The organism is Nonomuraea sp. NPDC051298 (assembly GCF_055586305.1).
In genome coordinates, this window is record NZ_JBVJIM010000026.1 from 57,672 (window position 1) to 113,178 (window position 55,507).

Sequence of the window (55,507 nt, forward strand, 5' to 3'; positions counted from 1 at the left end):
CCCGGTAGCAGGCTGGCGGCTTCGTCTGGAACGGGCGGGGCCGAAGCGCAGCGTAAAAAAGCCCTGCAAGGGGGAGCGATGGTGCGGTCCGTAGCATGAAGCGAAGCCTGCGGCGTCGTTACTCAGCCCGCCCTTGTGGTGGGACAAGGGAGTGCCGAGCCTCTCGAAATCGGGGCGAAGGCCATGGATACGGTGAAGATCCTGGATGTGCAGCCGTCAGGGACTCCCCGGCGAATGGGGCGCGGAACGCATCGATAGTGACGGCGGGAACTGGGGAAGCCCTCCCCGGCCTGGCAACCTGCGCGGCGGGCGAGGTAGGGCGCGGCGTTTGCACGATGGCACTCTCCGCCTGAGGCATCACCTCGAACCCCTGGTCGCGATCCTCCAGGGGAGGGGCAAGGCTTGTGGGACGGGGTGAGCGCGCTGGGGCGTATGCACGCATTTGGTACGCACAACGGTCGTGTCTGTTACGGCTGGCCGGGCGGGCCGTGGCCGGATGCCGACGGGCTATAGTCCAAATCGGGGGTTGACCTGGGGAAACATCGTCAAGATCATCCCGCGTATATCCCCTGATCATGGTCTCGCGGCTGCATACGGGCACCGCCAATTGCCTAGCATGGTCCACAAAACAAAGACCTGCGGCTGTGAAACCGCAGGTCAGGCGCCTGAATTGCCGATCTAGATGAGTGCCCCCGGCAGGATTCGAACCTGCGGCACCCGCTTTACTTGAGCGGCAGTACGTCCACGCCGCGCTCGTCGTCGCCGCGCGGGCCGAACACGCGCCGCTGCGACTCCTCGATGCGCACGTCGTTGATGCTGGCCTCCCTGCGCCTCATCAGCCCCGACGCGTCGAACTCCCACTGCTCGTTGCCGTAGCTGCGCCACCACTGGCCGGAGGCGTCGCGGGACTCGTACTGGAAGCGGACCGCGATCCGGTCGCCGAGCACCGCCCACAGCTCCTTGCGCAGGGCGTAGTCCAGCTCTCTGTCCCACTTGCGGCGCAGGAACGCCCGGATCTCGTCGCGCCCGGTCAGGAACTCGTCGCGGTTGCGCCAGACCGAGTCCTCCGTGTAGGCGAGGGCGACCCGGTCGGGGTCGCACGTGTTCCAGGCGTCCTCGGCGGCCTGCACCTTGACGCGGGCGGTCTCCTCGGTGAACGGCGGGACGGGCGGACGGGACATGTCGGGTCGTTCCTCCTGGCGAGCGGCGGTCGGCCGGTGATCGGTTGATCGTTCTCCCGCCCAGCCTAGAGAACGACCCCGCCAACGGGACGGAGCACGCCCTCACAACAGCTTGTCGAGGGTGATCGGGAGGTCGAGGACGCGCTTGCCGGTGGCGTGCCGCACGGCGTTGGCCACGGCCGCCGCCGCTCCGGTGATGCTCACCTCGCCGATCCCGAGCAGCCCCAGGGGCATGGTCGGGTCGGGCTCGTCCAGGTAGTGGACGTCGATGCGGGGGACGTCGGCGTGCACGGGCACGTGGTACTCCGCCAGGCTCGGGTTCACGATCCGGCCGGTGCGGTGGTCGATCAGGGTCTGCTCCGACAGCGCCGCGCCGATGCCCATCACGATGCCGCCGCGGAGCTGGCTCGCCGCCGTCGTCGCGTTGATCACGGTGCCGACGTCGAAGACGCCCACCCAGCGCGACACCCGTACCTCGAAGGTGTCGGGGTCCACCCGCACCTCGCAGAACTGCGCCCCGGACGCCGCCCGCATCAGCCTCCTGCGGTCGCGGAGAGTACGGGCCACGAACGCCGGCATGCTCGCCTTGACCACCGCCTCCACGTGGTCGCGCCCGGCCCCGGCCAGGATCTCCGCGTACGTCTGGCCGCCGCCCGCGTGGAACAGCCCGCCGTCGCGGGCCGTCAGCTCCTCCAGCCGTCGCCCGCGCAGCGGCGAGCCGGGCAGACGGCGGGCCAGGGCGTGCACCGAGCGCCTCAGCTTGGCGGCGGCGGCCAGCACCCCGGCGGCGACGGCGGCGGTCTGCGCCGAGCCGCCCGCTCCAGGGCTGGGCGGCAGGTCGGAGTCGCCGTACTCCATCCGGACGGACTCCAGCGGCACGCCCATCTCGTCGGCGGCGATCTGCGCCTGCGCGGTCGCCGCCCCCATGCCCATCTCCTGCAGGCCGCAGCGCACGACGACGGTGCCGTCCGCGGCCAGCCGCATGGTGACGCTCGCCGCCATGAGCCACGCCGGGTGGTACGCCGTGGCCACCCCCATGCCGACCAGCCACCGCCCGTCCCGCATGGCGCCGGCCCGCGGGTCGCGCTCGCGCCAGCCGAACCTCTCGGCCCCTGCCGCGTACGCCTCCCGCAGCATCCGGTGCGAGAACCGCTGCCCGCCCACCGGGTTGCGCTCGGGCTCGTTGCGCATGCGCAGCTCGATCGGGTCCATGCCCAGTTCCCAGGACAGCTCGTCCATCGCGGACTCCAGGGCGAAGGTGCCGATGGCCTCGCCCGGCGCCCGCATGAAGGTGTTGGGCACCAGGTCGAGCCGGACGGTGCTGTCGCTGAGGTGGATGTTCGGGGAAGCGTAGAGGTGGCGGGAGGCCGAGGTGACGGGCTCGGGCCCGCCGCCCGCGCGGGCCGTCCTGGACACGCTGGTGTGGATCAGCGCGCTCAGCCTGCCCTGCGCGTCCGCGCCGAGCGCGACCCGCTGGGTGCTCGGCGTACGCCCGCCGACCGTGTGGTAGACGCCCTCGCGGGTCAGCGCCAGGCGCACGGGACGGCCCGTCGCGCGGGCGGCCAGCACGGCGAGCAGCGTGCCCGCCCAGACCGAGCCCTTGCCGCCGAACCCGCCGCCCACGTACGGGGACAGCACCCGCACCCCCCGCTCCGGCACCCCGAACCGCAGCGCCAGATGTTTGCGCGTCCACGCGATGCTCTGCGTGGCCTCGTGGACGGTCAGCCGGTCGCCGTCCCACACGGCCGTGGTCGCGTGCGGCTCGATCGCGTTGTGGTTCTGGGGCGGCGTGCTGAAGCGCAGGTCGACCGAAACCTGGGCGGCGGCCAGCGCGGCCCGCGCGTCCCCCTTGTCGGCCCCGCTCTCGCGCATGGCGCTGCTCTTCCGGGGGACGGCGTTCGGCTCCTCGGCCGCGAAGTCCACCACGGCCGGCCACTCCTCGTACGACGGACGCACCAGCGTGGCCGCGTACCGTGCCGCCTCCGGGGTCTCGGCGACCACGACCGCCACCGGCTGGCCGTTCCAGTACACCTCGTCGGTGGCCAGGTAGTTGACCGTCGTACCAGAGACGAGCGAGCTGAGGTTGAGCAGGCTCGGCTTGGGCGCGGGCCTCATGGCCGGGGCGTTCTCGTGGGTGAGCACGTCGATCACCCCGCGAACGGCCCTGGCCCGCTCCGTGTCGACGGCGGTGACCCGGCCCCTGGCGACGGTCGCGTGCACGAGGGCGGCGTGGGCCAGGTCGGGGTAGGGGTGTTCGGCGGCGAAGCGGGCCTCGCCGGTGGTCTTGGCCCTGGCGTCGAGCCGGTCCACGGCGCGGCCGACGTACTTCGTGGCGGCCTGCGGCGCGGCCTCGGCGTACTTGGTGCTCATCGGAGCTCCTCTCCCGTGCTCAGCTCGCGCAGCGTGGCGGCGATCGTGGCCGTGGCGAGTCCGGCCTTGAACTCGTTGCCCGGCCTGAGGCTCGCCTGGGCCAGCTCCGCCTCGGCCGCGCGGCGGAAGGCCGCCTCGTCCGCCGGGCCGCCGAGCAGGACGCGCTCCGCCTCGCGGGCCCGCCAGGGCTTGGGCGCGACGCCGCCGAGCGCCAGGCGGATCTCGGTGATCTCGCCGTCGCGCACCTGGAGCGCCGCCGCGACCGAGACCAGCGCGAACGCGTACGACGCCCGGTCGCGGACCTTCCGGTAGCGCGAGGCGGCGTCGATCGGCGGCAGCTCGACCGCGGTGACCAGCTCTCCGCGGGCCAGGTCGGTCTCGATCTCCGGCGTGCCGCCGGGCAGCCGGTGGAGGTCGGTCAAGGGGACGCGGCGGGTGCCGTCGGGGCCGCGTACCTCGACGACGGCGTCCAGGGCGGCCAGCGCCACGCACATGTCGGACGGGTGCGTGGCGATGCAGCTCTCGCTCACGCCCAGGATCGCGTGGCCGCGGTTGAACCCGTCGAGCGCGTCGCAGCCGCTGCCCGGCTCGCGCTTGTTGCAGGCCGCGGCGCCGTCGTAGAAGTACGGGCAGCGCGTGCGCTGGAGCAGGTTGCCGCCCACGGTGGCCATGTTGCGCAACTGGGCCGAGGCCCCGGAGAGCAGCGCCTGCGACAACACCGGGTAGCGGGTGCGCACGCGCCGGTCGGCGGCCAGGACGCTGTTGCGGACCAGCGCGCCGACGCGCAGGCCGCCGCCGGGCAGCTCGGTCACGGTGTCGAGGGGCAGGCCCGTGACGTCGACGACCGTGTTGGGACGCTCGATGCCCTCACGCATGAGGTCGACCAGGTTGGTGCCGCCGCCGAGGAACTTGGCGCCCGGCTCGGTGGCCGCCACGCGCACGGCGGCCTCGATGTCGGCGGGCTTGACGTACGCGAAGGGCCTCATCGGGCGTCCTGCCCGGCCACGTCCATGATCGCGTCCACGATGCCGTTGTAGGCGCCGCACCGGCACAGGTTGCCGCTCATGCGCTCCCTGACCTCGGCCTCGGTGAGCCCGTGCTCAGGACGGGTGGGCCCTGCGTGGGTGGGCCCTGCGTGGGTGGGCGGGGTCACGGCGCTGGGCATGCCGGACTCGTGCTCGGCCAGCATCCCGATCGCCGAGCAGATCTGGCCCGGGGTGCAGTAGCCGCACTGGAAGCCGTCGTGGCGGACGAACGCCTCCCGCAGGGGGTGGGACACGCCCTCGATCGTGGTGATCTCGCTGCCGTCGTACTGGACGGCCAGGGCCAGGCAGGAGTTGATCCGCAGGCCGTCGGCCAGCACCGTGCACGCGCCGCAGGCGCCCTGGTCACAGCCCTTCTTGGGACCGGTCAGGCCGAGCCGGTCGCGCAGGGTGTCGAGCAGGCTGACCCATGGCTCGACGTCGAGGGACTCGACGTCGCCGTTCACTTTCATCCGTATCTCGGCCACTCGAATCCTCCCGTACGGTGTCATCCGGACGCTAACAGAACATCGTTCACCTAACAAGTGAACAGTGTTCTGTTAAACCCGCAAGTATGCTGAGGGCGATATGACGCGGTCGGCATTCCTCCGGGCCAGGCGGCCAGAGCACAAGCAGCAGCGGCGCGAGGCCATCCTCACCGCCGCCCGTGAGCTGGCGCGCACCTCCGGCGTACGCAACGTCACCCTGGGAGCCGTCGCCGACACCGTGGGGATCGCGAAGTCGAACATCATGCGATACTTCGGCACCCGCGAGGAGATCTACCTCGAACTCACCGCCGAGGAGTGGCACCAGTGGGCCGCCGCCGTCGCCGACCGCCTGCCCCCGGTAACCCAACCGGCCACCGGCCCGACCGTCACCCCGGCCGTCACCCCGGCCAGCGGCCCGACCATCGGCGTGGCTCCTGTCGTGGCGGCGCTGGCCGAGACGGTCGCCGATCGGCCGCTCTTCTGCGACCTGCTCGGCCACCTCTCCATCAGCCTGGAGCACAACGTGTCGGTCGCGGCCGCCCACACCCTCAAGCGCACGGTCAAGGCCGTGCTCAAGGAGATGGGCGCCCGGGTGGCGGCGGTGACGGACCTGACGGAGCAGGAGGGCACGGAACTGGTGGCCGCCGCGAGCGGCCTGGCCGGGATGCTGTACCCGGTCGCCAACCCGCCTCCCGCGCTCGCCCAGGTCTACGCCCAGGACCCCGAGCTGGCGGCGGCCTGCCCGGAGCTGCTGCCCACCCTGGTACGCGTGCTCTCGGCCCTGGCCGCGGGCCTGCCCACGCTCCGCGAACAGCCGCCGCGGTGAAACTTTCACCGCGATCCAGGCATTCCTGAGGGCGCTCCCCCGGTTCGCTGTACATCGGGGTGAATTGCGCCGAGCATGTGCCCGTTGCGCCGAACCGGTCGACAGAAGGGGCACCCCCCGTGACCAAACGACCCGGGACCGCGGCGGCGGCTCTCCCCTCGCCCCCCGCCTCCACACCGCTCGTCTCCATGCTGCTGCTCGCCTTGACGCTGCTCGTCCCGACGCTCGTCGCCCCGGCGCCCGCGCACGCCGCGACCGGGCTCCGGGTCAGCGGCACCAGGATCCTGGAGGCCGGCGGGAACGCGTTCGTCATGCGCGGCGTGAGCCATCCGCACGCCTGGTACACCGGCCGGACCAGCGCCTTCGCCGACATCAAGGCGCTGCGCGCCAACACGGTGCGCGTCGTGCTGAGCGGCGGCCGGTGGCCCGCCAACGGCGTCTCCGACGTGGCCGGCGTCGTCTCCCTCTGCCGCCAGAACCGGTTGGTCTGCGTGCTCGAGAACCACGACACCACCGGTTACGGGGAGCAGGGCGGGGCGTACTCGCTCGACCAGGCGGTCGACTACTGGAGCAGCGTCAGGAGCGCGCTCACCGGCACAGAGGACTTCATCGTCGTCAACCTCGGCAACGAGCCGTACGGCAACGCCGGGGTCTCCGCCTGGACCGGCGCGACGACCGGCGCGATCGGCCGGATGCGCGCCCTGGGCTTCCAGCACCTGCTCATGGTGGACGCGCCCAACTGGGGCCAGGACTGGCAGTTCACCATGCGCGACAACGCGCGAGCCGTCCTCGACGCCGACCCGCAGCGCAACACGGTCTTCTCCATCCACATGTACGGGGTCTTCGACACGGCCGCCGAGATCACCGCGTACCTGAGCGCTTTCCAGACCGCCGGCCTGCCGCTGGTGATCGGCGAGTTCGGACACGACCACTCCGACGGCAACCCCGACGAGGACACGATCATGTCCCAGGCCCAGTCGCGCGGCATCGGGTACCTCGGCTGGTCATGGAGCGGCAACGGCGGCGGCGTCGAATACCTCGACATGGTCACCGGCTTCGACCCCGCGTCGCTGACCCCGTGGGGGCAGCGCATCTTCAACGGCGCGAACGGGATCGGGCAGACCTCGCGCGAGGCCGCGTTCTTCGGCGGGGGCGGCGCCGACACCACCGCGCCCACGACGCCGGGCGCCCCGTCGGTCTCCGGCGTGACCGCCACCGGCGCCACCCTGACGTGGCCCGCCTCCACGGACACGGGCGGCTCCGGGCTGGCCGGGTACGACGTCCACCGCGAGCAGGGCGGCACCGACCCCCTGCTCGGGCAGAGCGCCACCGCCTCCGTCCACCTGACCGGCCTGAGCCCGTCGACGCAGTACCAGGTGTACGTCCGCGCCCGCGACGGGGCGGGGAACCTGTCGGGCAGCTCACCGGCCACGACGTTCACCACGGCGGCCGCGGAACCGGGCGGCGGGTGCACGGTGGCCGGGACGGTCCAGGGACAGTGGAACGGCGGGTACGTCGTCCAGCCGGTCACGATCACCAACCGCGGCTCCACGGCGATCTCCGGCTGGACGGTCACCTTCACGCTGCCCCCGGGGCACACCGTCACCGGCTCGTGGAACGCGACGCCGTCGATCAGCGGCCGGACGGTGACCGCGCGGAACGCCGGTCACAACGGCGCCCTCGGGGCCGGGGCCGCCACCAGCTTCGGCTTCCAGGTCAGCCGTCCTGGCGGTGACACGGCCACGGTGTCGTCCTACTCCTGCGCGGCCGCCTGACCGCCGGGGCTCACCCGCGCGGCGAGCCGAGGTCGCCCGGGGAACCTGGCGACCCCGAGCGGGACCGTCGTGGGGCCGTGGCCGCCTCCTCCCACTCGTCGGCGGGCGGGCACCACGCCTGCGTCACGTGCACGCCGTGCCGCTCTTCCGGCTCTTCCGGCTCTTCACGGCCGGGCTGACCGACACGCACTGGCCGCTGATCCTCATCCCGATCCTGGGCTGGGACGGCTGGCCACGTTCTGGCGGGTCGGACTGCCGATGCTGGTGGTGTTCGTGGTGGCGCAGAAGCAGTTCGTGGCGGGCCTGGCGCATACGGGACTCAAGGGATGATTTCCTGAAGATATGCCTGATCTCGTAGTGGACGGCGGCGACAAGCTGTGCGTGCAACTGCTCATCGAACTGCGCGCGCACGTACGCGAGGCCGGTCCCGGCGCCGTCATCCACCTGATCGCCGCCGACCCGGCCGCGCCCGTGGACCTGCCCGCGTGGTGCCACCTGACCGGGCACACCTATCTGGGGCCCGTGGAGGGGGCGGAGCGGGCCACGTACGCGCTGCGCGTCGCCGGTGCCGCCAAGGAGACGCGGGAGTCCAAGCCGTGGCACGCCGCATGAACGGTTGGCGGCCCGCCGTTCTGTGATGGCGTTCCCCCACGGCGTTCCCCCACGGCGTGCGCCTCCGGCACGTGCCGCGGGCGGGGACGTGGCGGCTGGCAGACCGCCCGGCCCGGCCCGCGGCACGTGCCGTCCCCTCCTCGCGGCAGTCCGTGGGGAGCCGTCCCCGCGTCCCCCGCGCAGAGACGGCTCCACTGTGACTGAGGCGCGTGGGGGTGACCTGAGTACCTCTGTACCGGAACGAGATGCGAATTGTGGTGAATCGTGACCTGAGGAAGGCGGCGACGATCTCTGTCGGGAGCGGCTCGCCGAGGGCGCGAACTGCTTGACCGAGCGGCAAAACTGCAGGTCAGAGCACATAACGTGGAGCCCGGCGGGTAGGCGGCCCAATATGACCAAGGGTTTTGACACCGACGTCTTGTGGGACGAGTTCCATCGGGCGGTCAACATGAACTCCCAGGAGCTGCGGTCCCACCTGCTGACCGCGGCCTCCGACGAGGAGGGCTTCCCGCCCGACCCCGACCTGGGCATCGACGAGCTGGGGCGGGGCGTGCTGCACGTCCTGAACAAGCGGAAGGGCGACCTCACCAAGGTCGATCTCGCCGTGATGCGCAAGGTCGTCGACCTCGTCGATACCCTGGGCGACCGCACGGACGACGACTCGCGCCGCGAGCTGATGTCCGTCGGCCACGACCCGCTGAGAGGATGACCCGATGGCCGAACCGCGTCCGTGGATCGAGGGGTACGTACGTGCCTGGAACTCCAACGATCCCGACGACATCGCCGCCCTGTTCACCGAGGACGCGGTGTACTACACCGAGCCGCACAGCCGGCCCTGGCAGGGGCGTGACGAGATCGTCGCGCAGTGGCTGGAACGGCAGGACAAGCCTGGTGAGGCCACGTTCGAATGGCATCCGGTGTGCGTGACCGAGGGCACCGGTGAGGGCATTGGTGTCATCCAAGGAGTCACGACATATCCTGACAAAACGTACAGCAACTTGTGGATCATCCGGTTCGCGCCCGACGGCCGATGCCGGGAATTCACCGAATGGTGGATGCGGCACGATGCCAAGTGATGCAATGGGCCGGACCGTCTTCACCCGAGGAGATCTGTTGAGAGACAACCTCGACCTCGCCGCGAGCGCCCAGGAACTGGCCGACGCCGCCCCGACGGGATCGATCGACCGCGCCGCCGCCTCGTCCGTGGCCATCACCCTGGCCACCACCCGCGACATCACCGATGCCAGGAAGACCTTGGACGGGGTCACGCCGGAGGAAGTCAAGCAAGCGGCCCTGGCCCTGTTCGACCGCCTTTCCGCAAGCTAGCCACGCGTGGATCCGGCGCCCGGGCAGAGCACGACCTCTGCCGGGGCGGACGCCGCGCTGCCCGCCGTCGCGGAGCCGCGCGTCGTGGGTCGTGGGTCGTGGACGGCGAACTGGTGGCGGGCCCGCCCGCCGGAGCCCGGCGCGCCGCCGCCGCGCCCGCCCGCGGAACCGCTGCGGGGAGCGGCTCGGGTGTCGAATGCTCCGGGCCAGGTCAGGGGGCGTTCGGGCAGTTCTCGGGCGCCCGGCCGACGGTGCTCTCACCGCCCAAGTTAGGGGACGCTAAGGTCGTCCGCCGGTGTGCTTCCGGTTTCGCGGTGAATGCGCCAAGGTTAGGGCAACGAACCGCGAGGTAAGGGAGACCAGTGGCCAGTCCCGGCACGATCGACACTCGAGGCAGTGACTTCGCCCGACTAGCCCATCGGATTTCGGACGCCGGTCTCCTCGACAGGCGTCCCCTCTATTACGCCATTCGGACGAGCATCGTCGCCGCGCTCTATGTCGGCGGCTGGGCGCTGTTCGCCTGGCTGGGAGACTCCTGGTGGCAACTGCTCGTCGCGGTGGCCCTGGCCGTGGTCTTCACGCAGCTCGGGTTTCTCGCCCACGACCTCGGACACCGGCAGGTCTTCAGGACGCGGCGGCCGAGCGACATCGCGGGCCTGATCATCGGCAACTTCGGCGTCGGACTCGGCTGGGGCTGGTGGACCACCAAGCACAACCGCCACCACGCCAACCCCAACCACGAGGACCACGACCCCGACGTCTCACCCGCCGTGATCGTCTGGTCGGAGGACCAGGTGGCACGCAGCAGCGGCTTGCCTCGATTTATCTCGAAATATCAGGCTTTTTGGTTCTTCCCGCTGCTCACACTCGAAGCCTGGCATCTCCACATCGCCAGCATCAAGGCGCTGTTCCAGCCCACGGCCAAGCGGCGCGGCCTGGAGCTGACGCTGCTCATCACGCACTTCGTCCTCTATTTCGGCGTGGTCTTCGCCGTGCTGCCGTTCGGCAAGGCGCTGCTGTTCCTGGCCGTGCACCAAGGGCTGTTCGGCATCTACCTCGGCTGTTCGTTCGCCCCCAACCACAAGGGCATGCCCATCCTGACCAAGGAGGACGAGCTGGACTTCCTCCGCAAGCAGGTGCTGACCTCGCGCAACGTGCATGGCGGGCTGTTCACCGACGTGGCGCTGGGCCAGCTCAACTACCAGATCGAGCACCACCTGTTCCCCAACATGCCCGCCCCGAACCTGCGCAGGGCGCAGCCGATCGTCGAGCGGTACTGCCAGGAGATCGGCGTCGACTACCTGCAGACCGGCCTCGTCACGTCGTACGGCCAGGCGCTGCGGCACCTGCACGAGGTCGGCGCCGCCCTGCGCGAATCCACCCGCTGACCCACCCGCTCATCCCTGCTCACTCACCTGCTCACTCACCTGTTCACTCACCTGTTCACTCATTGGGCGCCCCTCAGCGGGCGCCCTTCCCCCGCCCTCCCTTCTCCAGCCGCTGGATCAGCGTGTCGCGGCGGCGTTCGAGCTCGGCGATCAGCTCGACCTGCTCGTCCGCCTGGCTGATCATCGCCGAGATCTCCACCTGGTCGGTCGCGCCCATGTCGCGGATCTGGTCGCGGACGTCCTGGTTCTCGGCGCGCAACCGGGCCAGGTCCTCTTCGACCCGCTGGAGGTCGTCCTTTGTGCTCATTCACCCGCTCTACCCAGATGAGCCCCGGCGATTACCCGGTCATTTACGCGGCCGTACAGAATGAGAGCCATGAGGAGGCCGTCGACCAGCACGACCGCGTCACTCGCGACCGCCGCCGCCGTGCTGGCCGGCACGGTGGGCGTCTACTTCCTCCGCGACCCCAGCTCGGTCAACGCGCTCGACGTCGTGCTGCCGCTGGTCGCGTGCGGGGCGGTGTTGCTGCGGCGGCGCTTCCCCGTGGCGGCGCTGATCGTCGTGGCGGTCTCGACTGCCGCCTACTACCCGTGGGCCAGGCTCGACGGGCCCATGATCGTGCTGCTGTTCGTCGTGCTCTACACCGCCGCCGACCGGGGGCATCTGGCCGCGGCCATCGCCACGGGGGCCGCGGCGCTGCTGGGCATGGGCATCGGCGAGACCGGCGGCACCCGGCACGTGGACGACAGCCTGTTCATGATGATCGCCGGCTGGGTGGTGGCGGCCATCTCGTTCGGCGGCGTCACGCGCAACCGCCGCGCCTACCTCCTGGAGGCCCACCAGCACGCCCTCGACGCCCTCCAGACCAAGGAAGAGGAGGCCAGGCGGCGGGCCAGCGAGGAGCGGCTGCGGATCGCCAGAGAGCTGCACGACGTGCTCGGGCACAACATCTCCATGATCAACGTACAGGCCGCGGCGGCGCTGCACGGGCTCGCCAAACGGCCTGAGGGCGCCGAGGAGGCGCTGCGTACGATCAAGGAGACCAGCAAGGAGACGTTGCGCGAGCTGCGTACCACGCTGGGCGTGCTGCGCCAGGTGGACGAGGACGCGCCGGTCACGCCCGCCGACAGCCTGGCGCGGGTGGCGGCGCTGGTCGAGGCGTCGGGGCTGGACGTGCGTACGGAGTTGTCGGGGCCGCTCGACGCCGTGCCGACCGAGGTGGACCTGGCCGCCGCCCGCATCGTCAGGGAGGCGCTGACGAACGTGTCCCGCCACTCGGGAACCAACACGGCAACCCTCACGATCACCAACAAGTCCGGAAATATCGTCATCCGAGTGGAAGATGATGGGCCGGGCGCCACGTACAACGAGGGCAGCGGCTTCGGCCTGCAGGGCATGCGCGAGCGCGCCACCGCGCTCGGCGGCACCCTGGAGGCCGGCCCGCGCCCCGAGGGCGGCTTCCGCGTCGCCGCCCGCCTGCCGCTGACCCAGCCGACGAACGGGGCTCAATGATCCGCGTACTGCTCGCCGACGACCAGACCCTGGTGCGGGCCGGATTCCGGTCCATACTCAACGACGAGGACGACATCCAGGTCGTCGCCGAGGCCGCCAACGGCGCCCAGGCCGTCGCCGGGGCCCGCGAGCACCGGCCCGACGTGGTGCTCATGGACATCCGCATGCCCGAACTCGACGGCCTGGAGGCCACCCGCCGCATCGCGGGCGACCCGGCGCTCGACGACGTCCGGGTGATCATCCTGACCACCTTCGACCTCGACGACTACGTCTACGGCGCGTTGCGGGCCGGCGCGGGCGGCTTCCTGGTCAAGGACACCGAGCCGGCCGAGCTGATCCACGCGGTCAGGGTCGTGGCCAGGGGCGACGCGCTCATCGCGCCGTCGATCACCCGCCGGCTGATCTCCGAGTTCGCCGGCCGGGTCAAGCGTCCCGACCCCGGCCCCGAGCTGAACGCGCTCACCGAACGCGAGCGCGAGGTCATGGCGCTCGTGGCCGGCGGCCTGTCCAACGACGAGATCGCGGCCCGGCTCGTGCTCAGCCCCGCCACGGCGAAGACGCACGTCAGCCGGATCATGACGAAGCTGGGCGTACGCGACAGGGCCCAGCTCGTGGTCATCGCGTACGAGGCCGGGATGATCACCCCCGGCTGGCTTACACCCTGAGCCGTACGCCCCCGCCCGGCCGTGCGACCCGAGATGTAGGACGAGTCAACGCCGGGGCATGACGCGACGGGCGCAGCCGTAGCGGAAGGCTCCCGGCATGGAAACCGTGGACCTCGCCCGCCTGCAGTTCGCGCTCACCGCGGGCGCGCACTTCCTGTTCGTGGCGCTGACGCTCGGCCTGGTGTCGCTGGTGGCCGTCGTACAGACCCGGGCCACGTTCGGCGGGGACCCCGTCCACCTGCGGATGACCCGGTTCTGGGGTCAGCTCTACATCATCAACTACGCGATGGGCATCGCCACCGGGCTCGTGATGGAGTTCCAGCTCGGGCTGTCGTGGAGCGGGCTGACCGAGTACGCGGGCGACGTGTTCGGCTCGGCGCTGGCGATCGAGACGCTGGTGGCGTTCTTCGTCGAGTCCACGTTCCTGGGGCTGTGGATCTCCGGGTGGAACCGGCTGAACCGGTGGGCGCACCTGGCGCTGATCTGGGTCGTCACGCTCACCGCGTACGCGTCGGCGTTCTGGATCCTCATCGCCAACGGTTTCCTGCAGAACCCGGTGGGCCACGTCGTGGAGGGCGGGCGGCTGCGGCTGACCGACTTCGGGGCGATGGTGGCCAACCCGGCGGCGCAGGTGGCGTTCTGGCACGTGCTGGTCGGCTCCATGATCGTCGGTGGCTTCTTCGTGGCCGGGGTGAGCGCGTACCATCTGCGCAGGCGCACGGCCGAGCAGGACTTCTTCCGCAAGTCGCTGCGGATCGGGCTCGGCGTGGCGGCGCCGGCCACGTTCGTGAACGCGGCGTTCGGCGGGATCTCGTTCCAGACCCTGCAGCCCACGAAGGTCGCGGCCTGGGTGAACACCCCCGACCGGCTGGCCGCCGCGCAGGCCGCGATGGTGACGGCCCACGGGCCCGGCGACTACCTGCCTCCCGTGGCGTGGGTGCACACGAGCGGCCTGGCCATGGTGCTGCTGTGGGTCGTGATGATGATCCTGGCCGGGCTGAGCTGCCTGCTGATGTTCTTCCGGCCGGTCGTACGCGGGTTCAGGGCGTGGCACGGGCTGCTGACGCTGATGATCCCGATCCCGTTCGTGACCATGACGGCCGGTTGGATCTTCCGTGAGATGGGCCGCCAGCCCTGGACCGTGTACGGGCTGCTGCCCACGTCGGAGGCCATGTCACCGGTGTCCGAGGCGCAGATGCGGTTCTCGGTGAGCGCGTTCGCCGGGGTGTTCGCGGTGCTGATCGTGATCAACTACTGGCTGCTGGCCAGGCACGCCCGCCGCGGGCCGGGCACGGTGGCGCTGGGCGAGCGGCCGGTCGACGCCCCCGTCCCCGTCCCGTCGTTCTGAAGCCTGCGAGAAAGTTGGGAGCCCGCACATGGAGATCTTCGTACTGGCCTTCTTCGCGCTCGGCTATCTCGTGCTGGCCGGCGCCGACATCGGGGTCGGCATGGCGCTGCCGTACCTGGGGCGGTCGGCGGGCGAGCGGCGCGAGACGATCGCCGCGATCGCGCCGTTCTTCCTGGGCAACGAGGTGTGGCTGGTGGCCGCGGCCGGTGTGCTGGCGGGGCTCTTCCCCCGGCTGGAGAGCGAATTGCTGCACGGCAACTACACGCTGGTCGTGACGCTGCTGCTGGCCTGGGTCGCGCGTGACATGGGGCTGTGGCTGCGCGGGCGCGTGCCGGGGGCGCGCTGGCAGGGGTTCTGGGACGGCGCGATCGTGGCCGGGAGCTGGGGGCTGGCGCTGTCCTGGGGCGCGCTGCTGTCCAACGTGCTGCTCGGCATCCAGGGGCCGGTGGCGCTGCTGCCCGCGCTGGTGCTGGCCGCGTTGTTCCTCACGCACGGGCTGGCGTTCGCGGCGCTGCGGCTGCGCGGGACGCTGCGGGAGCGGGCGGCCGTGATGTCGGGCGGGGCCGGGGAGGCCCGTACGTACGCGCTGACCTCGGCCGCGCTGATCACGGTCGGGTTGCTGGCCGGGCTGCGGCTGCCGCTGGTGCCCGGCACGTCGGGGCCGCTGCTGGTGCCGATCGTCCTGACGTTGCTGCCGTTCCTGGTGGCCGCCCAGGCATGGGTGTGGTGGACGTTCCGCCACCGGGTGGACGGGCCGTCGTACCTGTGATCGAGGTCAGCCGCCGCGGCGCGCAGGGCAGGCCGACCATGCGGAACGGCTCCGGGTCCACGGGGCGCCGGGGTGCTCGATGCGGTCGAGGAAGCCCTCGATGGCCTGCTCGACCGCCATCCGCACGACCTCAACGCAGCAAGTGCTTGCTTTTGTCACTTGTGGAGGAAGGCGCTGAACTCCTCGAGGTCGATCAGGCCGTCGCCGTCCTTGTCCAGCTTGATCACGCCCTCCTGCGCGGCCTCCAGCGTGACGGGCCGGCCGAGCACCTCCATCAGCCGGACGAGTTCGACGGCGGAGATGCGGCCGTCCTTGTCGGCGTCGATCAGGTCGAAGGTGGTCGAGTAGTCGGTCATGGGTCGCCCTTCTGCGAATCCGATCTCGGGTCAGACCTTAGTGGTCACTTGTCGCAGTGCGTCGATGAATGCCGTGACTTGTGGGCTCGGATCACCTTCGCGCCAGGCGATGGCCAGCTCCCCCGGAGGCAGCCCGGTGACCGGCCGGTACGCCAGCCCCGGCCGGTTGTACAGCTCGGCGTTCCCCTCGGCCACGAGCACGACCCCGAGCCCGCCGGTCACGGCCTCGAACACCTCCTCCGGCGTGTTGGCGGTGACCCCGATCACCGGCTCGTCGTCGCGCGCGTCGAGCCCGAGCCAGAAGTCCCGCAGCGGCCCGGCCGCCGGCGGCAGCGCGATGAACGGCTCGTCGCGCAACGCCCCGAACGGGATCTCCGCCCGCCCGGCCAACGGGTGGTCGGCGGGCATGGCCACCCCGCGCCGCTCGGTGACCAGCACGTACGTCCCCAGCCCGGCCGGCACCGGCAACCAGATGAACGCCACGTCGGAGGACCCGTCGGCCAGCCCGCCGCTCGGGTCGTCCCATCCGACCAGCCGCAACGACACCTCCCACCCCGGCATCGCGGCGCGGAAGCGGCGCAGCGCCTCCTGCTGCAACCCCCGGCCCACGGCCGTCTGCAAGCCGATCACCAGCGTGCCGGCGGGCTCCGCCGCCCGCGCCTGCGCCACTCCGGCGCTCCACCGGCCGAGCAGGTCGCGGGCGACCGGCAACAGCGCCGCCCCCTGCCTGGTCAGCACGACGCCGCTGGGCACGCGTTCGAACAGCCGGAGCCCGAGCTGCCGCTCCAGCGCCCTGAGCTGCTTGGACAGGGCGGGCTGGGAGACGAACAGCCGCTCCGCCGCCCGCGTCACGTTCAGCTCGTCCGCCACCGCCACGAAGTAGCGCAGATCCCGCAGGTGCACGTCCATAACCACCGGTTATAGCAAAAGGTCTTGGACCGTCGGGCGGGCCCTGCCGCAGGATCGAGCCATGAAGACGCGCACTCTTGGCAGTTTGCAGGTTCCCGCCATCGGTTTCGGCGCCATGGTGTTGTCACCCGGCGTGTACGGCGAGATCGACGACACCCGCGCCGAGGCCGCGCTCAAGTCGGCGCTCGACGCGGGCGGCACCCACGTGGACACCAGCGACGCGTACGGCGCGAACGGCCACAACGAGCGCCTGGTCGGCCGGGCGATCAAGGGCCGCAGGGACGAGGTGGTGGTCGCGACCAAGTTCGGCCTGGCGATCCCCGAGGGCGAGCCGAGCCGCTCGCATCCCGTCGGCTACGCCTTCGGCGAGCTGCGCGTGAACGCCGAGCCCCGCCTGGTGCGCCGCTACGCGGAAGGCAGCCTGCGCAACCTCGGCACCGACGTGATCGACCTCTACTACGCCCACTACCCCGACCCCGGCGTCCCCATCGAGGAGACGGTGGGCGCGCTGGCCGACCTGGTGCGCGACGGGCTGATCAGGCACATCGGCCTGTCCAACGTGACCGCCGCCCAGCTCAGGGCCGCACACGCGGTGCACCCCGTGACGGCCGTGCAGAACGAGTGGTCGATGTGGCGGCCCGTGGACGCCGGCCTGCTGGCAGCGGCGCGTGAGCTGAACGTCGGGATCGTGGCCTGGAGCCCGCTCGGCAACGGCTTCCTGACCGGCACGGTGAGCGCGCTCGGCGAGGGCGACTTCCGCCACAACGCGCCCCGGTTCTCGGCCGCGAACCTGGCGGGCAACAACGACCGCTACGCCCCCGTCAAGGCCCTGGCCGCGCAACTGGGCATCACCCCGGCCCAGCTCGCCCTGGCCTGGCTCCTGCACCAGGACGAGCACGTGGTGACGATCCCCGGCAGCCGTACGCCGTCGCACATCGAGGAGAACCTGGCCGCGGCCGACCTCAGCCTCCACTCCGACACGCTGGCCAGGATCGACGAGGCCCTGTCCAGGTTCGAGGTGAGCGGCGGCACCCTGCTCTGAGCGCTCCAGCGGCCGCAGAGCGCCTTCAGGGCACCTTCAGAGCGCGTCGGTGAGCCGTCCCCTGACGGCGGTGGCCACCCAGACCGTGGCGAGCGCGGCGTACACGGCGAGCAGCGCCACGGTCGGCTGGGAGACGAGCACGGAGACGGCTGCGGCCACGGCGAGCAGGACCGCCCAGCCGTACAGGACGGTCCGCCGGCGCGGCGAGCCGGTGTGCGCGGCCTCCTGGACGGGGGTGACCAGCGCCATGACGGCCACGCCCGCGACGCCCACCGCGTCCTGGCCGAGCCCGATGCCCAGCCCGAGCAGCACCGCGCCGGTCGCCACCAGGCCCCAGCACGCCACGGCCACCCGCGCCTCGACGCCCTCGAACAGCAGCCGGGTGGTCCTCGCGCGGGCCAGCCGCAACGTCGTCCACGCCTCGGCGACCCACGCCACCCAGTGCAGCACGGCCATGACGACGAAGACCAGGATGACCGGCGGGATCGCGGGCAGCAGGAAGACCAGCCGCCAGCCGCCGGGGAACCTGCCCCGCAGCCGCGACAGCCACCGATACAGCGGGTTGCGCTGCTTGAGCGCCGCCACGAGCAGGTCCCTGGCCCTGCCGAAGCCCGGATCGAGACGCAGCACCTCGCGGAACGACTCCGCCGCCCGCCGGGGCTCGCCGAACCGCAGCTCCGCCCGGCCGTGGACGAAGTGCGCGAGGGTGCTCTCCGGGTCGAGCCCGACGGCGTGCGCGGCGGCGGCGCGGGCCTCCCCCGCGTCGCCGAGGTTGGTGCGGGCCAGCGAGAGCAGGCTCACCAGGTCGGCGTCCTGCGGATCGATGCTCAGCCCGCGGCGGGCCGCGTCGGCCATCTGCCGCCATTCGCCCAGGAGCATGTGCGTACGGGCCAGCAGGTCCCAGGTGTGGGCGTACTCGGGCTGGAGGGCGAGGGCCGCGCGGATGGCGGTCATGGCGTCGCCGGGACGGCGGGCGCGGTAGTGGACCTGCGCCGCCGCGTAGTGGGGCAGCCACTGGTCGGGCGCGAGCCGTACGGCCTCGCCGGCCTCCTCGACGGCCTCGGCCACCCGGCGCTGCTCGACCAGCGCGAGGCCCAGGAGGGCGTGCCCGGCCACGTGCTCCGGCTCCTGGGCGAGCAGGCCGCGCAGCTCCCGTTCCGCGTCGGCGGGGCGGCGCATCCCCAGGAGCGTACGCGCCCGCTCGACCGGGTCCGCGACCTTCACCGCGTCACTCCCCGCCCGGTCGCCGGACCCGGCAGGTCACTCACCACTTGCCCTTGACCCACGGCAGCAGCTCGTCCCAGGCGCCGGAGTCGTTCGCGTGCATCACGTAGTTGCGGGCGGTGGCCATCCACTCCCGTACCGCCGTGGGCCGTACGGCCTGGGCGGCGGCCAGCAGGTCGGGCGTGGTCAGCGGGATGGCGCGGCCCGCGCTGATCGACTGCTGGAGCTTAGCCTCCACCGCCCGGTCCACGACGCCCTTGAGGTCGGCGCCGACGAAGTGCTCGGTCACCCGCGCCACGGCGTCGAAGTCCATCTCGGCCAGCGGCTTGTCACGGCACAGGATGCGCAGGATGGCCGCGCGTGCCGCCTGGTCCGGCGGGGGCACGAGCACCGGCTGGTCGAGGCGGCCCGGGCGGCGGAAGGCGGCGTCCACGTACCAGGGGGCGTTCGTGGCGGCCAGCACCAGGACGCCCTCGTTCGCGCTCTGGTCCACGCCGTCCAGCTCGGCCAGGAACTGGTTGACGAGCTGCCGGGTGTGCGCCTGGCGCATGTCGGAGCGGCGGGCGGCCAGCGCGTCCACCTCGTCGAAGAACAGCACGCACGGACGGTGGCGGCGGGCCAGGTCGAAGGTGGCGTGCAGGTTGCGCTCGCTGGAGCCGATGTACATGTCGAGGATGTCGGACAGCCCCACGTTGACGAACGCCGCGCCCAGCTCTCCGGCGGCGGCCCTGGCCAGGTGCGTCTTCCCGGCTCCCGGCGGCCCGTAGAGCAGGACGCCGCCGCCCGCGCGCTTGCCGAAGGCGGCGAACAGGTCCGGCTGCTGGATGGGGAGGAGGAGCTTGATCCGCAGCGCCTCCTTCACCGCCTCCATGCCCGCCACGTCGGCGAACGTCAGCCCGCCCCGCTCCACCTCGGCACTGGTGTGGGGCGTGGGGGCGGAGGTCGCGTACGTCGCGTGCGCGGTCTGTACGGGCTGGGCAGGCGTGGCGTAGGTGGCGGGCCGGGGCGGCGCGACGGGCGGGGGCGGGGCCAGGCGGGCGGCCAGTTCCGCGTCCGCCACGGACGGGTCCCGGGAGACCGCCTCGTGGTAGCGGTAGCCCGCCCGTCCCGTGTCGCCCTCCCCGAGCAGCGCCCGTGCGGCCAGCACGCCGAACCTGGGCGGGTAGCCGGGCTCGGCCAGCAGCGGTTCGAGCGCGGCCAGCGCGGCGCCGAACGCGCTCTGCCGGACGAACGTCTCCGCCAGCCCGGCCGTGATGTCCGGGTGCTTGGGCGCGAGAACGAGCGCGGCGCGGAATTCGGCCTCGGCGTCGGCGAGGTAGCCCTTGGCCAGGAGCAGTCCGGCGAGGTGCTGGCGGAGGGGGAAGTTGTCCGGGGATAGGCGCGCCGCCTCGCGGAGCGCCTGAAGGCCGGCATCGTCGGACACGTGCCGTTCCCTTCTGTCGCGGGTTTCGGTCATCTCGAACTACGCAAGATACCGAAATCTCCCCCATCAGGGGTTTTATTCACCCATGATGGGGATCCGAGCGAAGGCCCCGCCTACGGGACGTCGAAGGTCTTGCGGCGGGTGGCCCCGACGACCTCGATCCCCTTGGTGCCGAGGACGCCGTCGAGCGGCAGCGCCACCGTGTACGGCGCCGTCGCCGGGAGCCCCACGCCGGGCAGCGCGCCGACGACCTCGATGCCCCAGTACTCCGGCCGCGTGACGTAGACCAGCGGCGACAGCTTCACCGTCATGTTGAGGTACGGCTTGGTGCCGCTGACGACCAGGATGAACGAGTCGGGCACGATGCCCGGGACGACCCGCGCCTCCTCGAAGTCGATCAGCCGTACCGACTCCGGCGCCGGCAGCTCGGCGAAGTTCGCGGCCATGGTGAACCCCTTTCGTGAGAGCGTGACCCGCGACGGTCGCGTTCGGTGACGGGTCGATCACCGAATGGCCATCCCCGGCGGGTTCGAAACTCTCACGCACCGCCCGGAGCGGCAACGGCCGCACCGCCCGGTGACGGGACCGTAACGCCGGAGCCACGCCCCCGGCCGCTCCAGAACCCTTCCGAGCGCCCGTGCGGACGAAAAGGCCGGGTACCGCCCGGATACAGGGCGGCACCCGGCCGTGGGAGGAACGGCGTCAGGAGGTGTGCAGGTACACCTGGCCGAACACCTCGGAGAGGTTCTTCAGGTCCGTGGCCATGTCCACCTCGGGACGGGCCGGGTCGTACACGGTGGCGAGCCTGGCCCGGATGGAGCCGAGCTTCTTGAGCTGCTCCCAGGTGACGCTGGCGCCCCACTTCTCCCCGTACACGCGGCTGACCTGCCCCTGGTTGTCCTGCCACCGGCTCCACACGGTGACCGTCTCGGCGGCGTCGTCCTGGAGCGGGGCGGCGATGCGCTCGCTGATCGCCTTGGTGGCCTGCTCCTCCGTGAGCTGGGAGGACCCGACGGAGGCGAAGGAGGAGTCCTCGGCGGCGATCTGCGCGTAGGCGTCCCAGGCGCGGGCGCGGACCTGGATCCACTGGTTGCGCTGGGCCTCGGTGGCGTCGATCTTCCAGGTGGCGTACCCGGTGGCCAGGTGGGCGCTGTCGAGGGCGAGCTGGTCGATGTAGCCCTTGTTCAGCCAGGTGCCGATGCGCTCGGGGTCGAGCAGCGGGTACTTCTTGGTCATCTCGGTCTTGCAGGTGTCGTTCGCCCCGCAGCCGAACACCGGCACCACCGTGTGCGCCGACAGCTTCTTGCCCGGCAGCAGCGTCCGGAGGGCGGTCGCGGCCTCGCTGACGAACTTGTCCAGGTCCTCGGCCGTCGTGAAGGTCTGGTTGTAGCCGAGCTGCGAGGTGAACCTGACGCCCACGACCCCGGGCTGCGTGGCGGCCAGCGCGGCGACCTTCTTGGCGGCCTCGGCGAGCTTGCCGGCCTTGTAGTCGTCGGCCAGCTCGGTCTCGATCCAGACGCGCATGGTGGTCTGGGCGACGGCCTGCGCGGCCTTGCCTGCCGGGGTCTCCTGGGCGGACTCCTTCTCGGCGGCGCTGATCGTGCTCGGGTCGACGTAGCACTGCTCGCCGTTCTGGCACTCGGGGGTGCCACCGTCCTCGGCGCCCGGGACGTCAGGGTCGCCGTCACCGCGCAGTTGGCCGTCGCCCTCGGAGTCGGTCGGGCACTCGTTGCCGGGCTCGCTGCAGTCGATCGTGATCGGGGGCAGCGGCTCCGCGTCGATCATGTTCTGGCCGTCGTTGTCGAGCCAGAACTTGGCGATGTCCAGGGCCTCCTCGGGGGTGGCCATCCAGGTGCACACGACGTACGCCGGGGTGTCGGCGGCCATCAGGTCGTTGCAGCTTCTGTCGTCGTCCTCGGACCACGCGGGGACGCCGATGCCGAGGAGCGAGAGGGTGAGTCCGATGATGAAGACCTGCCGTAGCCGCCGTCTCATGGCACCTTACTTCCTGGGGGTGATCGCGGGCATCTCGCACAATATCCGGACGATCAATAACGTTCAATGAGACTCGGGACGTTCTTCACGCCATGCTCAACGCTGGGTGACCGTCCCGGTCGTGCTGAATTTCCCCGGCATTCACCTACGGCGGACGCCCGCGCGGGGCACTACCAGCACGGGCACGGCGCTGATCGTCCGGACGAGGTCGCCGGCGTGACGAGAAATAATCCCACGACAAGCGCAGCGGACTACGGCAGAATGGTGGAGTTTGGCTGCTTGCAGGGGGTTCGAGCCGGTGCACGATATTCTCCGCGATCTCGGGCTGCTCCGGGACCGCCGTTTCGCACTGCTGTTGTCGGCACGGACGATCTCCGTTCTCGGCAGCGCGTTCGCCCCCGTGGCGCTGGCGTTCGGCATCCTCAACCTGCCCGGGGCCACCGCCTCGACCCTGTCGGTCGTGCTCACCGCCGAGTCGCTGCCCATGATCCTGTTCATGCTGGTCGGCGGCGTGATCGCGGACCGGCTGCCGCGCCAGCGGGTGATGATGGTCGGCGAGTTCCTCATGGCGGCCGCGTTCTTCGCGCTGGCGGTGATGCTGCTCGTCGGCTGGACCCCGCTGCCCGCGCTGATCACGGCGGCGGCGTTCGCGGGCGTGGCCACGGCGGTCACGTTCCCCGCGCTGACCGGGATCATCCCCGAGGTCGTGCCCCGTGACCGGCTGCAGGCCGGCAACGCGCTGCTCGGCCTGGGCGCGAACGCCTCCAGGATGGCCGGCGCGGTGCTCGGCGGCGGCACGGTGGTGCTGTTCGGCGGGGGGTGGGCGCTGGTGGTCAGCGGCGCGCTGTTCGCGGTCGCGGGCGTGCTGATCGCGCTGCTGCGCCTGGACCAGGCCGAACGGTCGCGCGGCACGTCCCACTCGGTGCTGGCCGACCTGCGTGACGGCTGGCGGGAGTTCAGCTCGCGGCAGTGGATCTGGGTGGTGGTCGCGCAGTTCTCCGTGATGATCATGGCGATCCAGGCCGGGCACGGCGTGCTCGGTCCGCTGCTGGCCAAGGAGACGCTGGGCGGCCCGCTGGCCTGGTCGGCGTTCCTGGCGGGCGAGGCCATCGGGACCCTCGCCGGGGTGCTGGTCTCGCTGCGGCTGCGCCCGCGCCGGCCGATCCTGGTGGCGGTGCTGATGTGCCTGCCGTCCGCACTGCCGTACGTGCTGCTCGGGGTCGACGCGCCGCTGTGGGCGATCGTGGCCGGGGCGTTCGTGCTGGGCGTGTCCATCGACGTGTTCGGCGTGCTGTGGCAGACCACGATGCAGCGCGAGGTCCCGGCCGAGTCACTGTCGCGGGTCAGCTCGTACGACATGCTCGGCTCGCTGATGTTCGGCCCGATCGGGCTGCTGCTGGCCGGGCCCGCGGCGGGGATGTTCGGCACCGAGCAGGCGCTGCTCGGCTGCGCGGTCCTCGTCACGGTGTCCACGCTGGCCGCGCTGCTGTCACCGGGAGTGCGCAACCTGCGCGCGCCCCAGCCGCAGGCCGTCGCTCACGCCGAAGCGACGTGACCGTCCCCAGCACGGCGGTTCCTGAAGTAGGCGTTGGACCTCGGCTGGAACATCAGGGCCAGCGCCCCCAGCACGGCCAGCACGTGCAGCCCCCGGCTGACCGCGAACGCCCACGTCAGCGCGTCCGCCCCGGCCGCGGCGCCGGCGATCGAGCCGCCCGCCACCAGCCACTCGACGGGCTCCTTGACCAGCGAGATCGTGCCGAACACGCCGAGCGTCCCGGCCAGCGTCCAGCGGGCCCAGTCGGCCCCGCGCCTCAGCCGCAGGGCCAGGAAGATCGCGGCGGCGAACACGGCCAGCCGGAACCCCGCCCCCGGCAGCAGGTCCACGAGCGGCGAGGCGCCCTCGTACAGCTCTCTGCCGATCATCAGCACGGCCTCGAACGCGCCGAACGCGACCGCCGACATCCAGAGCAGGGCGGCGGTGTGCACGGCGGGCGGGGGCGGGGCCTGCCCGGCGGGGCGGGTCTCGGTGACGGTGCTCATGGCGTGACTCCTCCGTGGCCTGCTCAAGGTGCGCTTTCGCCCTTGAAGTGTCCGCCGCGGGACCGGGCCGGATCATGCCCGCCGACCCCCGAGTTCGGGTAGGGCCCGCCCTACCCGGCCCGGCCGCTCGTCCTCATCCGGCCTGGCCGCTCGTTCTCAGCCCGCGGCTGGGGGCGCGCTCGCGCATCCCGAAGCGCGGCTCGGGCCCGTGCTCGCCGTCCAGTACGCCGGCCACGTACCCGGCCAGGGCCGGGGCGTGCTTGAAGCCGTGCCCGGAGTCGCCGCCCAGCAGCCACACGCCGGGGGACGCCTCGGTCAGCAGCCATTCGGCGTCGGGCGTGAGCGCGTACTGGCAGACCTGGCTGAACAGCACCGGCGCGCCCGCCAGCGCGGGGAACCTGCGCCGCAGGTAGGCGTGGGCCTGCTCGACGCTGGCCGGGTCGACCACGCGCTCGCCGTGCTCCGGCTCGTACGGCCGCCCCTCCTGGTCGGAGGTCGCCTTCATGCCCGTCCCGTCCACGTCGCCGTGCCCGTAGGCCGAGGCCCCGTGGTCCACCCAGGCGGGGGTCTCGGGCAGCGACCACTCGCGCGGCACCGCGAAGTGCAGCGTGTCCTGCTTGGTCACCGTGATCGGCAGCCCGTCGAACAGGGACGGCAGCCACGCCCCGCACGCCCACACCACCCGGTCGGCGGGCCGGACCTCACCGTCCACCTCGACCGCCGCCGCCCCGGGCACGGGCGTCGCCCGCGCCCTGACCAGCCGGGCACCGGCGGCCTGCGCCAGCCGGGCCGTCACCTGGGTGGCCCGCCTGGCCCTGATCACCCCGGCGTGGGGCTCCCAGAGCAGGAAGCTGAGATCGTCACCGCGGTAGTCGGGGAAGAACCTGCCGCCGTCCGCCGCGTCCAGCACGTCACACGGTATGTCCAGATTTTTCAGGACCTGGGCGCTGGCGTGCTCCCACCCGTCCGGCGTCCTGGCGAACCACACCATGCCCGCCTCCAGGTACAGCTCCTCCCCGGCCCGCTCACCCAGCCTGCGCCAGCCGTCCCTGGCCTGCCAGGCGAGGCGGGCGTACCACGTGTCGTCGCCGTGCGCGCAGCGCAGCAGCCGGGTCTCGCCCGCGCTGGCCTGGCGTACGTGGCCCGGCCGGTGCTGCTCCACCAGCGTCACCCGCCAGCCGGTTTCGGCCAGCCGCAGGGCCAGTGACGACCCCCAAATGCCCGCTCCGACCACAATGACCGATTTCATGAGACCACGGTGACCGGTGACCCCGTGCCGCCGCAAGAGAGGTTCACACGATGATCAGCCGTACGACGACTCCCGCGCAATTGCCCGCCACGCAGACGCGTACCGGCACCTCGGAGATGCCGGGCGCCCTCGGGACGCCGCCCACGTGACCGTCGGGGCCGATGCTCACGCCCTTGGGCAGTTTGCCGGGGTCGGTGACGGTGAAGGTGGGCACCACGCCCGGAGGGCCGCCGTTGATGCCGATCTCGCCGTCGAGCGCCGTGCCCACCCTGCCGGGGAAGGTCAGGTCGCGCGGCTCCCAGGGCACGTTGGCCAGCACGACGAGGGTGAGGTCGTGCCGGCGGCACGACCGGCCCGAACAGAGCTGGACGGGGGCGACGTACCTGCCGGGGCGCTGCGGCTTGCCGTACAGGCGGCCGTGGCGGTCGACCTTGACCCCCACGGCGAGATAGCCGGGACGGAAGGCGAGGCCCCTGTCGATGGGCAGCAGCCGCCGGCTGACCTCGATGCCCACGGTGAGGTGGAAGGTGTCCTCCACCAGGCTCCGGTCGGCGGACGCGAGCGGCGTACGGCGGGACATCTGCGCCATGGGCCTGGTGAGCGAGAACATGGCGGAGGACAGGACGCACAGGAGCAACCCGGCGAGCAGGAAAACCCACCATTGCCGCATCTTTACCCCCCGGCTCCGCGATGGCGGATACGTACCCCCTCAACCGCGCAGAGTCACTAGATCGGCCCACCTCGACCACGCGGGGTCGCCGGATCGGCCCGCCTCAGCCGCGCGGGGTCGCTGGATAATCGGTCGTATGGCCGCCGAATCCGCCCAGACCCTGGAGCGCGGGCTCCGCCTGCTCCGGCTGCTCGCCGACGGCAAGGGCGGGCGCACGCCGACCGAGTTGAGCACCGAGCTGTCGCTGAGCAGGCCCGTGGTGTACCGGCTGGTGACGACACTGCTCGGCGAGGGGTTCGTCCGCCGGGACGCCGAGGGGCGGGTGCACCTCGGCTTCGGGGTGCTGGCGCTGGCCCAGGCCGTGCAGCCGCTGCTGCGGGCGGCGGCGGTGCCGACGCTGCGGCGGCTGGCCGAGCAGGTGGGCGCGACCGCGCACCTGACCGTGGCGGAGGGTGACGACGGGCTGGCCGTGGCGGTGGTGGAGCCGTCGTGGACCAACATGCACGTGGCCTACCGCGAGGGCTCGCGGCATCCGCTGGCCAAGGGCGCGGCGGGCCGGGCGATCCTGGCGCTGCGCGAGGGGCGGCACGACTACTTCGCCACGGAGGGGCAGTTGCAGGAAGGGGCGCGTGGCGTCGCCGCGCCGGTGACCGGCCTGCCGTGGCTGGAGGCGTCGGTCGGGGTGGTGACGTTCGGGCCTCTGGAGGAGTCCACGGGACAGCGCGTGGTGGCCGCGGCCGCCGAGCTGGCCGCCGCGCTGGGTTGACATCTCCGGGCCAATGGCGGACGTTAGTTACCGTATAAAGGACACTTCCGTCCGATAAACGGACAGCCATGGAGGGGCGGATGCCGTACTACCGGGTCGTGGGAGAGGTGCCACGCAAGCGGCACGTGCAGTTCAGGCGGCCGGACGGCGGCCTCTACGCGGAGGAGCTGATGGGCGAGGAGGGCTTCTCGTCCGACTCCTCCCTGCTCTATCACCGCCATCTCCCGACCGCGATCGTCAAGGCGGAGGCGGTCACACCGGTGCTGGACAGCCGGCTGGAGCCCAACCTGCCGCTCTCGCCGCGCCATTTCCGCACCCAGGAGCTGTCCAGCGCGGGCGACCTGGTCTCCGGCCGGATGACGCTGGCGGGCAACGGCGACGTCCGGCTGTCGTACGCCACCAGCGACCGGCCGAGCGAGCTGTACCGCAACTCCATGGGCGACGAGTGCGTCTACGTGCAGCGGGGGCGGGTGCGCTTCGAGTCCACGTACGGCGTCATCGAGGCCGGCGAGGGCGACTACGTCGTCGTCCCGACCGGTACCATCCACCGGTGGGTGCCCGAGGGCCCGGTCAACGTGCTGGCCATCGAGGCGGCCGGGCACATCAGGCCGCCCAAGCGCTACCTGTCGCAGTACGGCCAGTTCCTGGAGCACGCCCCCTACAGCGAGCGCGACCTGCGCGCCCCTGCCGAGCCGCTGCTGGCGGAGGGCGAGGAGGTGCCCGTGCTGGTGCGTACGCGGGGCGGGCTGACCCGGCTCGTCTACCGCAACCACCCGTTCGACGTCGTGGGCTGGGACGGCTACCTCTACCCGTTCGCGTTCAACATCCGTGACTTCGAGCCCATCGTGAAGCGGACGCACGCGCCGCCCCCGGTGCACCAGACGTTCGAGGGGCCGGGGTTCGTGGTGTGCTCGTTCTGCCCCCGGCCGCTCGACTTCCACCCTGAGGCCGTGCCGATCCCCTACAACCACCACAACGTCGACTCCGACGAGTTCATGTTCTACGTGGGCGGCGACTACTCGGCCCGCCAGGGCTCCGGCATCGACGTCGGCTCGATCTCGCTGCACCCGGCCGGTTTCACGCACGGGCCGCAGCCAGGGGCGGTGGAGGCGGTGATCGAGGCCGTCTCGCGCGGCGTCGGCACGACCAGCGAGCTGGCCGTCATGGTCGACACCTTCCGCCCGCTCGACCTCGGCCAGGGCGCGCTGTCCTGCGAGGACCCCGGCTACGCCTGGACCTGGGCGCGATGAGGCTCTACACCGCGCTGGTGGACGACGCGGGCCTGTTCCCACCGACGTCCCTGCACATGGACGAGGCCCTCGCCCGCAACCGGCGCGACCTGGAGCGGGGCAGCCCGGTGCTCACGCACCGCTTCCTGTGCCCGGCCAGCCGACTCGACCGGCTGCGCGCGATGGACTACCGGCCCCGCCGGATCGGGCTGATCATCGACACGAGCGAGCTGCCCGACTTCGCCGACCTGCCCGTGGACTACGTCGAGATCAGGCTGCCGGCCGACACCTCGGTCACCGAGCTGCTCGCGCGGCTGCGGCTGCCCGACGGCGTACGGCTCTTCGCCGAGGTGCTCCCCCGCAAGATGTCGGCCGACGTGCCGCCCGAGGCCGCGCTGAAGGTGCGCTGCGGCGGCACCACGGCCGACGCGTTCCCCGCCGTCGAGCAGCTCGGGCAGTTCATCCGGTCGTGCGTCGAGAACGGCATCGCGTTCAAGGCCACGGCCGGGCTGCACCACGCCGTACGCCACTTCGACCCCTCGCTCGGCGTCGACCGGCACGGCTTCCTCAACCTGCTGCTGGCCGTCTGCGAGGCCGTGGAGGGCCGCGACCCGGTGCCCGTGCTGCGCTCGACCGACGTCGGCAACCTCGTCCGGCTGGCGGGCGCCGTACACGAGGAGACCGCGGAACAGGCCCGGCACCTGCTGGTGAGCTACGGCTCGTGCAGCACCACCAGGCCCCTGGAGGACCTGCGCGCACTCGGGCTGATCGAAGAGGAGGACATGTGACCTGGGGAGTGGACAACCTGCCGTACGGGGTCTTCTCCGGGCCCGGCGAGCGGCCCAGGGTCGGCGTCCGGTATGAGGACAAGGTGCTCGACCTGGCCCCCGCCCTGCACGACGAGGTCTTCGCGGCCCCCTCGCTCAACCCGTTCATGGCCAGGGGCCGGGCCGCCTGGCACGACACCAGGACACTCATCAGGAACAAGCTGACCGGCGACCTCTCCGTCACCGAGCGGCACCTGATCCCGCTCGACCAGGTGCGGCTGCACCTGCCGTTCGAGGTGGCCGACTACGTCGACTTCTACTGCTCGATCGACCACGCGAGCAACATCGGCAAGATCCTCCGCCCCGGCTCGGAGCCGCTGCAGCCGAACTGGCGGCACCTGCCCGTCGGATACCACGGCAGGTCGGGCACGGTCGTGGTGTCCGGCACGCCGATCAGGCGGCCTCAGGGGCAGCTCGGGCAGGGGCTGTTCGGGCCGTGCCAGAAGCTCGACATCGAGGCCGAGCTGGGCTTCGTGGTGGGCGTGCCGACCGAGCTGGGCTCGCCCGCCGGGGCGTTCGAGGACCACGTGTTCGGAGTGACGCTGGTCAACGACTGGAGCGCGCGCGACATCCAGGCGTGGGAGTACGTGCCGCTGGGGCCGTTCCTGGGCAAGTCGTTCGCCACGTCGGTCTCCCCCTGGGTCACGCCGCTGGAGGCGCTGCCCCGCGTCCCGGGCCGGGCCCAGGACCCGCAGCCGCCCGCCTACCTGCGCAGGCAGGGTGACTGGGGGCTGGACATCGCGATGGAGGTCCTGCTCAACGGGGAGACGGTCTCGCGGCCGCCGTACTCGGGCATGTACTGGACGCCCGACCAGATGCTCGCGCACATGACCGTGAACGGGGCCTCGCTGCGTACCGGTGACCTGTTCGCCAGCGGCACCGTCTCCGGCCCCGAGCGGGACGAACGCGGCTCGCTCATGGAGCTGACCTGGAACGGCACCGACCCGATCAAGCTGCCCGGCGGCGAGACCCGCGCGTTCCTGCAGGACGGCGACACGGTCACCATCCGCGCCACCGCCGGCGGCCTGACATTGGGCGAGGTGTCCGGAACCATCGGATAGGTGACTCAACGTGCTTAGGCGCTGACACACCGCTACCCTGGGATCTCCCCTTCCCACGGAAAGCAGGAGTCGCATGCGTCGTGCCGCGATGTTCTGTGTCGCCTTTCTCCTGGTCTGCGGCGTGGTCTGCGGCTGTGGTCCCGTCACGGCCGCGGCCCCGTCGACGCCGCCGGTCGTACGGGTCTGGCCGCCGTTCGACACCAAGCGCGCCCGGCCCGACCGCGGCCTAGTCGTCACGGCCCAGGGCGGCACGCTCACCCAGGTGCTGGTCTACCAGGGCGGGGAGCCGGTGTCGGGCCGGCTCGACGACTCGCGTACGACGTGGCGCACGGACTGGACGCTCAAACCCGCGGCCGAATACACGGTCACCGCCACCGCCATCCGCGAGGGCGCGCCCACCACGGTCGCCATGGGCCGCATCCGCACCCGCGCGGCCGTCAGGACGTTCCAGGTGGCCGGCACCGCGCCGCTGCCCGGCGAGACGGTGGGCGCCGGGATGCCGATCATCATCGACTTCGACGCCCCCATCGACGACAAGGCGGACGTCGAGCAGGCGCTGGAGGTCAGGTCCCAGGCGCCGGTCGAGGGCGCCTGGCGCTGGCTCAGCGACACGCAGGTGGCCTACCGCCCCCGCCGCCTCTGGACGGCCCGGCAGAAGGTGACGGTCACCGCGCACCTGGCGGGCGTACGCGCGGGCAGCGGCCTCTACGGCGCCGCCGACTCCACCTTCGTCTTCACCGTGGGCCGCAGGCAGACCAGCACCATCGACACCCGTACCCACCAGATGCTCGTCCACCGCGACGGGCAACTCGTGCAGCGCATGGCCATCAGCGCCGGCCTGGCCACCACCCCCGAATACACCACGACCAGCGGCATCCACCTGACGATGGACAAGGGCAACCCCGTCCGGATGGTCTCCCCCGGCCGGGAGAAGGGCGAGCCCGGCTATTACGACATGATGATCGACCACGCCGTACGCATTTCCAACAGCGGCGAATACGTGCACGCCAAGGACAACGTGTGGGCGCAGGGCCGGGCCAACGTCAGCCACGGCTGCATCAACGCCCGGCCCGACCAGGCCGCCTGGTTCTACGAGTCGTCGCTGCGCGGCGACCCCATCGCGATCGTCGGCACCGATCGCCGGCTCGAATGGGACAACGGATGGGGTTTCTGGCAACTCTCGTGGGAGAAGTGGCGGCAGGGAAGCGCGTTGTACGAAACCGGCCACTCCGGTTACGGGGTGCCGGAGCGTTGATATCGGGATTACCGTAGATAGGGGAACCACTCGCGAACCCAGGCCCGTTGTCCCATCAGGAGGGCCGACATGGATGAATGGATCATCTGGGTAATCCTCGCAGTCGTCCTCGGTGTGGCGGAAATCTTCACCCTCACAGCCTCACTTGGTCTCCTGGGGGTGGCGGCGCTGCTCACCGCCGCGACCGCGGCCATCGGACTGCCCGTTCCCCTGCAGTTGTTGTTCTTCGCCGTGTCCTCCGCGGCGGGCCTGCTCGTGCTCAGGCCGATCGCGATGCGGCACATCAGGCAACCGCCGCTGCAGCGGTTCGGCGTGGAGGCGCTCGTCGGAAAGCCCGCCTACGTCGTCGCCGAGGTGACGGGCCGCGACGGTCGTGTGCGCATCGGGGGCGAGGAATGGTCGGCGCGCGCCTATGACGAGACCCTGGTGATCCCCGAAGGGGCGACCGTCGACATCATCGAGATCGAAGGGGCGACAGCCCTCGTCTATCCCCGGGAGTAACCCATGGATCCGCTGCTGCTGGTCGGACTGTTCGTCATACTCTTCGCGGTGATGACCCTGCTCAAGGCCGTGCGGATCATCCCGCAGGCGCGTGCGCGCAACGTCGAGCGCCTCGGCCGTTACCACCGCACGCTCAAGCCCGGCCTGAACTTCGTCATCCCCTACATCGACCGGGTCTACCCCATGATCGACCTTCGCGAGCAGGTCGTGTCCTTCCGCCCGCAGCCGGTCATCACCGAGGACAACCTGGTCGTCGAGATCGACACGGTCCTCTACTTCCAGGTCACCGACCCGCGGGCGGCGGCGTACGAGATCGCCAACTACATCACCGGCGTCGAGCAGCTCACGGTCACCACGTTGCGCAACGTCGTCGGATCCATGGACCTGGAGAAGACCCTGACCTCCCGCGACACCATCAACAGCCAGTTGCGCGGGGTCCTCGACGAGGCCACGGGCAAGTGGGGGCTGCGGGTCAACCGCGTCGAGATCAAGGCCATCGACCCGCCCAAGACCATCAAGGACGCGATGGAGAAGCAGATGCGGGCCGAGCGCGACAAGCGGGCCGCCATCCTGAACGCCGAGGGCCAGCGGCAGTCGCAGATCCTGACGGCCGAGGGTGACAAGCAGAGCCGCATCCTGCGCGCGGAGGGCCAGCGCACGGCCGCCATCCTGGAGGCCGAGGGCCAGTCGCGGGCCATCGACCAGGTCTTCCAGGCCGTCCACCGCAACGACCCCGACCCGAAGCTGCTGGCGTACCAGTACCTGCAGGTGCTGCCGCAGCTCGCGCAGGGCGACGGCAACACGTTCTGGGTGATCCCCAGCGAGGTCACCTCGGCGCTGCAGGGCGTCTCGAAGGCGTTCACCGAGGCCCTGCCCCGCTCGGCGGCGACCAGGGACGAGGTGCCGGAGACGTCGGCCACGGACGAGGAGGTCGCCAAGGCTTCGGAGGCGGCGGCCGAGGCGGTGGCGGACGCCCAGGAGGCCGAGAGCCCGAGCGGCCCCCGGCAGCTCACCCAGGGGGTCGAGGAGCCGTCCCCGTTCCCCGACCTGGACCGCAAGCCCGAGGAGGCCGGACCGTGACCGGACTCCTGAATGCCTGACCCGGGCTCACGGGCTCACGGGCTCGCGAGTTCACGAACGAGGCGCCTGCCGCGTGACGGCAGGCGCCTCAGGTTTGTCGAGGGATGAGCCTTTTGATGTGTCGAGGTGAGCTTGCTGGCGTGTCGAGAGGTGAGCCTTCTGGTTTGTCGAGGGGTGAAGCGTGAGGGCTCAGGCGACGTCGATCAGATGCCGGATCCGTTCCTCCTGGTGGGCGGCCCTGGCCCGGCAGGCGAGCTTGACCGCCGCGTCGGCCAGCGCGATGTCGCGGTTGACCGGCGGGATGTCGTCGCCCATCCGCGTACGCAGCCACTCCGAGATCTCGGCCCAGGAGTAGATGCTGATGTTGTCGGCCTCGATGACCGGCTCGGGAAAGCCACCGGGGCCCCGCTGACCGGCGGCGAGCTGCCGCAGACTCGCCTGCGTCCGCCCGCCGTGCCGCCGCGACGCATCCCCGAGCGTCACCCCGTCATCGTGACCGACACCGGTCACCCAGAGCCCTTCGATCATCCTGACCTGGCGGAGGACTGACGCGATGGCGTCCAGGAGGGTCTCGGCTTCGCGGTCGCACATGAAGTACGGATGCGAGCCGCCCACGAGCGCGCAATCATCCATGCCCACTTCGAAGAGCCGGTTGAATTCATCCGGGTCTGGCTCGCGATTGAGCGTGACCCGGAAGTCCCACACTGTCACGACATCTCCTCCTTGTCTTTGCCCCCGCATGCGAAGTGTGTGTTCGCCCACTTGCGAATCTGCTTCGCGTGAATGTCGGGGTTGCGGGGAGTGCTATTGACGCAGAACGGACCTTGTCCGCAGATGCAGATGATCCACCCCCAGCGATGTCCGTTGTGATCCTCCACAACGGAGAAGGCGGCACTGAGCTGACGAAGCGCCCGGAAGGCCGCGTTGATCTCGTTGTGTTGATGTCTTCCTCGACTAACCATGTTCCAATCCTGCAACAGTGTTGCACGGTTAGAACGGTGTTTCCACCCTGGAGGCCCAACTTGTTCAACCGCGCCCGGCCGCGCCGCCAGGTTTTACCTGCCCGTTGTCGAAGTACGCCGCCAGCTCCGCGTCCAGTTCCGGCACGTCGTACGGCCGTCCGCCGTCCCGTAGCGACATCGTGGCCAGGTAACCGGCGGCAACGCTCATCCGGGCCGCCACCGGCGAGGTGTCCGTGACCCCGCCCTCCCTGACGAACCTGAGGAACTCCGTCATGATCTCCACGTCCGCGCCCCCGTGCGTGCCCTGCGCCGCGGGCACCTTGTACGCGATGTCGCAGTCGCCGCGATACCCGGTGGGCCCGGTGTTCCAGACCTTGACCGTGTCCCCCGGCCCGTCGCCGAAGTTCTCCAGGCGGCCCTCGGTGCCGATGACCGTGTAGTTGCGGACGTAGTCGGGCGAGAAGTGGCACTGCTGGTAGGCCGCGATGACCCCGTTGTCCAGGCGCATGTTCATGACCGAGACGTCCTCGACGTCCACGACGTGGTTCAGGTCCTTGCGGGCGGTGGGCGGCCACTCGTACTCCTGGAGCCAGCCGTCAGGACGCGGCGTGCCGGGTGCGCGGCGCGGCAGGTCGCCGTGGAGCAGGAGGTCGCCGAAGGCGCTGACCCTCGTGGTGTAGCCGCCGGCCAGCCAGTGGATCACGTCGAGGTCGTGGCTGGCCTTCTGCAGCAGCAGGCCGGTGGTACGGGTGCGGTCGGCGTGCCAGTCCTTGAAGTAGTAGTCGGTGCCGTAGGACACGAAGTGGCGTACCCAGACGGTCTTCGGCTCGCCGATGACGCCCTTGCCGATGATGTCGCGCATCAGCCGTACGACGCCCATGTGGCGCATGTTGTGGCCGACGTACAGACGGGTGCCGCTCTCGCGGGCGGCGCGCAGGATGTTGTCGCAGCCCTCCACGGTGATGGCCATCGGCTTCTCCAGGTAGACGGCCTTGCCGGCCCGGAGGCACTCGACGGCGATCCGCTCGTGGGTGTCGTCGGGCGTGTTCACCACGATCGCGTCGAGGTCGTCGCGATCGAGCAGTGCGCGGTGGTCCTCGGTCAGGATCTCCGCCTCGAACTTCCCCGCCTGCCTCTTGAGCACGGCCGGATCGGAGTCGCACAGGGCCGCCACGACGGCCCCCTCGCCCGGCCGGTGCGCGGCCAGGGCGATGCTGGTGCGCAGGCCGAGGCCGATGACTCCGATGCGTAGGTCTTCCACTGGTGTCCTTTCCGAGGTCACTTCGAGCCGGGCGCCTCTTCGAGCCGAGGCCCATCCCATCACGTGCCCGCCGAACCGGACACGCGGGCTGCCCGACCGGCCCAGACCGATACGCCCTCGTACGGCCCGCCCTCGCACGACACGCCCAGGTGCCGGGGTTGCGTGAAGCGGAGCTGTGGGGGCACTTAAGAACTCCTCGATGGACACGTCCCCGGCGGAACGGGCACAGTGCGTTAGGTTCGTAGAGGGGGAAGTGGAGCATGAAAGCGCTGGTCAAAGAGCGGGCCGAGCCTGGCCTGTGGCTGGTGGACGTGCCGGAGCCCAAGGTGGGCCCGGGCGAGGTGAAGATCCGGGTGCTGCGTACCGGCATTTGCGGCACCGACCTGCATATCCGGAAATTTGATGAGTGGGCGCGGCACACGCTGGAGCTCCCGCTCATCGTCGGGCACGAGTTCTCCGGCCACGTGGTCGAGGTGGCGCCCGGCGTCGAGGACATCTCCGTCGGCGACCTGGTCAGCGGCGAGGGCCACATCGTGTGCGGCAAATGCCGCAACTGCATGGCCGGCCGCCGCCACCTGTGCCGCAACACGATCGGGCTCGGGGTCAACAGGGACGGCGCGTTCGCCGAGTACGTCACCCTGCCCGCCTCCAACGTCTGGGTGCACCGCACCCCCGTGCACCCCGACGTGGCCGCCATCTTCGACCCGTTCGGCAACGCCGTGCACACCGCGCTGTCCTTCCCCCTCGTCGGCGAGGACGTCCTGATCACCGGCGCGGGCCCCATCGGCCTGATGGCGGCGGCCGTGGCCACGCACGTCGGCGCGCGCAACGTGATGATCACCGACGTGAGCGACGAGCGGCTCGAACTGGCCGGCAAGCTCGGCGTCTCCCTCGCCCTGAACGTCTCCCGCTCCTCCATCGCCGACGGCATGCGCCTGCTCCACCTGCGCGAGGGCTTCGACGTGGGGCTGGAGATGTCCGGCAACCCGACGGCCCTGCGCGACATGATCGCCGGCATGACCCACGGCGGGAAGATCGCCATGCTGGGGCTGCCGGCCGAGGAGTTCGCCGTCGACTGGTCCACGGTCGTGACGTCCATGCTCACGATCAAGGGCATCTACGGCCGGGAGATGTACGAGACCTGGTACAACATGTCCGTCCTGCTGGAGAAGGGCCTCGACCTCTCCCCCGTGATCACCGACCGATTCCCGTACCGAGACTTCGACGCCGCCTTCGACACGGCCGCCAGCGGCCGGACCGGCAAGGTCATCCTGGATTGGAGCGCCTGATGTTCACGAACGTACGCCCGCAACTGCGTACGACGCTCGACGAGATCACCGAGGCCGGGCTGCTCAAGCCCGAACGCGTGATCTCCACCCCGCAGAGCGCCCAGGTGAGCGTGGCCGGTCGCGAGGTGCTGAACTTCTGCGCCAACAACTACCTGGGCCTGGCCGACGACCCCACCGTGGTCGAGGCCGCCAAGCAGGCGCTCGACCGGTGGGGGTTCGGCATGGCCTCCGTACGGTTCATCTGCGGCACCCAGGAGGTGCACAAGGAGCTGGAGTCCCGCCTGTCGGACTTCCTCGGGCAGGAGGACACCGTTCTCTACAGCTCCTGCTTCGACGCGAACGGCGGCGTCTTCGAGACCCTGCTCGACGCGCAGGACGCGGTGATCTCCGACGCGCTCAACCACGCCAGCATCATCGACGGCATCCGCCTGTCCAAGGCCCAGCGCCTGCGGTACGCCAACCGCGACATGTCCGAGCTGGAGGCGCGGCTGAAGGAGGCGTCCGAGGCTCGGCGGCGGCTGATCGTGACCGACGGCGTGTTCTCCATGGACGGATACCTCGCGCCGCTGCGGGAGATCTGCGACCTGGCCGAGCAGTACGACGCCATGGTCATGGTCGACGACTCCCACGCGGTCGGCTTCGTCGGACCGACCGGCCGCGGCACCCCGGAGCTGCACGGCGTACGCGACCGGGTCGACATCATCACCGGCACGCTGGGCAAGGCCCTGGGCGGGGCGAGCGGCGGCTACGTGGCGGCCCGCAGGGAGATCTGCGAGCTGCTGCGCCAGCGCTCGCGCCCGTACCTGTTCTCCAACTCCCTCGCCCCGGTCATCGCGGCGGCGTCGCTGCGCATCCTCGACCTGCTGGAGACCTCTGACGACGCCCGCGAGCGGCTGCGCGCCAACACGGCCCGCTTCCGGGGTGAGATGGCCGAGGCCGGGTTCGACATCCTGCCCGGCGACCACCCGATCGTGCCCGTGATGATCGGCGACGCCTCCGAGGCCGCCGCTCTGGCCGAGCGCCTGCTCGACCTGGGCATCTACGTGATCGGCTTCTCCTACCCGGTCGTGCCGCACGGCCAGGCCCGCATCCGCGTGCAGCTCTCCGCCGCGCACTCGGCCGCGGACGTGGACCGCGCGGTGCGGGCGTTCGTCCAAGCGAGGGGCTGAGCGACCACTCCGCGCGTTCGTCGTGGCGCGAAGCTGAGTATCCTCGCTGCGTGATAGACACGCGGCGGCTGCGCACGTTGCGCGCGGTGGCCGACCACGGCACGGTCACCGCCGCGGCGGCGGCGCTGCACCTCACGCCCTCCGCCGTGTCCCAGCAGCTCGTGGCGCTGGAGCACGAGGTGGGTCACCGCCTGTTCACGCGGGACGGCCGCGGGGTGCGGCTGACCGCGGTCGGCAAGATCATGCTCCAGCACGCCAACGAGGTGCTCGCCCAGCTCGAACGGGCCGAGGCCGAGGTGGCCGCGTACACGACGGGTGAGGCGGGCGAGGTCACCGTGGCCTGCTTCGCCACGGCGATCAGCGCCGTGCTCTCCCCCGCCATCGCCGCCCTGCGCGCCGCCTCCCCCGGCATCCGCGTACGCGTCCACGACGCCGAGGGTGACCAGGGCCTGGCCATGCTGCTCGACGGGCAGGCCGACCTGACCATCGCGGTCGAGTACCGGGGCGCCCCCGACGCGGCCGACCCGCGCCTGTCCCGCCGACCCCTGTACGCCGAGCCGTTCGACCTGGTGCTCCCCCGCGACCATCCACTGGCGGACGCGGCCACGCTGGTGTCGCTGGCCTCCGAGACCTGGATCGGCCCCCATCCGGGCAACCCGGTGCACGACGTGATCACGTTCGCGTGCCAGCAGGCGGGGTTCACGCCTGACCTGGTGCACTGCTCCGACGACTTCCGCGCCGTGGTGGCCCTGGTCGGGGCGGGGGCCGGGGTGGCGCTGGTGCCGCGGTTGGCGCTGCGCGACATGGCGCTGCCGGGGGTGGTGGTGCGGCACACGCCGGGTCCCGAGCGCCGGGTCTTCGCCGCCGTACGCCGTGGCTCCGACGCCCACCCCCTCCTGCGCCCGCTGCTGTCCGCGCTCGGCACGGTGGCCGGCTCGCTCGGGGTCACCGATCTTGGTGGGTAATGTGCCCATATGGGATTAGGCGTACCGTATCGGCGGCTTTTCGGCCTGCCCGGAGTCGCGGCGCAGGCCGTGCTCGGGTTCCTGGCGCAGCTCACGCAGCAGGTCGCGCCCGTCGGCATCGTACTCGTGGTCGAGCGCGCGAGCGGCTCGCTGATCCTGGCGGGGGTGGCGGCGGCGGCGTTCTCCGCGGGGGCGGGCATGGGCCGGCCCGTGCAGGGGCGGCTCATGGACCGGCGTGGGCCCCGTCCGGTGCTCGCGGTCACGGCCCTGGCACACGTGGCGGCGCTCCTGGCGCTGATCTGGTGCGCCAGGCCCGGCCTGCCGTGGTGGCCCATGGTGGCGCTGGCCTGGGTGGCGGGCGCCGGGCTGCCGCCGATCTCCGTCAGCATGCGGGTCGAGTGGGGCCGCGTGATGGCCGCCGAAGGCCGTACGGCCGCCTACAGCCTGGTCTACCTGGTGCAGGAGCTGGCCATGATGATCGGGCCGCTGCTGTTCGGGGTGCTGATCGCGGTGGCCACGTCGTCACTGGCGCTGGGCGTGGTCGCGGCGGCGGCCGGGGTCGGCACGCTGGCGTTCGCGTGGGCGCTGCGGGCGGGCGGCGACGGCTCCGCGGACGGGCGCGGACGGGTGTTCACCGACCGCCGCATGGCGGTGCTGCTGGCCGTGGTGCTGCTGCACGGCGGCACCATGGGAGCCGTGCAGGTGGGCGTGCCCGCGCTGGCCACCGCCCGCGACATTCCCGCCGCGACCGGGCTGCTGGTGGCGGCGGTGTCGCTCGGCGGCATCACAGGGGCCGCCGCGTACGGTGCCCGTACCTGGCGCTGGGCCGTCCCGGTGCGGCTGGTGGGGCTGCTGCTGGCGCTCGGGCTCGCGCTGGCGCCGCTGGTGTTGGTCGGCCCGCTGCCGCTGTTCTGGGCGGTGCTGTTCGCCGCGGGGCTGGCCCTCAATCCGGCGCTGACGACGGCCTCGCTCCTGGTGGACGAGTACGCGCCCGGCGCGCAGGCCGAGGCGTTCGGCTGGGTCTCCACGGCGCTCGGGATGGGCAGCGCGGCAGGGTCGGCGGTGGCCGGGGTGGCCGGGGAGGGGTTCGGCCCGTCGGCGCCGTTCCTGGCGGCGGCGGCCTTCGCGCTGGTGGGCGCGGGGCTGGCGACCGTCCTGGTCAGGCGCGGGCCAGCGCGACCGCTGCCATGAAGCAGGCGTACGCGTCCAGCTCGGCCTCGACGGGCGCCAGCACGAACTCCCTGCCGACCGTCCCGATGGCCCCGCGCAGGGCCTTCGACGCGCGCCGGGCCCGGCGCCGCCCGCCCGCCCAGGCCGCCAGCCTGGACACCAGCGCGATCAGCACGCCCGCCAGCGCACCGCCCACGAGCAGCACCGTCGGCCACGGCACCAGGCCGACGTGTGGGAGCGGCGGCTGCGGCAGACGCAGGTAGTCCAGCGCGAACAGCACGCCCAGCCACCCCGCGCCGCCCACCATGGCCGCGAACACCAGCCACTGCAGGACGTTCACCGCCCGCCACCACCTGGGCCGCCTCGTGGCGCCGGCCGAGGTCGTGGCCACCACGCGGTCCACCGCGTCGATCAGCTCGTGGGCGCGCGACCTGGCCGCCTGCCGCACCGCCGCCGCCCACGGCCCCGGCAGCCCGGACGCGGCGGCCTCGCCCACGTCTCTGATCGCCGTGTCGACCTGCGCCCGCTGCCCGGCCGTCGCCACCGGCACCGAGGTACGCGCGACGATCTCCCGATCGGGACGGCCTTCGGTCGTCGCGCCGCCGAGGCGCAACCGGCGCAGCGGATCGGGACGAAACCTCCTGAGCCACCTGGTCACCGGCCACCCGGTGGCGACCACGGCCCGATGCCGGTGCCCCTTGGCCACCGCCTCCACGACCACCGGCACCCCGGCCGCCGCGCACAGGGCCCGGGTGAGCGCCCGCTCCATCCCCGCCATCTCCTTGGCGCCGCCGCTTTCCGGCGCGCCTCCCGGCGAGCCCTCCGGAGGGCCGGCGGTCGCGAGGTGGTCGGCGGCGGCGGTGATGTCCGCGGCCAGGCGGGCCGACCAGGACCGGCGATCGGCGACCCGGTCCCCGAGGAGCGTGCGCAACTCGTCCAGGCCCTGCCCCGTACGGGCCGAGACGGCGAGGAGCGGCACGCCGGTCAGGCCGTCGCCGGTCAGCAGGTGGCGCAGGTCGTCGAGGCAGCGCGCCACCGCTCCCGCGGGCAGCCGGTCCACCTGGTTGAGCACCACCACCGTCACGTCGCGGTGCCCGGCCAGCGGGCGCAGGTAGCGTTCGTGCAGGGCGGCGTCGGCGTACTTCTGCGGATCGACCACCCAGACCAGCAGGTCGACCTGCTCCACCAGGCGGTCCACCTCCAGCCTGTGGGACAGGCGGATGGAGTCGTGGTCGGGCAGGTCGAGCAGGACGAGCCCGGACAGCCCGGCGACGCCGTCGGCGGAGTGGCGGTGCGGGACGTCCAGCCAGTCGAGCAGCGGGCCCGCGCCCGCGCCGTCCCACAGGGCGGCCTGGGCGGTCGAGGTCGTGGGCCTGGTGACGCCCACGGCCGCCAGTTCCTGCCCGGCCAGGGCGTTGTAGAGGGAGGACTTGCCGCTGCCGGTGGCCCCTGCCAGCGCGACCACGGTGTGGTCGAGTGACAGCTCGCGGCGCGCTCCGGCCCGTTCCGCGACCGTACGCGCGCCGGACACGGCCTGCTCGGACAGCCGCCCCTCGCCCAGTGCGGCCGCCTCGCGCAGGGCGGCGAGCCGGGCGTCGAGCGTGGGCCCCTCCTTGCGGCGCAGCAGCTTCACGGCCTCTCCTCAGGGGCGTCATCACCGGGGGCGGCGTCGCCCGGAGGCGGCAGCTCGGCCGTCACCGCCGCGGGCAGCTCGGCGCGGTGCTCGCCGATGCGCAGCGCCGCCGCGCGCAGGGCGTCCGCCGTGCCGCTCGGCGGCTCCGCCGTCTCCAGTTGGGCCAGGAACCGATCCGACTCCTCCGCCAGCAGGTCACGCACGCGGTCACGGAGGTCTTCCCTGGCCATCGCCGTCAGCGAACGCACCGCCTGGTCGCCGAACACCGCCTCCAGCAGTTTCTGCGACAACACGCTCGTCCCGCCCGCGATCCCCACCTCGATCCCCGTCAGCCCGCCCGTGGAGGCGAACACGCCCAGCATGAGCAACAGCCCGGCCCCGTTCACGCCGAAGGAGGCCACCCGCGCGGCGGTGCGCCGCTCGGCGCCCTCCTCGCGCACCAGGTCGAGCACGAACGCCTGCCACCCCCGCACCGCCGCCTCGACCCGCGCGCCCAGGTCGCCCGAGGCCCGGCCGAGACGGGCGGACTCGATGGGCCCGAGCCGGTCGAGCAGCCCTGGGCCGCCCGGCGCGGCGGACCAGCCCTCCAGTGCGCGCTCGGCGGCCCCGTCGGCGGCGCCCCTGATCAGGGTCCCGACCCCGCTCTCCAGGGCGTCTCTGAGCTGGGCCGCGGGCACCCGTCCTGTGAAGAAGCCGACGAGGCGATCGCGCAGGCGGCCCACGCGGGTCTCCAGCGAGCGCATGATGTCGCCGGTGCCGATGAAGTCCTGCCAGCGGGCCAGCACCTCGCCGCGCAGCAGCGACCCGTCGCGCATGCCCTCGTCGAAGTCGGCCATCCCGCCCGCGTACGCGCCCCACACGATGGACCGCAGCCCCTCGAAGGCGCTCTGCTGGCGCTCGACCGCCACGGCCAGCGAGGGCACGCGGGTGGCCAGGCTGTCGAGCGCCCCGGACAGCGTCTGGCGGACGACCCGCGACCGCTCGGCGGCGTCGGCGGCCAGCCCGGTCAGCCACGCGGAGATGGGCTCGACCACGGCGGCGGGCAGGCGGGCCTGCTCGTCGGGGAGCGCGGTCTCGGGGACGGTGAACAGGCGGATGCCGTGGAGGCCGTTCTCGGTCAGGAGGCGGCCGAGGTCGCGCGAGACGGGCTCGACGGCCTCCGGCGGCACCCGGTCGAGGACGAGGGCCAGCGCGGTGCTGCGTTCGCGGGCCGAGCGCAGGAAGCTCCACGGCACCTCGTCGGCGTAGCGGGCGGCGGTCGTGACGAACAGCCACAGGTCGGCGGCGGCCAGCAACTGCGCGGCCAGCTCCCTGTTGGCGGTCACCACGGAGTCGATGTCGGGCGCGTCGAGCAGCGCGAGCCCGGCTCCGAGCGTGGCGGAGGTCACCACGCGCAGCGCGCCGGGGCCCTCGCCGGTGGCGCGGGACAGGCCGGGCAGCACGTTCTGGCCCATGAACCAGGAGCGGTCGGCCGGGCTGACCACGAGCGTGGGCACCAAGGTGGTGGGCCGCAGCACGCCCGGCTCCGCCACGTCGGCCCCGACCAGCGAGTTGACCAGCGTGGACTTGCCCGCCCCCGTCGATCCGCCGACGACGGCGAGCAGCGGCGCGTCGATGGCGCGCAACCGGGGCAGCAGGTAGTCGTCGAGCTGGCCGGTCAGCTCGCGCAGCGCGCGACGGTCGGCCGCGGCCTCGCCGACGGCCAGCGGGAACAGCTCCCGGTCGAGCGGCCTTCGCAGCGACTCGAGCGCGCCGAGCAGGTCCATGATTCCCACGCTACCCACGGGAGGCGGGGTTCAGCCCTCCGTGACGCCGAGTGACGCCTGCCGCCACGACGCCGCTCAGCCCTGAGGCGGCTCTCTGAGCACGTAGCCGACGCTGCGCAGGGTGTGGATGAGCCGCGGCTCGACGTCGTCCACCTTGCGCCTGAGGTACGACACGTACGACTCGACCACGCCCGCGTCGCCGCCGAAGTCGTAGTTCCAGACGTGATCGAGGATCTGCGCCTTCGACAGCACGCGACCGGCGTTGACCATGAAGTAGTGCAGCAGCTTGAACTCGGTGGGCGAGAGCCGCACCTGCCGCCCGCCGCGCCAGACCTCGCGGGCGTCCTCGTCCAGCTCCAGGTCGGCGACCTTGAGCTTGCTGGCGGGCGCGACCTCCGCCCGCGTACGCCGCAGCACCGCCCGGATCCTGGCCTGCACCTCCTCCAGGCTGAACGGCTTGGTCACGTAGTCGTCCCCCACCCGCAGCCCCGCGATCTTGTCCTCGGTCGCCTCGCGGGCGGTCAGGAACAGCACCGGCGCGTCGATGCGCTTGGCCACCTCGAACCCGTCCAGGTCGGGCAGCATCACGTCGAGCACCACGAGGTCGGGCGAGGCGCGGATGGCCACCTCCACGGCCTCCTCGCCGTCGGCGGCGGTGAGAACCTCGAACCCGGAGAAGCGCAGGCTGGCGGAGAGCAGATCCCTGATGCTGGGCTCGTCGTCGACTACCATGATCAGCGCTTCGGGTTTCGTCACCTCATCAGAGTGACTCAGGCACCTGAGGGTTTCCTGAAGGGCGACTGCAATTCGAGTGGGAGTCCGGCGGGCCCCGCGAGCGGGTTCAGTCGAGGGCGAGCGGGAGCTCGACGCGGAAGGTGGAGCCGTTCGCGACCGAGCTGTTCACGGTGACCGTGCCGCCGTGGGCCAGGACGAGGGCCCGCACGATGGCCAGGCCCAGCCCGCTGCCCCGGTCCTCGGCCGCGCGGCGGCGCGAGCGGGCCGAGTCGGCCCGGTAGAAGCGCTCGAAGACGTGCTCGGCCTGCTCGGGGGGCAGGCCGGGGCCGCTGTCGACGACCTCGACGAAGAGCCGGCCCGTGTGCGCCCCGGCCCGCACGATGATCGGGGAGCCGGGCTCGGTGTGCACGATGGCGTTGGTGACGAGGTTGCTGATGACCTGGCGCAGGCGTACCTCGTCGCCGGAGACGATCAGGGCCGTGCCGCCGACCACGTCCAGCTTGATCAGCCGGTCGGGGGCGAGGATCCGGGCGTCCTGCACGGCGTCGGCGGCCAGCGCCAGCATGTCCACGGGCTGCATCCGCAGTGGGCGCTGCTGGTCCACCCTGGCCAGCAGCAGCAGGTCGTCCACCAGCACGCTCATGCGGCCCGCGGCCTGCTCCACGCGCTGCATCAGCTCGGCGGGGTCGGCCTGCGGGTTCTGCCTGGCGTACTCGGCGAAGCCGCGGATCGAGGTCAGCGGGGTGCGCAGCTCGTGGGAGGCGTCGCCGACGAACTGCCGCATCCGGTCCTCGGAGCGGCGGGCCGCCGCCTCGGAGGCCGACCTGGCGGCGAAGGCGCTCTCGATCTGGGCCAGCATCCCGTTGAGCGACCTGGCCAGGCCGCCCACCTCGGTACGCGGATCGCCGTCCGGCACCCGGCGGCCGAGCTGGCCCCCTGAGATGGCCTCGGCCGTACGCTCGATCTCGCCCAGCGGCCGCATGCTGCGCCTGACGATCGTGACGCCCGCCACGGCCAGGATGAGCAGGATCCCGCCGCCGCCCAGCAGCTCGATGAGCGCCAGGCGCCGGGTGATCGCGTCCACCTCCTCCAGGTCCACCGCGACCACGAGCGTGCGCCACTTCTTGTCGGTCTCCAGCACCCGCCACTCGCCGCCGCCCCGGATGGCGGGCGCGGTGTAGGGGTCGGGTCCGGGCGACGGCGCCAGCACCGGTTTGGGCTTCAGGTCCACGTCACGGTCGGTCAGCATCGGCACGAAGGGCCCGCCCGACTCCCTGACCAGGGCGATCGCGTCCGACTCGATGAGGATGGGCCGTTCCGCGGTCTCCCTGTCGTTCTTCCAGTCGCTCTTGACCTTCTTCTCCATGCGCGCGCTCAGCAGGACGAGCTGGCTGTCCACGCGGTCGAGGAGATAGCCGTGCAGCACCGAGACGCTCACCACGCCGATGAAGGACATGCCGATGCCGAGGAGCGCCAGCATCGACGCCATCAGCTTGACCCTCAGCGGCAGGCCGCGCATTAGGGACCCGGCGGCAGGCGCAGCACGTAACCCACACCGCGCAGGGTGTGGATGAGCCGCGGGCTCCGGTTGTCGATCTTCCGGCGGAGCACGGACACGTACGACTCGACGATGCCCACCTCGCCCCGGAAGTCGTAGTCCCACACGTGGTCGAGGATCTGCGGCTTGGACAGGACCCGGCCCGCGTTCGTCATGAAGTAGCGCAGGAGCTTGAACTCGGTCGGCGACAGCGCCACGGCGTTGCCGCCGCGCCACACCTCGTGGCTCTCCTCGTCCAGCTCGATGTCGGCGAACGTCAGCCTGGGCGGGGCCGCCTGCGACTCCCCGCTCGTACGGCGCAGCACGGCGTGGATCCTGGCGACCACCTCCTCCAGGCTGAACGGCTTGGTCACGTAGTCGTCGCCGCCGATCGTGAGGCCGCGGATCTTGTCCTCGGTCTCGTCACGGGCGGTCAGGAACACCACCGGCGTGTGCAGCCCGCCGCCGCGCAGCCGCTTGACGATCTCGAAACCGTCGAGGTCGGGCAGCATGACGTCGAGCACGACGAGGTCGGGGCGGTGGCGTTGGACCGCGGCGACGGCGTCGAGGCCGCTCTTCGCCGTGGTCACGTCGAAACCCGCGAACCTCAGGCTCGCGGCGAGGAGTTCGAGGATGTTGGGGTCGTCCTCGACTATCAGCAGGTGTGATTCCATCACATCCAAGGATGCCCTCATCGGACGAGTGCTGGGACAATTCCGGCAATGTGCCGGGCAATGGCCAGACTTGAGGTGGCCGCGGGCGAGGGCGCGTTGCGTACGAGGACGACCTGGCCGTGCACGTCCACCACGAAGTCGTCCACGAGGCGGCCGTCCCTGGCCACCGCCTGGGCGCGGACGCCGCCGGGGGCACGTTCCAGGTCGGCGGCGGTCAGTTCGGGCACGTAACGGCGGGCGCCCTTGAGGAACGCGCTCTTGGCGAGGGAGCCGTAGACCTCCTTGAGCCCGGTACGCCAGTGGGCCCTGGCCATGCGGAGGGTGCCCGGCCAACCAAGAATTTGCCGAAAATTACGGAAATTTCGTCGTTTGTAGCCTTCGTACGCCAGGGCGAGCACCGCGTTCGGCCCCACCAGCACGCCCCCGCCGATCTGCCGCGTCAGGTGCACCCCCAGGAACGGGTACCGGGGGTCGGGCACGGGATAGATCAGCCCGCGCACCAGGTCCGTGGCGGCGCCCTTGAGCGCGTAGAACTCTCCCCTGAACGGGACGATCCGCACGTCACCCGCCACCCCGGTCATCCCGGCCACCGCGTCGGTGCCCAGGCCCGCGCACACCACCAGGCGGTCGAAGGCGAACCTGCGCCGCCCCGCCAGCACCTCGACCTTGCCCGACCGTTCCCTGATCGCCCTGACCGGGTGCCCGGTGCGTACGGAGCCGCCCAGCTCGGCGACGTCCTGCGCGAGCCGCGCCGCGACGGCCGGGAAGTCGCAGATCGCGGTGTGCGGCGAGTGGATGGCGCCGACGCCGACCGCGTGCGGCTCGACCTCGCGCAGCGCGAGCGCGTCCAGCTCGGCGATGCCCGGCACGCCGTTGGCCCGCGCCCGCTCGGCCAGCGCGTTCAGCAGCGGGCGCTCGGCGTGGGTGCTCGCCACGACCAGCTTGCCGACCTCGTGGTACGGCAGGTCGTGCGCGGCGCAGTACTCCTTGAGCAGCGCCACGCCCTCCCGGCAGAGCCTGGCCTTGAGCGAGCCCGGCGGGTAGTAGATGCCCGCGTGCACGACGCCGCTGTTGTGCCCGGTCTGGTGGGCGCCGACGCGCCCCTCCTTCTCCAGCACGGTGACCTCGGCGCCCCTGGCCGCGGCCAGCTCGCGCGCCACCGCCAGGCCGACGATGCCCGCGCCCACGACTCCTATCTTTTCCGTCACACGACGATTTTCCGACTTACTGGCCTTCCCCGCCATATCCGGGCGAATCGAACATGAGTACGATGTCCCCATGTACGTCCCGCCGGAGTGGCCTCCCGAGGTCCGCCCGCCCAGCGTCCCCGATTGGGAGACCTCGGCCGTGGCCTGGCTGCTCGACGCGGTGCCGCCGGACTACCGGGCGTACGAGGTGCTCAGGCGGCACCCGGTGGCGCTGGCCGCCATGGCCCGCCACCACGTCCGATCGGCCATCGAGGCGGCCCGCGCCGGTTACCGGGCGGCGGCCGTCGACCTCAAGGGCCACCTGCCGCCGCACGCCGTCGAGGCGGTGCTCGACACGTACCGGGAGGAGGGCCCCCGGCTGGTGCGGCTGTCGCGTTCGGTCGAGGTGGTCGAACGCGCCCTGCGCGGCGACCTCTTCACCGCCGCCCTGCGCCGCGCGCCCTGACCACCCCGGCGACGGTCAGCGGGTGCGCCGGGCCAGGAACGTGATCACACCGATCGCGCCCGCCGCTGCGGCCAGCCAGATGACCACGTTCCGCACGGTCAGCCCGCCCGAGCCGGCGGCGGGCGCGGCGGCGGCGCTCTCGTCAGCGGCGGCGGCCGTCTCGTCGGCGGCCCCGACCGGGCTGGGCGTGGCGGACGGCGTGGCCCCCGCCCCGCCGGGGATCGGCACCCGGTAGACCGGGCTGCTCGGCCCCTCCGACCCGGTGAGCAGCGCCTTCCCATCGGCCGTGTAGGCGATCGACTCGGCCTGCTTCAACTCCGGCATCGTCACCCTGGCGAGGGTCTCGCCCGAGGGCCGGTAGAGGGTGGCGGAGAAGTACGTCCTGATCACGTAGGACGAGCCGTCGGGCGCGTAGGCGGCGTCGGTGGCCATGATGGGCGCGTTGCCCACCTTGCGCAGCACGTTGACCCGGTCGGTACGCAGCGTCTTCGGCGCCTCGTAGACCGATCCGGCGAACTCCTTGGACACCACGTAGAGCCGCCCGGTCTTCGGGTGGACCATGATGCCCTCCGCGTTGCGGGCGCCGTCGGCGTACCGGAAGCGGTAGCGGACGGCGGGCACCGTGGCGTCGCGGAGCGTGCGGGGCTCGGTCACCTTGTACACGGAGACGTTCGGCCACGCGCCGTCGAGGTTGTCGCCGATGTCGGCGAACCAGAGCACGCCCCGCCCCGTCCGCGGGTCTCTGGTCGCCGCCATGCCCTCCCAGTCGCGGGCCTCCGCCCCGCGCACCTGGAAGGTGGCGAGCGTGCGTCCGCCGCCGTCCACGGCGTAGAACGTCGGAGCGGCGGCGCTGTCGTTGTGCGTGTAGTAGACGCCGTCGCGCGTCGGCGACACGGCCAGCCCGCTCGACTCCGTGATCCGCGAATCCTTGAAGGTGAACAGCCGCTCCGGCCCGTCGTCGTCCGCCGCGAAGGCCGGAGCGGCAGGCCACAGGCAGACGGCCGCCACGACGGCGAGCATCCTGGTCACGAAGTCCCCCACGCCGCCATCATGCACCACCGGCGAACGTGCCAGGGGCGGGCGACGCCTCACGCGGCGCTGCCGCCGGTGACCGCCCGCGCGCCCACCCTGGCGCTGTGGCGGCGGAACCCGAGGCCCTGCAGCACGACCAGCAGCCCGTTGGCCGCCGCCATGGCCGTCCACAGCCCGGTGATCCCCCAGGTCCTGGCGACGGGGACGGCGGCCAGGACGAGCAGGCCGTAGGCGACGGCAAAGTTCAGCAGGCCGGCCGCCGACCGCTTGAGCGCGGTGAGCCCGGTGCCCTGCACCGCCTGCGCGGCGTCGAACGCCGCGGACAGCAACATCAGCGGCAGCAGCGCGTACACCCGGTCCCGCACCGCCACGTCGTCGCTGAACAGCACCAGCAGGTGCCCGCCGAACCCGAGCAGCAGGGCGGCCACCACCAGCGTCCCCGACACGGCGAGCATGACCGCGGTGCGGTGGGCCCGCCGCGCCCCCGCGGGGTCGGCGGCGCGGGCCACCTCGGGCACCGCGGCCTGGCCGACGGACAGCGAGGTGAGCATGATGAAGCCGGTCAGCAGCGACAGCACCGCGTGGGCAGCGGTGTCACGGGTGCCCGTGGCGCCGGCCGCGAAGGTCACCACCCCCAACACGGCGAACTTGATGAGTACGGTGCCCGCCAGCGGGACGCTGACCCTCGCCAGTTCGGCGATCTCGCGCATCCTGGGCCGTCCCTGGCCGATGGGCCGCCCGATCGCGCGGCGCAGGTTCCAGCTCGCCACGCCCGCCGACACCGCCCCAGACACCAGCCAGGCGATCCCCACCCCCAGCAGGCCCAGCGGGGGCACCAGCGCGGCGCTGAGCGCGCCCAGCCCCACCCCGAAGGCCAGGGTGGGCCAGAGCACGTTGCGGCTGCGCCCGAGGGCGATCAGGATCGTGCTCGCGCCGCCGGTGGAGGCGAAGATCAGGAGATAGCCGGCCAGGAACCAGGGCAGGAGGCCCAGCTCGCGTACCACCTCGGGCGGCACCCCGGCGGCCCCGGCGATCAGCGGCACGCAGAGCAGCACGAGGGCGCCCACCGTGCCCGTGGCGAGGCTGAGCCAGCGCGCGTCGCGCACCACCGGCACGGCCGCCGCGGGCTCGTCCCTGAAGGGCGCGACGAACGGCCCGAGCCCGCGCAGCGCACCCTGGACGGCCGCGCTCGCGGGGTTGAGCACGGCGGTCGCCACGGCGAAGGCGGCCAGGGTGACCGTGTCGTGCTGACCGAGCACCGAGGTGACCGTCAGCGAGCCCACCATGCCCGCGATCATCGCCAGGCAGATCGGCAGCGCCGCCCTGAGCAGGGCGATCACGTCGAACGGGGCGGTGGGGGCCAGGCGCTCACGTCGTCCGAGATCATGAAGCGAGTCTATGGCCTGGAGCACACTCCAGGTCTTTAGGGTTGAGTCATGGAATACGTCAACCTCGGACGCAGCGGCCTCCAGGTGAGCCCGCTCTGCCTCGGCACCATGAACTTCGGCCCGCGCACCTCGGAGGAAGACTCCTTCGCGATCATGGACCGGGCCCACGAGCTGGGGCTGAACTTCTTCGACACCGCCAACGTGTACGGCTGGGCCAAGGGCGAGGGGATCACCGAGAACATCCTCGGCCGGTGGTTCGCCCAGGGCGGCGGGCGTCGGGAGCGGACGGTCATCGCGACCAAGGTCTACGGCGACATGGGCGACTGGCCCAACGAGGGCAAGCTGTCGGCCCTGCACATCCGCAGGGCCTGCGACGCCTCGCTGAAGCGCATGCAGACCGACCACATCGACATCTACCAGGCCCACCACGTCGACAGGAACACCCCGTTCGAGGAGTTCTGGGAGGCCATGGAGATCCTGCGACAGCAGGGCAAGATCATCTACGTGGGCTCGTCGAACTTCGCGGGCTGGCACATCGCCAAGGCCCAGGAGACGGCGGCCCGGCGCAACTTCACCGGCCTGATCAGCGAGCAGTCGCACTACAACCTGCTCACGCGCGCCCCGGAGCTCGAGGTGCTGCCCGCGTGCGAGGACTACGGGCTCGGCGTGATCCCGTGGAGCCCGCTGGCCGGCGGGCTGCTCGGCGGCGTGCTGCGCAAGGCCGACAAGGGCCGCTCGGCCGCCGACAACATGGTCAAGGAGCTGGAGAAGCACCGCGACCAGATCGAGCAGTACGAGAAGTTCTGCGACGAACTGGGCGAGGACCCGGCCAACGTGGCCCTGGCCTGGCTGCTCGAGCAGCGCGCGGTCGCGGCCCCGATCATCGGCCCGCGCACCCTGGAGCAGCTCGAAGGCAGCCTGCGCACCCTGGAGATCGACCTGGACGAGGCCGCGCTGTCGCGTCTCGACGAGATCTTCCCCGGCCACCGCACGGCCCCCGAGGACTACGCCTGGTGAGTCGCGCCGGGGCGGCGGGTCCCGGAGGTCGCGCCGCCCCGCACCCCGGGCCGGGCAGGCGCGGGCGGGGTCAGCTCAGCACGGCTCCGACGATCACGATCAGCAGGAGCAGGCCCAGCACGATGGGCAACAGCCAGGGACGAGGACGATCCACGACCTGGAGCCTAGCTCTGCTCGGCGGGTGCCAGCGCCCATTCGGCGAGTGACTCGTACCTCACCTGGGCCCCGGTGTGGCTGCGGACGAGACGTACGCGCTCGGCCCGCCACGGCGAGCCGCTGAAGCCCGCCAACGACTCGACCAGCGGCCGCAGGTCCATCTCCGCCTTGGCGCGGGCCAGCGTGAGGTGCGGGTGGAACCGCTTCTCGTCCGTCTCTACGGCCCCGGCCCGGCGCGCCCCCGCCTTCACCGAGTCGGCGAGCCTGATCATGGAGTCGCCGGTGACGCCGGCCCAGAGGACGCGGGCCCGCCGCGCGGACGAGAACGCCCCGAAGCCGTCGAAGGCCAGGTCCAGCACGTGGTGGCGGCGTACGGCGCGGGCCAGCCGCACCTCCAGCTCGGGCAGCACCTCCTCGGGCACCTCGCCGAAGAAGGCCAGCGTGATGTGCCAGGTCGCCCGGTCGGGCCAGCGCAGCCCCGGCACCTGCCCGACGTGGGGAGCGATGGCGTGCGACAGCTCGTCCAGTATCGCGTCGGGCGGCACGAGCGCCGCGAAGAGCCTCATGCCACCCGATTCTGCCCGCGCCCACGCTTCCTCACGACAAGACCATCGCGACTCCTCACGACAAGGCCCATCGCGACGACGGCGCGCGACTCATGCCACCGCTCAGGCCACCGCGAGCGCGGGCTTCCTGACGCGTGAGCTGATCAACCGCGTCAGCACCACCGCCAGCCCGGTCCCGACCAGGACCAGGACGCCGGACAGCAGCACTCCGACGCGCGGCCCGCCCAGCTCGGACAGCCACCCGATCAGCGGCGCCCCCAGGGGCGTCCCGCCGGTGAACACCAGGATGTAGATCCCCATGACCCGCCCCCGCATCTCGGGGGACGTGGCGATCTGGACGCTGGCGTTCGCGGCCGTGTTGATGGTGATCAACGCGATCCCGGTCGGCACCAGCAGAACCAGGTAAACGGGATAGAACGGCGCCACCGCCGTGGCGATCTGGAACAGCCCGAACCCGATCGCACCCAGGAACAGCACCTTCCGCGTCAGCCGCGCCCGCCGCGCCGCCAGCAGCGCGCCGCCGAGCGCCCCGATCGCGAACATGCTGGAGGCCAGCCCGAACGAGGACGCCCCCGCCTGGAACACCTGGCGGGCCATCAGCGCGATCGACATCGAGAACGACTGCGAGAACATCGACACGAACCCGATCAGCAGGACCGGCAGCAGCAGTTCCTCGCGTTGGAGCACGTACTTGAGCCCCTCGCGCAACTGGCCCTTGGCCCTGGGGACGGGCTCGGCGGGGTTCAGCTCGGACTTGCGCATGAAGACCAGGCTGGAGATCACGGCGCCGAAGGTCAGCGCGTTGATCAGGAAGATCGGCCCGGTGCCGCCGAGCACGTAGATCAGCAGACCGGCGAGGGCCGGGCCGACCACGCGGGCCAGGTTGAAGATGGAGCTGTTGAGCGCGATCGCGTTGGGCAGGTCCGCGCGGCCGACCATCTCGACCACGAACGCCTGCCGCGACGGTATCTCCACGCAGGAGATCAGCCCGAGCAGGAACGCCATCACGTACACGTGCCAGACCTGGGCGGCGCCCGTCATCGTGAGGATGGCGATGGTGAGGGCCAGCGCGGCCATGAGCGACTGGGCGATGACGAGGATGGGGCGCTTGGGGTAGCGGTCGGCGAGCACGCCGCCGAACATCCCGAACAGCAGCATCGGCAGGAACTGCAGCGCGGTCGCGAATCCGAGCGCCGCGCCGCTGCCGTGGGTCAGATCGAGCACCAGCCAGTCGAGGGCGGTGCGCTGCAGCCAGGTGCCCACGTTGGAGACGACGCCCCCGGCTGCGAACATGCGGTAATTGCGAACCTTGAGAGACCGGAACATTCCGGTCCTGGGTTCTTCAGGCTCTATATCCTGCTGAGCTTCTCCAGGATCGGCGCCGCCTGCCGCAGGATCGACCGCTCCTCCGGAGACAGCTCCTTCAGCCGCTGCGTCAGCCACGCCTCCTTGCGCCGCCGCTCCTCCTTCAGCAGCTTCGCCGCGGCCTCGGTCACCGAGACGGTCACCTGACGCCGGTCGGTCGGATGCGGGCTGCGGGCGACCAGGCCGCGTTCCTCTAGCGCGGCGATCACGCGCGTCATCGAGGGGGGCTGCACCTTCTCGAGATCGGCCAATTCGCCGGGGGTTATCCCGGAATGCCGTTCCACCGCGGCGAGCGTCGCGAACTGTGTGGGAGTCAGCGAGTGGGCTGCCGCCTGTCGTCGTAGGCGTCGGGTCAGCCGGGCGAGTGAAACGCGCAGGGCTGAAGCGAGACCCGCGTCGCTGCGCAGGTCCATCTTGGGCTGGGTGTTGGTTAGCATGAGTCATTACCTTTGCTAACTATAGTGGAAGACAAGATATTTCCCCATATACGTCCGTCTCACTCCTTGATACTCCAGAGCCGCCCCACTTGCGCGGAGCGGCTCCGATCTTCCCTCACCTGCCCTCGGTCAGACCCCGAACAACGCCCTGATCGGACCGATCGCAAAGTACAGGGCGAACAGCACGGCCACGCCCCACAGCAGCGGGTGGACCTCCCTGGCCTTGCCACGCACCACCTTGATCAGCACGTAGCTGATGAAGCCGGCGCCGATGCCGTTCGAGATCGAGTACGTGAACGGCATGATCACGATGGTGAGGAACGCCGGGATGGAGATCTCGAAGTCGTTCCATTCGATGTCGCGGATCGCGGTCATCATCATGAAGCCCACCAGCACCAGCGCGGGAGCCGCGGCCTCGTAGGGCACGATCGTGACCAGCGGCGCGAAGAAGATCGCCACCAGGAACAACAGCCCCGTGACCACGCTGGCGAGGCCGGTGCGGGCGCCCTCGCCGACGCCGGCCGCCGACTCGATGTAGGTGGTGTTCGAGGAGACCGAGCCCGCGCCGCCGGCCGCCGCGCCCAGCGAGTCGACGAGCAGGATCTCCCTCGTACGCGGCAGCGTGCCGTCCTTCTGCACCAGGTCGGCCTGGCGGCCGACGCCCACGATGGTGCCCATGGTGTCGAAGAAGTCCGTGATGAGCAGGGTGAACACGAACAGCCCGGCCAGCAGCACGTCCACCCGGACGAACCCGCCGAACGGGTCGAACTCGGTGAACAGCGCGAGCGGGTTGTGGAAGCCGAAGATCTCCTCGGGCACGACGGGACGGTTGAGCTGCCACCCGCCCGGGTTGTCCGCCGCGAAGCTGCCCGCCTTGACCAGCGACTCGACGACGATCGCCAGGATCGTGGTGCCGACGATGCCGATGAGGATGGCGCCCTTGACCTTGCGCGCCACCATCGCGGCCGTGGCCAGCAGCCCGACGATGAAGACGAGGATCGGCCACGACGTGAGGGCGCCGCCGATGCCCAGCTCCAGGGGCGTGCCGGCGGCCTTGCGCACGAAACCGGCGTCCACGAAGCCGATCAACGCGATGAACAGGCCGATGCCCACGCTGATCGCGGTCTTGAGCTGGGCCGGGATGGCGTGGAAGACCGCCGTCCTGAGCCCGGTCAGCACCAGGATCGCGATGATCACACCTTCGAGGAAGACCAGGCCCATGGCCTCCTCCCAGGTCATCACCGAGGCGATGGTGAAGGTGACGAAGGCGTTCAGGCCCAGCCCGGCCGCCATCGCGAAGGGCACCTTGCCGACGACCCCCATGAGGATCGTCAGCACGCCGGCCACGAACGCCGTACCGGCCGCGACCAGCGCCACGTTGGGCACCGTGCCGTCACCGATGAACTGGCCCTCCACGTCCTTGCCGTTGGCGATGATCAGCGGGTTCAGCACCACGATGTACGCCATGGTGAAGAACGTGGCCAGCCCTCCCCGCACCTCACGGGAGACCGTCGAACCACGTGCGGAGATTGCGAAGAAACGATCTATTGCATTACGAGTGTCACTCACGACGCGAAGAGTGACAGTCGCGGTGAACTGCGAAAAGAGCCAGTGATGAGATCGAGACCCGATTGGAAGCTAGGCTGAATACGTGGACAAGCAGTGGCATCCCGACCCTGAGCCGATCAAGACCAACGACACCGCCGCCATCGCCGCCGGCACCGCCCTGTGGGCGATCGCCCTGGTCGTGCTGCTGATCTTCCGCCCCGCCCCCGAGAACACGTGGTGGATCTGGACCTGCGTGACCGGGGTGGGCTTCGGC

At 71.6% G+C, this 55,507-nt stretch carries 55 protein-coding genes and 1 tRNA gene (1 of these 56 running past the window's edge); 27 read left to right on the forward strand and 29 right to left on the reverse strand.

Features of this window, described 5'->3' with window-relative positions; translation table 11 throughout:
- Positions 1–687: 687 nt before the first annotated feature.
- From ACZ6S0_RS43670 to ACZ6S0_RS43690, 5 genes are all read right to left on the reverse strand, one after another.
- Positions 688–772 (reverse strand) — tRNA-Ser (locus tag ACZ6S0_RS43670).
- Positions 723–1,181 carry a DUF1348 family protein gene (locus ACZ6S0_RS43675; protein ID WP_465925400.1) on the reverse strand — a complete coding sequence of 153 codons (459 nt, stop codon included), beginning with the start codon at positions 1,179–1,181 and terminating at the stop codon, positions 723–725. The genes ACZ6S0_RS43670 and ACZ6S0_RS43675 overlap by 50 nt, the downstream gene beginning before the upstream one ends.
- Before the next feature lie 102 nt (positions 1,182–1,283).
- Positions 1,284–3,551, reverse strand: a complete 2,268-nt coding sequence (locus ACZ6S0_RS43680) for a xanthine dehydrogenase family protein molybdopterin-binding subunit (RefSeq protein WP_465925267.1) — start codon at positions 3,549–3,551, stop codon at positions 1,284–1,286.
- Complete coding sequence (locus ACZ6S0_RS43685; RefSeq protein ID WP_465925269.1) at positions 3,548–4,537, reverse strand: FAD binding domain-containing protein; 990 nt, start codon at positions 4,535–4,537, stop codon at positions 3,548–3,550. The genes ACZ6S0_RS43680 and ACZ6S0_RS43685 overlap by 4 nt, the downstream gene beginning before the upstream one ends.
- Positions 4,534–5,046, reverse strand: coding sequence for a (2Fe-2S)-binding protein (locus tag ACZ6S0_RS43690; protein ID WP_465925402.1), 513 nt, complete (start codon positions 5,044–5,046; stop codon positions 4,534–4,536). Before ACZ6S0_RS43690 ends, ACZ6S0_RS43685 begins: the two co-directional genes overlap by 4 nt.
- Before the next feature lie 115 nt (positions 5,047–5,161).
- Between ACZ6S0_RS43690 and ACZ6S0_RS43695 the strand changes: the two genes are divergently transcribed.
- From ACZ6S0_RS43695 to ACZ6S0_RS43725, 7 genes are all read left to right on the forward strand, one after another.
- Positions 5,162–5,887 (forward strand): TetR/AcrR family transcriptional regulator, encoded by a 726-nt coding sequence (locus ACZ6S0_RS43695; RefSeq protein WP_465925271.1) that lies wholly within the window; start codon positions 5,162–5,164, stop codon positions 5,885–5,887.
- Between the two features lie 119 nt (positions 5,888–6,006).
- Entirely contained in the window at positions 6,007–7,662 is a 1,656-nt protein-coding gene (locus ACZ6S0_RS43700) for a cellulase family glycosylhydrolase (protein ID WP_465925273.1), read from the forward strand.
- Positions 7,663–8,004: 342 nt separating this feature from the next.
- The gene (locus ACZ6S0_RS43705) at positions 8,005–8,274 is read left to right on the forward strand and encodes a sulfurtransferase TusA family protein (RefSeq protein ID WP_465925275.1); all 270 of its coding nucleotides are present in this window, start codon (positions 8,005–8,007) and stop codon (positions 8,272–8,274) included.
- Between the two features lie 391 nt (positions 8,275–8,665).
- The gene (locus ACZ6S0_RS43710) at positions 8,666–8,983 is read left to right on the forward strand and encodes a DUF3140 domain-containing protein (RefSeq protein ID WP_465925277.1); all 318 of its coding nucleotides are present in this window, start codon (positions 8,666–8,668) and stop codon (positions 8,981–8,983) included.
- Between the two features lie 4 nt (positions 8,984–8,987).
- Entirely contained in the window at positions 8,988–9,350 is a 363-nt protein-coding gene (locus ACZ6S0_RS43715) for a YybH family protein (protein WP_465925279.1), read from the forward strand.
- Between the two features lie 37 nt (positions 9,351–9,387).
- On the forward strand, positions 9,388–9,600 hold the full coding sequence (locus tag ACZ6S0_RS43720) for a hypothetical protein (protein WP_465925281.1): 213 nt from the start codon (positions 9,388–9,390) through the stop codon (positions 9,598–9,600).
- A gap of 362 nt (positions 9,601–9,962) precedes the next feature.
- On the forward strand, positions 9,963–10,988 hold the full coding sequence (locus ACZ6S0_RS43725) for a fatty acid desaturase family protein (RefSeq protein WP_465925283.1): 1,026 nt from the start codon (positions 9,963–9,965) through the stop codon (positions 10,986–10,988).
- A gap of 73 nt (positions 10,989–11,061) precedes the next feature.
- Here the strand turns inward: ACZ6S0_RS43725 and ACZ6S0_RS43730 are convergent, their stop codons facing one another.
- Positions 11,062–11,295 (reverse strand): hypothetical protein, encoded by a 234-nt coding sequence (locus ACZ6S0_RS43730; protein WP_465925285.1) that lies wholly within the window; start codon positions 11,293–11,295, stop codon positions 11,062–11,064.
- Between the two features lie 69 nt (positions 11,296–11,364).
- Between ACZ6S0_RS43730 and ACZ6S0_RS43735 the strand changes: the two genes are divergently transcribed.
- The 4 genes from ACZ6S0_RS43735 (at position 11,365) to ACZ6S0_RS43750 (ending at position 15,283) form a co-directional block, all read left to right on the forward strand.
- Positions 11,365–12,501, forward strand: a complete 1,137-nt coding sequence (locus ACZ6S0_RS43735) for a sensor histidine kinase (RefSeq protein WP_465925287.1) — start codon at positions 11,365–11,367, stop codon at positions 12,499–12,501.
- Positions 12,498–13,166, forward strand: a complete 669-nt coding sequence (locus ACZ6S0_RS43740; RefSeq protein WP_465925289.1) for a response regulator — start codon at positions 12,498–12,500, stop codon at positions 13,164–13,166. The genes ACZ6S0_RS43735 and ACZ6S0_RS43740 overlap by 4 nt, the downstream gene beginning before the upstream one ends.
- Positions 13,167–13,263: 97 nt before the next feature.
- Positions 13,264–14,514 (forward strand): cytochrome ubiquinol oxidase subunit I, encoded by a 1,251-nt coding sequence (locus ACZ6S0_RS43745; protein WP_465925291.1) that lies wholly within the window; start codon positions 13,264–13,266, stop codon positions 14,512–14,514.
- Positions 14,515–14,542: 28 nt separating this feature from the next.
- On the forward strand, positions 14,543–15,283 hold the full coding sequence (locus ACZ6S0_RS43750) for a cytochrome d ubiquinol oxidase subunit II (RefSeq protein ID WP_465925293.1): 741 nt from the start codon (positions 14,543–14,545) through the stop codon (positions 15,281–15,283).
- Between the two features lie 155 nt (positions 15,284–15,438).
- Here ACZ6S0_RS43750 and ACZ6S0_RS43755 read toward each other — a convergent pair whose 3' ends face one another.
- Together ACZ6S0_RS43755 and ACZ6S0_RS43760 are read right to left on the reverse strand one after the other, a co-directional pair.
- Entirely contained in the window at positions 15,439–15,639 is a 201-nt protein-coding gene (locus tag ACZ6S0_RS43755) for an EF-hand domain-containing protein (RefSeq protein ID WP_465925295.1), read from the reverse strand.
- A 30-nt stretch (positions 15,640–15,669) separates the two neighbouring features.
- Positions 15,670–16,548, reverse strand: coding sequence for a LysR family transcriptional regulator (locus tag ACZ6S0_RS43760; protein WP_465925297.1), 879 nt, complete (start codon positions 16,546–16,548; stop codon positions 15,670–15,672).
- Positions 16,549–16,609: 61 nt separating this feature from the next.
- On the opposite strand from ACZ6S0_RS43760, the gene ACZ6S0_RS43765 reads away from it, so the two are divergent.
- Entirely contained in the window at positions 16,610–17,590 is a 981-nt protein-coding gene (locus ACZ6S0_RS43765; RefSeq protein ID WP_465925299.1) for an aldo/keto reductase, read from the forward strand.
- A 36-nt stretch (positions 17,591–17,626) separates the two neighbouring features.
- Here the strand turns inward: ACZ6S0_RS43765 and ACZ6S0_RS43770 are convergent, their stop codons facing one another.
- The 4 genes from ACZ6S0_RS43770 to ACZ6S0_RS43785 form a co-directional block, all read right to left on the reverse strand.
- Positions 17,627–18,814, reverse strand: coding sequence for a tetratricopeptide repeat protein (locus ACZ6S0_RS43770; protein WP_465925301.1), 1,188 nt, complete (start codon positions 18,812–18,814; stop codon positions 17,627–17,629).
- Between the two features lie 40 nt (positions 18,815–18,854).
- Positions 18,855–20,237 (reverse strand): AAA family ATPase, encoded by a 1,383-nt coding sequence (locus ACZ6S0_RS43775; protein WP_465925303.1) that lies wholly within the window; start codon positions 20,235–20,237, stop codon positions 18,855–18,857.
- 113 nt (positions 20,238–20,350) lie between these two features.
- Positions 20,351–20,683, reverse strand: coding sequence for a hypothetical protein (locus tag ACZ6S0_RS43780; protein ID WP_465925305.1), 333 nt, complete (start codon positions 20,681–20,683; stop codon positions 20,351–20,353).
- 256 nt (positions 20,684–20,939) lie between these two features.
- The gene (locus ACZ6S0_RS43785) at positions 20,940–22,232 is read right to left on the reverse strand and encodes a hypothetical protein (protein WP_465925307.1); all 1,293 of its coding nucleotides are present in this window, start codon (positions 22,230–22,232) and stop codon (positions 20,940–20,942) included.
- Between the two features lie 298 nt (positions 22,233–22,530).
- On the opposite strand from ACZ6S0_RS43785, the gene ACZ6S0_RS43790 reads away from it, so the two are divergent.
- Positions 22,531–23,787: an MFS transporter gene (locus ACZ6S0_RS43790; protein ID WP_465925309.1), complete on the forward strand. Its 1,257-nt coding sequence runs from the start codon at positions 22,531–22,533 to the stop codon at positions 23,785–23,787.
- Here the strand turns inward: ACZ6S0_RS43790 and ACZ6S0_RS43795 are convergent.
- The 3 genes from ACZ6S0_RS43795 to ACZ6S0_RS43805 all read right to left on the reverse strand — a co-directional run bounded on the left by ACZ6S0_RS43795 (position 23,769) and on the right by ACZ6S0_RS43805 (position 26,191).
- Positions 23,769–24,272: a hypothetical protein gene (locus ACZ6S0_RS43795; RefSeq protein ID WP_465925311.1), complete on the reverse strand. Its 504-nt coding sequence runs from the start codon at positions 24,270–24,272 to the stop codon at positions 23,769–23,771. The two genes, ACZ6S0_RS43790 and ACZ6S0_RS43795, sit on opposite strands and share 19 nt — an antisense overlap.
- A 133-nt stretch (positions 24,273–24,405) precedes the next feature.
- Positions 24,406–25,521 (reverse strand): NAD(P)/FAD-dependent oxidoreductase, encoded by a 1,116-nt coding sequence (locus ACZ6S0_RS43800; protein ID WP_465925313.1) that lies wholly within the window; start codon positions 25,519–25,521, stop codon positions 24,406–24,408.
- Between the two features lie 43 nt (positions 25,522–25,564).
- Positions 25,565–26,191 carry a hypothetical protein gene (locus tag ACZ6S0_RS43805; protein ID WP_465925315.1) on the reverse strand — a complete coding sequence of 209 codons (627 nt, stop codon included), beginning with the start codon at positions 26,189–26,191 and terminating at the stop codon, positions 25,565–25,567.
- A 136-nt stretch (positions 26,192–26,327) separates the two neighbouring features.
- Here ACZ6S0_RS43805 and ACZ6S0_RS43810 point away from each other — a divergent pair, with 136 nt between their 5' ends.
- The 7 genes from ACZ6S0_RS43810 to ACZ6S0_RS43840 all read left to right on the forward strand — a co-directional run bounded on the left by ACZ6S0_RS43810 (position 26,328) and on the right by ACZ6S0_RS43840 (position 32,910).
- Positions 26,328–26,957 carry a helix-turn-helix domain-containing protein gene (locus ACZ6S0_RS43810; protein WP_465925317.1) on the forward strand — a complete coding sequence of 210 codons (630 nt, stop codon included), beginning with the start codon at positions 26,328–26,330 and terminating at the stop codon, positions 26,955–26,957.
- Between the two features lie 80 nt (positions 26,958–27,037).
- Complete coding sequence (locus ACZ6S0_RS43815) at positions 27,038–28,207, forward strand: homogentisate 1,2-dioxygenase domain-containing protein (RefSeq protein WP_465925319.1); 1,170 nt, start codon at positions 27,038–27,040, stop codon at positions 28,205–28,207.
- Positions 28,204–28,974, forward strand: coding sequence for a hypothetical protein (locus ACZ6S0_RS43820; protein ID WP_465925321.1), 771 nt, complete (start codon positions 28,204–28,206; stop codon positions 28,972–28,974). Before ACZ6S0_RS43815 ends, ACZ6S0_RS43820 begins: the two co-directional genes overlap by 4 nt.
- On the forward strand, positions 28,971–30,074 hold the full coding sequence (gene fahA / locus ACZ6S0_RS43825) for a fumarylacetoacetase (protein ID WP_465925323.1): 1,104 nt from the start codon (positions 28,971–28,973) through the stop codon (positions 30,072–30,074). The genes ACZ6S0_RS43820 and fahA overlap by 4 nt, the downstream gene beginning before the upstream one ends.
- A gap of 73 nt (positions 30,075–30,147) precedes the next feature.
- Positions 30,148–31,329: a L,D-transpeptidase gene (locus ACZ6S0_RS43830; protein WP_465925326.1), complete on the forward strand. Its 1,182-nt coding sequence runs from the start codon at positions 30,148–30,150 to the stop codon at positions 31,327–31,329.
- A gap of 69 nt (positions 31,330–31,398) precedes the next feature.
- On the forward strand, positions 31,399–31,830 hold the full coding sequence (locus ACZ6S0_RS43835) for an NfeD family protein (protein WP_465925328.1): 432 nt from the start codon (positions 31,399–31,401) through the stop codon (positions 31,828–31,830).
- Positions 31,831–31,833: 3 nt separating this feature from the next.
- The gene (locus tag ACZ6S0_RS43840; protein WP_465925330.1) at positions 31,834–32,910 is read left to right on the forward strand and encodes an SPFH domain-containing protein; all 1,077 of its coding nucleotides are present in this window, start codon (positions 31,834–31,836) and stop codon (positions 32,908–32,910) included.
- Positions 32,911–33,099: 189 nt separating this feature from the next.
- Here ACZ6S0_RS43840 and ACZ6S0_RS43845 read toward each other — a convergent pair whose 3' ends face one another.
- Complete coding sequence (locus tag ACZ6S0_RS43845) at positions 33,100–33,621, reverse strand: hypothetical protein (protein ID WP_465925331.1); 522 nt, start codon at positions 33,619–33,621, stop codon at positions 33,100–33,102.
- Between the two features lie 315 nt (positions 33,622–33,936).
- On the reverse strand, positions 33,937–35,133 hold the full coding sequence (locus ACZ6S0_RS43850; protein ID WP_344877712.1) for a Gfo/Idh/MocA family protein: 1,197 nt from the start codon (positions 35,131–35,133) through the stop codon (positions 33,937–33,939).
- A 260-nt stretch (positions 35,134–35,393) separates the two neighbouring features.
- Here ACZ6S0_RS43850 and tdh point away from each other — a divergent pair, with 260 nt between their 5' ends.
- From tdh to ACZ6S0_RS43870, 4 genes are read left to right on the forward strand one after another with little or no spacing between them, the layout of a single operon-like run.
- Positions 35,394–36,422 carry an L-threonine 3-dehydrogenase gene (gene tdh / locus ACZ6S0_RS43855; RefSeq protein WP_465925333.1) on the forward strand — a complete coding sequence of 343 codons (1,029 nt, stop codon included), beginning with the start codon at positions 35,394–35,396 and terminating at the stop codon, positions 36,420–36,422.
- Positions 36,422–37,591, forward strand: a complete 1,170-nt coding sequence (locus ACZ6S0_RS43860; RefSeq protein ID WP_465925335.1) for a glycine C-acetyltransferase — start codon at positions 36,422–36,424, stop codon at positions 37,589–37,591. The genes tdh and ACZ6S0_RS43860 overlap by 1 nt, the downstream gene beginning before the upstream one ends.
- A gap of 50 nt (positions 37,592–37,641) precedes the next feature.
- Entirely contained in the window at positions 37,642–38,556 is a 915-nt protein-coding gene (locus tag ACZ6S0_RS43865; protein WP_465925337.1) for a LysR family transcriptional regulator, read from the forward strand.
- A 9-nt stretch (positions 38,557–38,565) separates the two neighbouring features.
- Positions 38,566–39,747: an MFS transporter gene (locus tag ACZ6S0_RS43870; protein ID WP_465925339.1), complete on the forward strand. Its 1,182-nt coding sequence runs from the start codon at positions 38,566–38,568 to the stop codon at positions 39,745–39,747.
- On the opposite strand, the gene ACZ6S0_RS43875 is transcribed toward ACZ6S0_RS43870, so the two are convergent.
- The 6 genes from ACZ6S0_RS43875 to lhgO all read right to left on the reverse strand — a co-directional run bounded on the left by ACZ6S0_RS43875 (position 39,716) and on the right by lhgO (position 47,315).
- The gene (locus tag ACZ6S0_RS43875; RefSeq protein WP_465925341.1) at positions 39,716–41,359 is read right to left on the reverse strand and encodes a GTPase; all 1,644 of its coding nucleotides are present in this window, start codon (positions 41,357–41,359) and stop codon (positions 39,716–39,718) included. The two genes, ACZ6S0_RS43870 and ACZ6S0_RS43875, sit on opposite strands and share 32 nt — an antisense overlap.
- Positions 41,356–43,125, reverse strand: coding sequence for a GTPase family protein (locus tag ACZ6S0_RS43880; RefSeq protein ID WP_465925343.1), 1,770 nt, complete (start codon positions 43,123–43,125; stop codon positions 41,356–41,358). The genes ACZ6S0_RS43875 and ACZ6S0_RS43880 overlap by 4 nt, the downstream gene beginning before the upstream one ends.
- Positions 43,126–43,200: 75 nt before the next feature.
- Entirely contained in the window at positions 43,201–43,857 is a 657-nt protein-coding gene (locus ACZ6S0_RS43885; RefSeq protein ID WP_465925404.1) for a response regulator transcription factor, read from the reverse strand.
- Between the two features lie 109 nt (positions 43,858–43,966).
- Positions 43,967–45,349 carry a HAMP domain-containing sensor histidine kinase gene (locus ACZ6S0_RS43890; protein ID WP_465925345.1) on the reverse strand — a complete coding sequence of 461 codons (1,383 nt, stop codon included), beginning with the start codon at positions 45,347–45,349 and terminating at the stop codon, positions 43,967–43,969.
- Positions 45,350–45,378: 29 nt separating this feature from the next.
- Complete coding sequence (locus ACZ6S0_RS43895; RefSeq protein WP_344877698.1) at positions 45,379–46,071, reverse strand: response regulator transcription factor; 693 nt, start codon at positions 46,069–46,071, stop codon at positions 45,379–45,381.
- Positions 46,072–46,088: 17 nt separating this feature from the next.
- Positions 46,089–47,315, reverse strand: a complete 1,227-nt coding sequence (gene lhgO / locus ACZ6S0_RS43900; protein WP_465925348.1) for an L-2-hydroxyglutarate oxidase — start codon at positions 47,313–47,315, stop codon at positions 46,089–46,091.
- 34 nt (positions 47,316–47,349) lie between these two features.
- Here lhgO and ACZ6S0_RS43905 point away from each other — a divergent pair, with 34 nt between their 5' ends.
- Entirely contained in the window at positions 47,350–47,724 is a 375-nt protein-coding gene (locus tag ACZ6S0_RS43905) for a hypothetical protein (RefSeq protein WP_465925350.1), read from the forward strand.
- A gap of 15 nt (positions 47,725–47,739) precedes the next feature.
- On the opposite strand, the gene ACZ6S0_RS43910 is transcribed toward ACZ6S0_RS43905, so the two are convergent.
- Positions 47,740–48,765: a hypothetical protein gene (locus ACZ6S0_RS43910; RefSeq protein WP_465925352.1), complete on the reverse strand. Its 1,026-nt coding sequence runs from the start codon at positions 48,763–48,765 to the stop codon at positions 47,740–47,742.
- A 47-nt stretch (positions 48,766–48,812) separates the two neighbouring features.
- Complete coding sequence (locus ACZ6S0_RS43915) at positions 48,813–50,168, reverse strand: MATE family efflux transporter (RefSeq protein WP_465925354.1); 1,356 nt, start codon at positions 50,166–50,168, stop codon at positions 48,813–48,815.
- A 24-nt stretch (positions 50,169–50,192) separates the two neighbouring features.
- Between ACZ6S0_RS43915 and ACZ6S0_RS43920 the strand changes: the two genes are divergently transcribed.
- Positions 50,193–51,161: an aldo/keto reductase gene (locus ACZ6S0_RS43920; protein WP_465925356.1), complete on the forward strand. Its 969-nt coding sequence runs from the start codon at positions 50,193–50,195 to the stop codon at positions 51,159–51,161.
- Between the two features lie 164 nt (positions 51,162–51,325).
- On the opposite strand, the gene thpR is transcribed toward ACZ6S0_RS43920, so the two are convergent.
- The 4 genes from thpR to ACZ6S0_RS43940 all read right to left on the reverse strand — a co-directional run bounded on the left by thpR (position 51,326) and on the right by ACZ6S0_RS43940 (position 55,254).
- Positions 51,326–51,883, reverse strand: a complete 558-nt coding sequence (gene thpR, locus ACZ6S0_RS43925; RefSeq protein WP_465925358.1) for an RNA 2',3'-cyclic phosphodiesterase — start codon at positions 51,881–51,883, stop codon at positions 51,326–51,328.
- Between the two features lie 102 nt (positions 51,884–51,985).
- Positions 51,986–53,209, reverse strand: a complete 1,224-nt coding sequence (locus ACZ6S0_RS43930) for an MFS transporter (RefSeq protein WP_465925360.1) — start codon at positions 53,207–53,209, stop codon at positions 51,986–51,988.
- Between the two features lie 23 nt (positions 53,210–53,232).
- Positions 53,233–53,685: a MarR family winged helix-turn-helix transcriptional regulator gene (locus ACZ6S0_RS43935; RefSeq protein WP_344877681.1), complete on the reverse strand. Its 453-nt coding sequence runs from the start codon at positions 53,683–53,685 to the stop codon at positions 53,233–53,235.
- Positions 53,686–53,814: 129 nt separating this feature from the next.
- Positions 53,815–55,254, reverse strand: a complete 1,440-nt coding sequence (locus ACZ6S0_RS43940; protein WP_465925362.1) for an NCS2 family permease — start codon at positions 55,252–55,254, stop codon at positions 53,815–53,817.
- Positions 55,255–55,336: 82 nt separating this feature from the next.
- Here ACZ6S0_RS43940 and ACZ6S0_RS43945 point away from each other — a divergent pair, with 82 nt between their 5' ends.
- Positions 55,337–55,507 carry the 5' portion of a DUF2530 domain-containing protein gene (locus tag ACZ6S0_RS43945; protein ID WP_465925364.1) on the forward strand. Its footprint extends 42 nt past the window's final position, so only the first 171 of its 213 coding nucleotides appear in the window; the start codon lies at positions 55,337–55,339; the stop codon falls past the right edge of the window.

Excerpts from the sequence above, each read along its gene's own strand:
- ACZ6S0_RS43675 (WP_465925400.1), bottom strand. The coding sequence starts at position 1,181 with ATGTCCCGTCCGCCCGTCCCGCCGTTCACCGAGGAGACCGCCCGCGTC.
- ACZ6S0_RS43680 (WP_465925267.1), bottom strand. The coding sequence starts at position 3,551 with ATGAGCACCAAGTACGCCGAGGCCGCGCCGCAGGCCGCCACGAAGTAC.
- ACZ6S0_RS43685 (WP_465925269.1), bottom strand. The coding sequence starts at position 4,537 with ATGAGGCCCTTCGCGTACGTCAAGCCCGCCGACATCGAGGCCGCCGTG.
- ACZ6S0_RS43690 (WP_465925402.1), bottom strand. The coding sequence starts at position 5,046 with ATGAAAGTGAACGGCGACGTCGAGTCCCTCGACGTCGAGCCATGGGTC.
- ACZ6S0_RS43695 (WP_465925271.1), top strand. The coding sequence starts at position 5,162 with ATGACGCGGTCGGCATTCCTCCGGGCCAGGCGGCCAGAGCACAAGCAG.
- ACZ6S0_RS43705 (WP_465925275.1), top strand. The coding sequence starts at position 8,005 with ATGCCTGATCTCGTAGTGGACGGCGGCGACAAGCTGTGCGTGCAACTG.
- ACZ6S0_RS43710 (WP_465925277.1), top strand. The coding sequence starts at position 8,666 with ATGACCAAGGGTTTTGACACCGACGTCTTGTGGGACGAGTTCCATCGG.
- ACZ6S0_RS43715 (WP_465925279.1), top strand. The coding sequence starts at position 8,988 with ATGGCCGAACCGCGTCCGTGGATCGAGGGGTACGTACGTGCCTGGAAC.
- ACZ6S0_RS43730 (WP_465925285.1), bottom strand. The coding sequence starts at position 11,295 with ATGAGCACAAAGGACGACCTCCAGCGGGTCGAAGAGGACCTGGCCCGG.
- ACZ6S0_RS43735 (WP_465925287.1), top strand. The coding sequence starts at position 11,365 with ATGAGGAGGCCGTCGACCAGCACGACCGCGTCACTCGCGACCGCCGCC.
- ACZ6S0_RS43740 (WP_465925289.1), top strand. The coding sequence starts at position 12,498 with ATGATCCGCGTACTGCTCGCCGACGACCAGACCCTGGTGCGGGCCGGA.
- ACZ6S0_RS43745 (WP_465925291.1), top strand. The coding sequence starts at position 13,264 with ATGGAAACCGTGGACCTCGCCCGCCTGCAGTTCGCGCTCACCGCGGGC.
- ACZ6S0_RS43750 (WP_465925293.1), top strand. The coding sequence starts at position 14,543 with ATGGAGATCTTCGTACTGGCCTTCTTCGCGCTCGGCTATCTCGTGCTG.
- ACZ6S0_RS43755 (WP_465925295.1), bottom strand. The coding sequence starts at position 15,639 with ATGACCGACTACTCGACCACCTTCGACCTGATCGACGCCGACAAGGAC.
- ACZ6S0_RS43760 (WP_465925297.1), bottom strand. The coding sequence starts at position 16,548 with ATGGACGTGCACCTGCGGGATCTGCGCTACTTCGTGGCGGTGGCGGAC.
- ACZ6S0_RS43765 (WP_465925299.1), top strand. The coding sequence starts at position 16,610 with ATGAAGACGCGCACTCTTGGCAGTTTGCAGGTTCCCGCCATCGGTTTC.
- ACZ6S0_RS43780 (WP_465925305.1), bottom strand. The coding sequence starts at position 20,683 with ATGGCCGCGAACTTCGCCGAGCTGCCGGCGCCGGAGTCGGTACGGCTG.
- ACZ6S0_RS43785 (WP_465925307.1), bottom strand. The coding sequence starts at position 22,232 with ATGAGACGGCGGCTACGGCAGGTCTTCATCATCGGACTCACCCTCTCG.
- ACZ6S0_RS43795 (WP_465925311.1), bottom strand. The coding sequence starts at position 24,272 with ATGAGCACCGTCACCGAGACCCGCCCCGCCGGGCAGGCCCCGCCCCCG.
- ACZ6S0_RS43800 (WP_465925313.1), bottom strand. The coding sequence starts at position 25,521 with ATGAAATCGGTCATTGTGGTCGGAGCGGGCATTTGGGGGTCGTCACTG.
- ACZ6S0_RS43805 (WP_465925315.1), bottom strand. The coding sequence starts at position 26,191 with ATGCGGCAATGGTGGGTTTTCCTGCTCGCCGGGTTGCTCCTGTGCGTC.
- ACZ6S0_RS43810 (WP_465925317.1), top strand. The coding sequence starts at position 26,328 with ATGGCCGCCGAATCCGCCCAGACCCTGGAGCGCGGGCTCCGCCTGCTC.
- ACZ6S0_RS43815 (WP_465925319.1), top strand. The coding sequence starts at position 27,038 with ATGCCGTACTACCGGGTCGTGGGAGAGGTGCCACGCAAGCGGCACGTG.
- ACZ6S0_RS43820 (WP_465925321.1), top strand. The coding sequence starts at position 28,204 with ATGAGGCTCTACACCGCGCTGGTGGACGACGCGGGCCTGTTCCCACCG.
- ACZ6S0_RS43830 (WP_465925326.1), top strand. The coding sequence starts at position 30,148 with ATGCGTCGTGCCGCGATGTTCTGTGTCGCCTTTCTCCTGGTCTGCGGC.
- ACZ6S0_RS43835 (WP_465925328.1), top strand. The coding sequence starts at position 31,399 with ATGGATGAATGGATCATCTGGGTAATCCTCGCAGTCGTCCTCGGTGTG.
- ACZ6S0_RS43840 (WP_465925330.1), top strand. The coding sequence starts at position 31,834 with ATGGATCCGCTGCTGCTGGTCGGACTGTTCGTCATACTCTTCGCGGTG.
- tdh (WP_465925333.1), top strand. The coding sequence starts at position 35,394 with ATGAAAGCGCTGGTCAAAGAGCGGGCCGAGCCTGGCCTGTGGCTGGTG.
- ACZ6S0_RS43860 (WP_465925335.1), top strand. The coding sequence starts at position 36,422 with ATGTTCACGAACGTACGCCCGCAACTGCGTACGACGCTCGACGAGATC.
- ACZ6S0_RS43870 (WP_465925339.1), top strand. The coding sequence starts at position 38,566 with ATGGGATTAGGCGTACCGTATCGGCGGCTTTTCGGCCTGCCCGGAGTC.
- ACZ6S0_RS43880 (WP_465925343.1), bottom strand. The coding sequence starts at position 43,125 with ATGGACCTGCTCGGCGCGCTCGAGTCGCTGCGAAGGCCGCTCGACCGG.
- ACZ6S0_RS43885 (WP_465925404.1), bottom strand. The coding sequence starts at position 43,857 with ATGGTAGTCGACGACGAGCCCAGCATCAGGGATCTGCTCTCCGCCAGC.
- ACZ6S0_RS43890 (WP_465925345.1), bottom strand. The coding sequence starts at position 45,349 with ATGGCGTCGATGCTGGCGCTCCTCGGCATCGGCATGTCCTTCATCGGC.
- ACZ6S0_RS43895 (WP_344877698.1), bottom strand. The coding sequence starts at position 46,071 with ATGGAATCACACCTGCTGATAGTCGAGGACGACCCCAACATCCTCGAA.
- lhgO (WP_465925348.1), bottom strand. The coding sequence starts at position 47,315 with ATGGCGGGGAAGGCCAGTAAGTCGGAAAATCGTCGTGTGACGGAAAAG.
- ACZ6S0_RS43905 (WP_465925350.1), top strand. The coding sequence starts at position 47,350 with ATGTACGTCCCGCCGGAGTGGCCTCCCGAGGTCCGCCCGCCCAGCGTC.
- ACZ6S0_RS43920 (WP_465925356.1), top strand. The coding sequence starts at position 50,193 with ATGGAATACGTCAACCTCGGACGCAGCGGCCTCCAGGTGAGCCCGCTC.
- thpR (WP_465925358.1), bottom strand. The coding sequence starts at position 51,883 with ATGAGGCTCTTCGCGGCGCTCGTGCCGCCCGACGCGATACTGGACGAG.
- ACZ6S0_RS43930 (WP_465925360.1), bottom strand. The coding sequence starts at position 53,209 with ATGTTCCGGTCTCTCAAGGTTCGCAATTACCGCATGTTCGCAGCCGGG.
- ACZ6S0_RS43935 (WP_344877681.1), bottom strand. The coding sequence starts at position 53,685 with ATGCTAACCAACACCCAGCCCAAGATGGACCTGCGCAGCGACGCGGGT.